Annotated in this window: 57 protein-coding genes and 1 pseudogene (2 of these 58 running past the window's edge); 26 read left to right on the forward strand and 32 right to left on the reverse strand. The window is 71.2% G+C overall.

What is annotated here, in order from left to right; translation table 11 throughout:
* Window positions 1-586, forward strand: partial view of a malate dehydrogenase gene (locus tag OG892_RS25005; protein ID WP_024488992.1) — the 3' portion only. It extends 404 nt beyond the left edge of the window; 586 of the gene's 990 nt are visible here — the last part of the coding sequence; its start codon lies off the left edge, out of view; it ends in the stop codon at window positions 584-586.
* 79 nt (window positions 587-665) lie between these two features.
* Here OG892_RS25005 and OG892_RS25010 read toward each other — a convergent pair whose 3' ends face one another.
* Both OG892_RS25010 and OG892_RS25015 read right to left on the reverse strand, forming a co-directional pair.
* Complete coding sequence (locus tag OG892_RS25010; RefSeq protein WP_328865711.1) at window positions 666-1,406, reverse strand: isocitrate lyase/phosphoenolpyruvate mutase family protein; 741 nt, start codon at window positions 1,404-1,406, stop codon at window positions 666-668.
* Between the two features lie 40 nt (window positions 1,407-1,446).
* Window positions 1,447-1,956 carry a carboxymuconolactone decarboxylase family protein gene (locus tag OG892_RS25015; protein WP_073732575.1) on the reverse strand — a complete coding sequence of 170 codons (510 nt, stop codon included), beginning with the start codon at window positions 1,954-1,956 and terminating at the stop codon, window positions 1,447-1,449.
* A 47-nt stretch (window positions 1,957-2,003) separates the two neighbouring features.
* Between OG892_RS25015 and OG892_RS25020 the strand changes: the two genes are divergently transcribed.
* Complete coding sequence (locus OG892_RS25020; protein WP_371630336.1) at window positions 2,004-3,407, forward strand: PLP-dependent aminotransferase family protein; 1,404 nt, start codon at window positions 2,004-2,006, stop codon at window positions 3,405-3,407.
* Between the two features lie 413 nt (window positions 3,408-3,820).
* On the opposite strand, the gene OG892_RS25025 is transcribed toward OG892_RS25020, so the two are convergent.
* From OG892_RS25025 to OG892_RS25035, 3 genes are read right to left on the reverse strand one after another with little or no spacing between them, the layout of a single operon-like run.
* On the reverse strand, window positions 3,821-4,000 hold the full coding sequence (locus OG892_RS25025) for a hypothetical protein (protein WP_328865709.1): 180 nt from the start codon (window positions 3,998-4,000) through the stop codon (window positions 3,821-3,823).
* 35 nt (window positions 4,001-4,035) lie between these two features.
* Window positions 4,036-4,239 carry a hypothetical protein gene (locus OG892_RS25030; protein ID WP_371630337.1) on the reverse strand — a complete coding sequence of 68 codons (204 nt, stop codon included), beginning with the start codon at window positions 4,237-4,239 and terminating at the stop codon, window positions 4,036-4,038.
* Entirely contained in the window at window positions 4,236-4,475 is a 240-nt protein-coding gene (locus OG892_RS25035; protein ID WP_328695849.1) for a hypothetical protein, read from the reverse strand. The genes OG892_RS25030 and OG892_RS25035 overlap by 4 nt, the downstream gene beginning before the upstream one ends.
* A gap of 106 nt (window positions 4,476-4,581) precedes the next feature.
* Between OG892_RS25035 and OG892_RS25040 the strand changes: the two genes are divergently transcribed.
* From OG892_RS25040 to OG892_RS25060, 5 genes are all read left to right on the forward strand, one after another.
* Window positions 4,582-5,418 (forward strand): helix-turn-helix transcriptional regulator, encoded by an 837-nt coding sequence (locus tag OG892_RS25040; RefSeq protein WP_328865706.1) that lies wholly within the window; start codon window positions 4,582-4,584, stop codon window positions 5,416-5,418.
* The gene (locus tag OG892_RS25045; RefSeq protein WP_371630338.1) at window positions 5,415-5,624 is read left to right on the forward strand and encodes a DUF397 domain-containing protein; all 210 of its coding nucleotides are present in this window, start codon (window positions 5,415-5,417) and stop codon (window positions 5,622-5,624) included. Before OG892_RS25040 ends, OG892_RS25045 begins: the two co-directional genes overlap by 4 nt.
* A 74-nt stretch (window positions 5,625-5,698) precedes the next feature.
* Complete coding sequence (locus tag OG892_RS25050) at window positions 5,699-5,917, forward strand: DUF397 domain-containing protein (protein ID WP_371630339.1); 219 nt, start codon at window positions 5,699-5,701, stop codon at window positions 5,915-5,917.
* Between the two features lie 74 nt (window positions 5,918-5,991).
* Window positions 5,992-6,204 (forward strand): DUF397 domain-containing protein, encoded by a 213-nt coding sequence (locus OG892_RS25055; protein ID WP_371630340.1) that lies wholly within the window; start codon window positions 5,992-5,994, stop codon window positions 6,202-6,204.
* A 1-nt stretch (window position 6,205) separates the two neighbouring features.
* Window positions 6,206-6,694 (forward strand): hypothetical protein, encoded by a 489-nt coding sequence (locus OG892_RS25060; protein WP_371630341.1) that lies wholly within the window; start codon window positions 6,206-6,208, stop codon window positions 6,692-6,694.
* 139 nt (window positions 6,695-6,833) lie between these two features.
* Here OG892_RS25060 and OG892_RS25065 read toward each other — a convergent pair whose 3' ends face one another.
* The gene (locus OG892_RS25065) at window positions 6,834-6,989 is read right to left on the reverse strand and encodes a hypothetical protein (protein WP_107421651.1); all 156 of its coding nucleotides are present in this window, start codon (window positions 6,987-6,989) and stop codon (window positions 6,834-6,836) included.
* A gap of 463 nt (window positions 6,990-7,452) precedes the next feature.
* On the opposite strand from OG892_RS25065, the gene OG892_RS25070 reads away from it, so the two are divergent.
* Entirely contained in the window at window positions 7,453-7,806 is a 354-nt protein-coding gene (locus tag OG892_RS25070) for a PRC-barrel domain-containing protein (RefSeq protein ID WP_073732566.1), read from the forward strand.
* A 165-nt stretch (window positions 7,807-7,971) separates the two neighbouring features.
* On the forward strand, window positions 7,972-8,955 hold the full coding sequence (locus tag OG892_RS25075; RefSeq protein WP_371630342.1) for an alpha/beta hydrolase: 984 nt from the start codon (window positions 7,972-7,974) through the stop codon (window positions 8,953-8,955).
* Between the two features lie 69 nt (window positions 8,956-9,024).
* On the opposite strand, the gene OG892_RS25080 is transcribed toward OG892_RS25075, so the two are convergent.
* The 5 genes and pseudogenes from OG892_RS25080 to OG892_RS25100 form a co-directional block, all read right to left on the reverse strand.
* Window positions 9,025-9,576, reverse strand: coding sequence for an EF-hand domain-containing protein (locus tag OG892_RS25080; protein WP_371630343.1), 552 nt, complete (start codon window positions 9,574-9,576; stop codon window positions 9,025-9,027).
* Between the two features lie 188 nt (window positions 9,577-9,764).
* The gene (locus OG892_RS25085; RefSeq protein WP_073733135.1) at window positions 9,765-10,640 is read right to left on the reverse strand and encodes a hypothetical protein; all 876 of its coding nucleotides are present in this window, start codon (window positions 10,638-10,640) and stop codon (window positions 9,765-9,767) included.
* Between the two features lie 58 nt (window positions 10,641-10,698).
* Window positions 10,699-11,904, reverse strand: coding sequence for an ornithine--oxo-acid transaminase (gene rocD / locus OG892_RS25090; protein ID WP_073732563.1), 1,206 nt, complete (start codon window positions 11,902-11,904; stop codon window positions 10,699-10,701).
* Between the two features lie 137 nt (window positions 11,905-12,041).
* Complete coding sequence (locus OG892_RS25095) at window positions 12,042-12,614, reverse strand: hypothetical protein (RefSeq protein ID WP_371630344.1); 573 nt, start codon at window positions 12,612-12,614, stop codon at window positions 12,042-12,044.
* A 130-nt stretch (window positions 12,615-12,744) separates the two neighbouring features.
* Window positions 12,745-13,431: pseudogene (locus OG892_RS25100) on the reverse strand (RNA polymerase sigma factor); the annotation flags it as partial.
* Between the two features lie 46 nt (window positions 13,432-13,477).
* Here OG892_RS25100 and trpS point away from each other — a divergent pair.
* Both trpS and OG892_RS25110 read left to right on the forward strand, forming a co-directional pair.
* Complete coding sequence (gene trpS / locus OG892_RS25105) at window positions 13,478-14,491, forward strand: tryptophan--tRNA ligase (protein WP_073732560.1); 1,014 nt, start codon at window positions 13,478-13,480, stop codon at window positions 14,489-14,491.
* A gap of 106 nt (window positions 14,492-14,597) precedes the next feature.
* Window positions 14,598-15,188 carry a 2'-5' RNA ligase family protein gene (locus tag OG892_RS25110; RefSeq protein WP_073732559.1) on the forward strand — a complete coding sequence of 197 codons (591 nt, stop codon included), beginning with the start codon at window positions 14,598-14,600 and terminating at the stop codon, window positions 15,186-15,188.
* 25 nt (window positions 15,189-15,213) lie between these two features.
* Here OG892_RS25110 and OG892_RS25115 read toward each other — a convergent pair whose 3' ends face one another.
* A complete protein-coding gene (locus OG892_RS25115; protein ID WP_327338640.1) occupies window positions 15,214-15,993 on the reverse strand; it encodes a decaprenylphospho-beta-D-erythro-pentofuranosid-2-ulose 2-reductase in 780 nt (259 codons plus the stop codon).
* 88 nt (window positions 15,994-16,081) lie between these two features.
* Window positions 16,082-17,539: an FAD-binding protein gene (locus OG892_RS25120; RefSeq protein ID WP_371630345.1), complete on the reverse strand. Its 1,458-nt coding sequence runs from the start codon at window positions 17,537-17,539 to the stop codon at window positions 16,082-16,084.
* Window positions 17,540-17,679: 140 nt separating this feature from the next.
* Here OG892_RS25120 and OG892_RS25125 point away from each other — a divergent pair, with 140 nt between their 5' ends.
* Window positions 17,680-18,783, forward strand: a complete 1,104-nt coding sequence (locus OG892_RS25125; protein WP_371630346.1) for a YihY/virulence factor BrkB family protein — start codon at window positions 17,680-17,682, stop codon at window positions 18,781-18,783.
* On the opposite strand, the gene OG892_RS25130 is transcribed toward OG892_RS25125, so the two are convergent.
* A complete protein-coding gene (locus OG892_RS25130; protein ID WP_371630347.1) occupies window positions 18,731-20,191 on the reverse strand; it encodes a D-alanyl-D-alanine carboxypeptidase in 1,461 nt (486 codons plus the stop codon). The genes OG892_RS25125 and OG892_RS25130 overlap by 53 nt on opposite strands.
* On the opposite strand from OG892_RS25130, the gene OG892_RS25135 reads away from it, so the two are divergent.
* The 3 genes from OG892_RS25135 (at window position 20,130) to OG892_RS25145 (ending at window position 23,499) form a co-directional block, all read left to right on the forward strand.
* Complete coding sequence (locus OG892_RS25135) at window positions 20,130-20,375, forward strand: SCO4848 family membrane protein (protein ID WP_079193131.1); 246 nt, start codon at window positions 20,130-20,132, stop codon at window positions 20,373-20,375. The genes OG892_RS25130 and OG892_RS25135 overlap by 62 nt on opposite strands.
* Before the next feature lie 54 nt (window positions 20,376-20,429).
* On the forward strand, window positions 20,430-21,737 hold the full coding sequence (locus OG892_RS25140; protein WP_371630348.1) for a metallophosphoesterase: 1,308 nt from the start codon (window positions 20,430-20,432) through the stop codon (window positions 21,735-21,737).
* Between the two features lie 208 nt (window positions 21,738-21,945).
* On the forward strand, window positions 21,946-23,499 hold the full coding sequence (locus OG892_RS25145) for an ABC transporter substrate-binding protein (RefSeq protein WP_073732555.1): 1,554 nt from the start codon (window positions 21,946-21,948) through the stop codon (window positions 23,497-23,499).
* Between the two features lie 51 nt (window positions 23,500-23,550).
* On the opposite strand, the gene OG892_RS25150 is transcribed toward OG892_RS25145, so the two are convergent.
* The 4 genes from OG892_RS25150 to OG892_RS25165 all read right to left on the reverse strand — a co-directional run bounded on the left by OG892_RS25150 (window position 23,551) and on the right by OG892_RS25165 (window position 26,490).
* Complete coding sequence (locus OG892_RS25150) at window positions 23,551-24,276, reverse strand: TetR family transcriptional regulator (RefSeq protein WP_328865691.1); 726 nt, start codon at window positions 24,274-24,276, stop codon at window positions 23,551-23,553.
* 20 nt (window positions 24,277-24,296) lie between these two features.
* Window positions 24,297-24,743 carry a thiol-disulfide oxidoreductase DCC family protein gene (locus tag OG892_RS25155; protein WP_371630349.1) on the reverse strand — a complete coding sequence of 149 codons (447 nt, stop codon included), beginning with the start codon at window positions 24,741-24,743 and terminating at the stop codon, window positions 24,297-24,299.
* A gap of 9 nt (window positions 24,744-24,752) precedes the next feature.
* Window positions 24,753-25,184 (reverse strand): hypothetical protein, encoded by a 432-nt coding sequence (locus OG892_RS25160; protein ID WP_073732553.1) that lies wholly within the window; start codon window positions 25,182-25,184, stop codon window positions 24,753-24,755.
* Between the two features lie 67 nt (window positions 25,185-25,251).
* On the reverse strand, window positions 25,252-26,490 hold the full coding sequence (locus OG892_RS25165; RefSeq protein WP_371630350.1) for an MFS transporter: 1,239 nt from the start codon (window positions 26,488-26,490) through the stop codon (window positions 25,252-25,254).
* An 88-nt stretch (window positions 26,491-26,578) separates the two neighbouring features.
* Here OG892_RS25165 and OG892_RS25170 point away from each other — a divergent pair, with 88 nt between their 5' ends.
* A complete protein-coding gene (locus OG892_RS25170; protein WP_371630351.1) occupies window positions 26,579-27,088 on the forward strand; it encodes a MarR family winged helix-turn-helix transcriptional regulator in 510 nt (169 codons plus the stop codon).
* A gap of 66 nt (window positions 27,089-27,154) precedes the next feature.
* Here OG892_RS25170 and OG892_RS25175 read toward each other — a convergent pair whose 3' ends face one another.
* The 6 genes from OG892_RS25175 to OG892_RS25200 all read right to left on the reverse strand — a co-directional run bounded on the left by OG892_RS25175 (window position 27,155) and on the right by OG892_RS25200 (window position 32,063).
* Window positions 27,155-27,733, reverse strand: coding sequence for a hypothetical protein (locus tag OG892_RS25175; RefSeq protein ID WP_371630352.1), 579 nt, complete (start codon window positions 27,731-27,733; stop codon window positions 27,155-27,157).
* Between the two features lie 179 nt (window positions 27,734-27,912).
* Window positions 27,913-28,689, reverse strand: coding sequence for a succinate dehydrogenase iron-sulfur subunit (locus OG892_RS25180; RefSeq protein ID WP_073732549.1), 777 nt, complete (start codon window positions 28,687-28,689; stop codon window positions 27,913-27,915).
* Entirely contained in the window at window positions 28,689-30,443 is a 1,755-nt protein-coding gene (sdhA, locus tag OG892_RS25185; protein ID WP_073732548.1) for a succinate dehydrogenase flavoprotein subunit, read from the reverse strand. The genes OG892_RS25180 and sdhA overlap by 1 nt, the downstream gene beginning before the upstream one ends.
* A 30-nt stretch (window positions 30,444-30,473) precedes the next feature.
* A complete protein-coding gene (locus OG892_RS25190; RefSeq protein WP_024488891.1) occupies window positions 30,474-30,947 on the reverse strand; it encodes a succinate dehydrogenase hydrophobic membrane anchor subunit in 474 nt (157 codons plus the stop codon).
* A gap of 5 nt (window positions 30,948-30,952) precedes the next feature.
* Window positions 30,953-31,333 carry a succinate dehydrogenase, cytochrome b556 subunit gene (gene sdhC / locus OG892_RS25195; protein WP_073732547.1) on the reverse strand — a complete coding sequence of 127 codons (381 nt, stop codon included), beginning with the start codon at window positions 31,331-31,333 and terminating at the stop codon, window positions 30,953-30,955.
* 220 nt (window positions 31,334-31,553) lie between these two features.
* Window positions 31,554-32,063, reverse strand: coding sequence for a 2-oxo-4-hydroxy-4-carboxy-5-ureidoimidazoline decarboxylase (locus tag OG892_RS25200; protein WP_073732546.1), 510 nt, complete (start codon window positions 32,061-32,063; stop codon window positions 31,554-31,556).
* 337 nt (window positions 32,064-32,400) lie between these two features.
* On the opposite strand from OG892_RS25200, the gene OG892_RS25205 reads away from it, so the two are divergent.
* From OG892_RS25205 to OG892_RS25215, 3 genes are all read left to right on the forward strand, one after another.
* Window positions 32,401-34,008 (forward strand): glycoside hydrolase family 20 protein, encoded by a 1,608-nt coding sequence (locus OG892_RS25205; protein WP_371630353.1) that lies wholly within the window; start codon window positions 32,401-32,403, stop codon window positions 34,006-34,008.
* Window positions 34,009-34,191: 183 nt separating this feature from the next.
* Window positions 34,192-35,004 carry a DUF4328 domain-containing protein gene (locus OG892_RS25210; RefSeq protein WP_371630354.1) on the forward strand — a complete coding sequence of 271 codons (813 nt, stop codon included), beginning with the start codon at window positions 34,192-34,194 and terminating at the stop codon, window positions 35,002-35,004.
* Between the two features lie 153 nt (window positions 35,005-35,157).
* A complete protein-coding gene (locus tag OG892_RS25215; RefSeq protein WP_328865685.1) occupies window positions 35,158-35,727 on the forward strand; it encodes a hypothetical protein in 570 nt (189 codons plus the stop codon).
* Between the two features lie 56 nt (window positions 35,728-35,783).
* On the opposite strand, the gene OG892_RS25220 is transcribed toward OG892_RS25215, so the two are convergent.
* Window positions 35,784-36,365 carry a Uma2 family endonuclease gene (locus OG892_RS25220; protein WP_371630355.1) on the reverse strand — a complete coding sequence of 194 codons (582 nt, stop codon included), beginning with the start codon at window positions 36,363-36,365 and terminating at the stop codon, window positions 35,784-35,786.
* 585 nt (window positions 36,366-36,950) lie between these two features.
* On the opposite strand from OG892_RS25220, the gene OG892_RS25225 reads away from it, so the two are divergent.
* Entirely contained in the window at window positions 36,951-37,751 is an 801-nt protein-coding gene (locus OG892_RS25225) for an RNA polymerase sigma factor (RefSeq protein WP_073732542.1), read from the forward strand.
* Window positions 37,751-38,962, forward strand: coding sequence for a hypothetical protein (locus OG892_RS25230; RefSeq protein WP_371630356.1), 1,212 nt, complete (start codon window positions 37,751-37,753; stop codon window positions 38,960-38,962). Before OG892_RS25225 ends, OG892_RS25230 begins: the two co-directional genes overlap by 1 nt.
* 185 nt (window positions 38,963-39,147) lie before the next feature.
* On the opposite strand, the gene OG892_RS25235 is transcribed toward OG892_RS25230, so the two are convergent.
* Entirely contained in the window at window positions 39,148-40,086 is a 939-nt protein-coding gene (locus OG892_RS25235) for a L,D-transpeptidase family protein (protein ID WP_073732540.1), read from the reverse strand.
* Window positions 40,087-40,435: 349 nt separating this feature from the next.
* Between OG892_RS25235 and leuE the strand changes: the two genes are divergently transcribed.
* Complete coding sequence (leuE, locus tag OG892_RS25240; protein WP_073733130.1) at window positions 40,436-41,104, forward strand: leucine efflux protein LeuE; 669 nt, start codon at window positions 40,436-40,438, stop codon at window positions 41,102-41,104.
* A 41-nt stretch (window positions 41,105-41,145) separates the two neighbouring features.
* Here the strand turns inward: leuE and OG892_RS25245 are convergent, their stop codons facing one another.
* Window positions 41,146-41,604: a MarR family winged helix-turn-helix transcriptional regulator gene (locus OG892_RS25245; RefSeq protein WP_328865682.1), complete on the reverse strand. Its 459-nt coding sequence runs from the start codon at window positions 41,602-41,604 to the stop codon at window positions 41,146-41,148.
* Window positions 41,605-41,622: 18 nt separating this feature from the next.
* Window positions 41,623-43,047, reverse strand: a complete 1,425-nt coding sequence (locus OG892_RS25250; RefSeq protein WP_371630357.1) for an FAD-dependent monooxygenase — start codon at window positions 43,045-43,047, stop codon at window positions 41,623-41,625.
* Between the two features lie 61 nt (window positions 43,048-43,108).
* Between OG892_RS25250 and OG892_RS25255 the strand changes: the two genes are divergently transcribed.
* Complete coding sequence (locus tag OG892_RS25255) at window positions 43,109-43,774, forward strand: TetR/AcrR family transcriptional regulator C-terminal domain-containing protein (RefSeq protein WP_073732537.1); 666 nt, start codon at window positions 43,109-43,111, stop codon at window positions 43,772-43,774.
* 16 nt (window positions 43,775-43,790) lie between these two features.
* Here the strand turns inward: OG892_RS25255 and OG892_RS25260 are convergent, their stop codons facing one another.
* Complete coding sequence (locus OG892_RS25260) at window positions 43,791-46,295, reverse strand: YfhO family protein (RefSeq protein ID WP_371630358.1); 2,505 nt, start codon at window positions 46,293-46,295, stop codon at window positions 43,791-43,793.
* A gap of 157 nt (window positions 46,296-46,452) precedes the next feature.
* On the reverse strand, window positions 46,453-47,244 hold the full coding sequence (locus OG892_RS25265) for a M23 family metallopeptidase (protein ID WP_328865679.1): 792 nt from the start codon (window positions 47,242-47,244) through the stop codon (window positions 46,453-46,455).
* 336 nt (window positions 47,245-47,580) lie between these two features.
* On the opposite strand from OG892_RS25265, the gene OG892_RS25270 reads away from it, so the two are divergent.
* Both OG892_RS25270 and OG892_RS25275 read left to right on the forward strand, forming a co-directional pair.
* On the forward strand, window positions 47,581-49,140 hold the full coding sequence (locus OG892_RS25270; RefSeq protein WP_371630359.1) for a hypothetical protein: 1,560 nt from the start codon (window positions 47,581-47,583) through the stop codon (window positions 49,138-49,140).
* Window positions 49,137-51,476, forward strand: a complete 2,340-nt coding sequence (locus tag OG892_RS25275) for a glycosyltransferase (protein ID WP_371630360.1) — start codon at window positions 49,137-49,139, stop codon at window positions 51,474-51,476. Before OG892_RS25270 ends, OG892_RS25275 begins: the two co-directional genes overlap by 4 nt.
* Before the next feature lie 63 nt (window positions 51,477-51,539).
* On the opposite strand, the gene OG892_RS25280 is transcribed toward OG892_RS25275, so the two are convergent.
* Together OG892_RS25280 and OG892_RS25285 are read right to left on the reverse strand one after the other, a co-directional pair.
* The gene (locus OG892_RS25280; RefSeq protein ID WP_327338667.1) at window positions 51,540-52,913 is read right to left on the reverse strand and encodes a polysialyltransferase family glycosyltransferase; all 1,374 of its coding nucleotides are present in this window, start codon (window positions 52,911-52,913) and stop codon (window positions 51,540-51,542) included.
* A complete protein-coding gene (locus OG892_RS25285; protein ID WP_371630361.1) occupies window positions 52,910-53,890 on the reverse strand; it encodes a glycosyltransferase family 2 protein in 981 nt (326 codons plus the stop codon). The genes OG892_RS25280 and OG892_RS25285 overlap by 4 nt, the downstream gene beginning before the upstream one ends.
* A 220-nt stretch (window positions 53,891-54,110) precedes the next feature.
* On the opposite strand from OG892_RS25285, the gene OG892_RS25290 reads away from it, so the two are divergent.
* Window positions 54,111-54,975 carry the 5' portion of a DUF6716 putative glycosyltransferase gene (locus OG892_RS25290; RefSeq protein WP_371630362.1) on the forward strand. Its footprint extends 527 nt past the window's final position, so 865 of the gene's 1,392 nt are visible here — the first part of the coding sequence; its start codon is at window positions 54,111-54,113; its stop codon lies off the right edge, out of view.

Raw genomic sequence — 54,975 nt, forward strand, 5'->3', positions numbered from 1 at the left:
CACCAACGCGCTCATCGCGCAGGCCGCCGCCCCGGACGTACCGGCCGAGCGCTTCACCGCGATGACCCGCCTCGACCACAACCGCGCGATCTCGCAGCTGGCCGCCAAGACCGGTGCCGCCGTCTCCGACATCAAGAAGCTGACGATCTGGGGCAACCACTCGGCCACCCAGTACCCGGACATCTTCCACGCGGAGATCGCGGGCAAGAACGCCGCCGAGCTCGTCAACGACGAGGCCTGGCTGGGCGACACCTTCATCCCGACCGTCGCCAAGCGCGGCGCCGCGATCATCGAGGCCCGTGGCGCGTCCTCGGCCGCCTCCGCCGCGAACGCCGCCATCGACCACGTGCACACCTGGGTCAACGGCACCGCCGCCGGCGACTGGACCTCGATGGGCATCCCGTCGGACGGCTCCTACGGCGTCCCCGAGGGCATCATCTCGTCCTTCCCGGTCACCACCGAGAACGGCACGTACAAGATCGTCCAGGGCCTGGACATCAACGAGTTCTCCCGTGCGCGCATCGACGCGTCGGTGAAGGAGCTCACCGAGGAGCGCGACGCGGTCCGCGAGCTCGGCCTCATCTGATCCACCACCCGTTCGCGGGTACGCAGACGCCCCCGGCAGCCTCGCTGCCGGGGGCGTGGTGTTTCCGTACGCCTGGGGCTCAGGCCTCGCGCAGCTCGTCGCGCAGTTCGTCCGCGATCCCGCGTACGGCGGTCATGGCCCCGCGCTGAAGCCCCGGACCGAAGGTGATCCGGGCGGCGCCCAGCTCTCCGAGCCGGCGCGGGCCCGGACCGTCCGGCCGGGAGAGCGCGTTGAGCGGTGCGGTCACGGCGGCGGCCAGCCGGGGGAGCGACTCGGCCGGGGCCCCGATCGGGTAGACGCAGTCCGCGCCCGCCGCCACGTACAGCAGCGCGCGGCGTACGGTCTCCGCCTCCTGGTCCGTACCGGCCGGGACGCCGCGCACGTAGGTGTCGACCCGCGCGTTGACGAAGAGCGCGTCCCCGGCGACCGCCCGCACCTCCGCCAGCCGGTCCGCCTGCCGGTCCGGCTCCATCAGGACACCGTCCAGCGAGTCCTCCAGGTTGCAGCCGACCGCCCCGGTGGCCAGCAGCCGTTCCACCAGCTCCTTCGGCGCCAGCCCGTACCCCGCCTCGATGTCCGCAGAGACGGGGACAGCGACGGCGCGGGCGATCCGCGCCACCGCCGCGAACATCTCCTCCGCGGGCGTCTCCCCGTCCTCGTACCCGAGCGACGCCGCGACGCCTGCGCTCGGTGTGGCGAGGGCCGGGAACCCGGCGTCCGCGAAGACCCGGGCGCTGGCGGCGTCCCACGGGCCGGGCAGGACCAGGGGATCGCCGAGGGTGCGGCCGTGGTGCAGGGCGAGCAGTTCGGACGCGGTCATCGAGGGGCTCCAGACGGGGGAGGGGCGGGGAGTGGGACGGTCAGCGGTGGTCGCCCGGGGTGTAGTGGCCCGGGACCATCCGGGTGGACACGGCGAACCGGTTCCAGGAGTTGATCGTGATGATCGCGGCGATCAGGTGGGCGAGCTCCGCCTCGTCGAAGTGCTTCGCGGCCTTCGCGTACACCTCGTCCGGCACGAATCCGTCGGTCAGGACGGTCACCGCCTCGGTCAGCTCGATCGCCGCGATCTCCTTCGGCGTGTAGAAGTGCTGCGACTCCTCCCAGGCGCTGAGCTGCACGATCCGCTCCACGGACTCACCCGCCGCCAGCGCGTCCTTGGTGTGCATGTCGAGGCAGAACGCGCAGTGGTTGATCTGTGAGGCCCGGATCTTCACCAGTTCGGCCACGACCGGGTCGAGCCCCTTGCGGGACGCGGCCTCCAGTCGGGCCATCGCCTTGTAGACGTCGGGAGCGTGCTCGGCCCACTGGATGCGGGGCGTGTGCTCGGCGGTGTACTCGGACGTTGCGTGGTGGTGCTCGTTCGTGGTCATGGATACGACGTTACGCGCGGGGTGGCGCAGCGGTATGGTCCATTTTCATGACGGATCCCTGGGCCACTTTCGGCGCCGACCTGCACCTTGACCCGACCGGCGCAACCGGACTGCGGGCCGGGCTCATGGACGCCCTGCGCGAGGCGGCCCGGACCGGGAGGCTGGCACCGGGCACCCGGCTGCCGTCGTCCCGCACCCTCGCGGCCGACCTCGGCATCGCCCGCAACACCGTCGCGGACGCCTACGCGGAACTGGTCGCGGAGGGCTGGCTCACCGCCCGCCAGGGCTCCGGAACCCGGGTCGCCCGGCGCGCGGAGCCGCGCCGCGCGACGACCAGGGCGCCGCGCTCCCGGCCGCCCCGCACCAGCCCCGCCTACAGCCTGATGCCCGGCTCGCCCGACCTGTCGACGTTCCCGCGCGCCGAGTGGCTCAAGGCCGCCCGCCGCGCGCTCACCTCGGCGCCCAACGACGCCCTCGGCTACGGCGATCCACGCGGCCGGGTCGAACTGCGCACCGTGCTGGCCGACTACCTGTCACGGGCCCGGGGCGTGTACGCGGACCCCGAACGCATCGTCATCTGCTCCGGCTTCGTCCACGGACTGATCATGATGGGGAAGGTGTTGCGGGAGCGCCGCGTGCGGGAGGTGGCCGTCGAGTCGTACGGACTCGACGTGCACACCCGCCTGCTCACCGAGGCCGGGCTGCGCATCCCCTGCCTGCCGCTCGACGAACTCGGCTCCAGGACCGGCGAACTGCCCACGATGCGGGGCGCGGGCGCGGTGCTGCTGACACCCGCGCACCAGTTCCCGACCGGAGTGCCGCTCCACCCCGACCGGCGGGCCGCCGCCGTCGACTGGGCCCGGAGCACGGGCGGCCTGATCCTGGAGGACGACTACGACGGAGAGTTCCGCTACGACCGCCAGCCGGTCGGCGCCCTTCAGGGCCTTGACCCGGAACACGTCGTGTACCTCGGCACGGCCAGCAAGTCCATGGCGCCGGGGCTGCGGCTGGGCTGGATGGTGGTCCCGCAGGCGCTGGTGGGCGAGGTGACCGGGGCCAAGGGGGTGAGCGACTGGTCGTCCAGCGCGCTGGACCAGCTGACGCTCGCGGAGTTCATCGCCTCCGGTGCGTACGACCGGCATGTGCGCTCCATGCGGCTGCGCTACCGCCGACGCCGCGACCAGCTCGTCGCCGCCCTGGCGGAACGGGCCCCGTCCATCAGGATCAGCGGGATCGCCGCCGGACTGCACGCCGTACTCGAACTCCCGGAGGGCAGCGAGGCGGACGTCGTCCGCTCTGCGGCCTGGCAGGGGCTGGCGGTGGAGGGACTGTCCTCCTTCCGCCACCCCGACGCCGAGGTGAGCCGCGAGGCGCTGGTCATCGGCTACGGCCGCCCGACCGACAGCGCCTGGGCGGGCACGCTGGACGCGCTCGTACGGGTGCTGCCGTGAGGCGAAGCGCGCGGGGGCGGGGGCGCCGACCGGCGCCCCCGCGGCAGCCGATCTCGACCGGACACGCCGTACGGCGAGTGTCACCAGCAGCCCGGCGGCGGGGTCGACCAGGGTGAACGCGTCGGGGCACCCGGATTCCAGCCGCGCCATCGCCTCGTCCTGCCGCGCGTGGTCCTCTGCCCAGTCCCGAAGCCCGTCCAGCACGGTGCGGCTCCGCAGGACGGCCGCCCGTACGCCCGCCCCTCCGGAACGCCGCCCTGAGCCGGACTGAGCACCGGGCCCCTCCGCGAGCCGAAGCGCCTGCCACCGCAGCCACCGGAGGGCGAGTCGGCGATTACGCACCACGACCTCGCCCAGCGAAACGGCACGCTGCCCGTCGGTCACGGTGATCTCCGCCCCGTAGGCCGGCCCGGTCACGCGGAGCCCTCCCGCTCGGCCTTCAGAATCGCGGCCGCCGCTTCAACGGCGGCCGCGAGCACCTCAAGCCCGGCCGCCTCGGCCTCGCGCTCGCTGACGCGCCGCTCGATCGCGGCATCCAGCGCGGCGAAGAACTGTGCGTAGGACTCCGGGTCCGGGCGGACACGATCGCCCACCGGGGGCAGCGTGCTCGCATGATCAGGGACGCGCTTCACGACGGCTCCCGGTGCTCGGGGTGCTCTCCGTGCTCGGCCGCCCGGTGCCGCCTGCGCAGCACCCGGCAGTCGGTCGCCCGGCTCTCGTCCCGCCGGCTCCGGGCCACGGCTTCGGCCAGCTCGAACTCCTGGCAGACCCGGCACGCGGTGGGCTCGGCGGGCTCGGCGGGCGTGGCGGTGCTGTTGTTGCGGGCGGTCATGCCACGTCCCCCCGGCTCCTGGCGTTCTCGTACGCGGTACGGGCGCGGAGCCGCTCATCACGGGTGGCGGGCCGGACGTACTCGGGGAGGGCTTCCCACTCGGGCCCTCCGCCGATCGGCCGCAGCGACCAGTAGGGCCCGGCGGCACCCCGGAACTCCCCGACGCGGTCGTTACGGCCCCGGTCCACCAGGAGTGCCCCGGCGGGCGGGAGTTGGACGCGCTTCTGCTCAGACATCGCCGCACCTCTCTGTAGTCATTCCACTACCAAGGGCGTTCAGCGTGGCTTAGAGTCAGGAGCTGTTCAACCTGTCAGTCATGAACGAAAGACTGGTGATGTCCCCTTGAATCGCAAGGACTTGGACCCGGACAGCAGTCCGCAAGCTGCCTTCGGGGCACGTATCCGCCGAGCCCGCGAGGCTCACGGCTGGAAGCAGGAAGAGCTGGGCGATCGGATGGGGTACTCCGCTACGCACATCTCGGCCGTGGAAGTTGGTCGCAAGATGCCGACTCTCCGCTTTTCGCGCAGTGCGGACCTAGTGTTCGGCACCGCAGAAACCGCTGACACGTTCGAAAGTCTGTGGCGCGAGATGCGACTCGGGTCCCTCTTGGAGGGCTTCCCGCAGTACGTGGGTCACGAGGGCCGGGCTGTGGAGATCCGGCTCTACAACATCGGCATCATCCCGGGGCTGTTGCAGACGCCCGAGTACGCACGGGTGTTGGCGGAGAGCGCCGTGCGGCGGGGTGCGATCACGCCGGAACAGGCTGAGGAGCGCGTCTCGTTTCTGGCGGCGCGACAGGCGGCACTTGTGCGGCCCCGGCCACCCATGGTGTTCGTCATCCTGGACGAAAGCTGCATCCGTCGACCCATTGGCGGGGCCGCCGTGATGGACGCCCAGTTGGCGCACCTCATCGAGTTCGCGGCACAGCCGAACACTCTGCTCCAGGTGGCGCCGTACGAGATTGGCGAGCGCCGCCCGTTCGACCTGCCCGTCAACCTGCTGACGTTGTCGGATCGCTCCGTGCTCTGTTACGCGGAGTCTCAGGCCCAGGGGCACCTGGACCGGGAACCTACTTCTGTGATGCCCATGTTGACGGCCTACCATCAGCTGCAGGGCGAATCGCTGTCACCAGCGGCGTCCATGTCCATGATCAGTGAGTTGCGAAAGGGCATCACGTGACGACCGAATCTCCCCGTTGGTTCAAGTCCTCGTACAGCAACAACGGCGGCGACTGCGTCGAGGTCGCTGTCAATCTCGTCGCCGCGCACGGCGTCGTCCCGGTCCGTGACTCGAAGAACGTGAGCGGCCCCGCGCTGAACGTGCCTACCGGCTCCTTCGCCGCCTTCGTGGCGGGCGTGAAGACCGGAGATTTCGGCAGCGTCTGACAGGCACAGGCAGCACCGCCCCACCGTGCGCCGCATGGTGGGGCCATGGCCGAGTGGCCAGGAAGGGACATCTCGTGAAGACGACCGCGACCGTTCTCCCTCAGTGGTTCAAGTCCTCGTACAGCAACAACGGCGGCAACTGCATCGAGGTCGCCGTCAATCTCGTCGCCGCGCACGGCGTCGTCCCGGTCCGTGACTCGAAGAACGTGAGCGGCCCTGCCCTGAACGTGCCCACCGGTTCGTTCGCCGCCTTCGTGGCGGGCGTGAAGGCCGGAGAGTTCGGCGGCGTCTGACAGGCACAGGCAGCACCGCCCCACCGTGCGCCGCATGGTGGGGCCATGGCCGAGTGGCCAGGAAGGGACATCTCGTGAAGACGACCGCGACCGTTCTCCCTCAGTGGTTCAAGTCCTCGTACAGCTCCAACGGCGGCAACTGCATCGAGGTCGCTGTCAATCTCGTCGCCGCGCACGGCGTCGTCCCGGTCCGTGACTCGAAGAACGTGAGCGGCCCCGCGCTGAACGTGGCCACCGGTTCGTTCGCCGTCTTCGTGGCGGGCGTGAAGGCCGGAGAGTTCGGCTGAGATGAAGGACCTGGACAGGCTCGCAGAGCTCGGTGACGACTGGTGCGACCTGAGCGAGGGCTCCGACCTGACGGAGGAGTGCGACCGCGACCACGCGTCGCTGTCGCGCGAGCTCAGGACCGAGGTGCACCCCGCGCATCCGTTCTTCGGGGCGGCACTGGAAGTGATCGCGCATCGGTGGTCGAACGACGACGTGCTCTGCCGCCACCTCGATACACCCGCTCGCTACTCGATCATCCATCTCACGTGGTCGAAACGTGAGGAGATCGGGAGCTGCCCCACGATCGACGCGGATGGGGAGTGGTCGCACATCGTCGCGTACGAGGACGGTATCGACGCAGCACTCAGTGCTGCGGAAGCGCTCGAACAGGACGGTCGGCGCGCCCCGATGGGGCCGGCGGGCACCGCGTCACGACCGATCACCGTAGAAGCGGTGCACGCGTGGCCCGAGGTTTCCGCCGTCCCGCACGGGCCCTGCGGGCGCGGGTAAAGCGTTGGGGCACGGGGCCACCAGGGTTGACCTGGTGGCCCCGTGCCCCAACGCTCGGTCAGGCTCCTCGCACAGAGGGAGTCCGGGCGCCCCGCTCCCTGGAGCGGGGCGTGTCCAGCTGGACACTCAAGGGCCCGTCCTAGAAGTAGTGCTTTCGTCCTCCGACCGCGCGGCCCGTCGAGCCGAGGATCCACAGGATGGCGCCGACGACGATGAGTACACCGCCGATGGTCGTCAGCAGTCCCATGCCGACGAGCAGGCCGATTATGAGCAGAATTAGACCCAGCAGAATCATGTCAGTTCCTAACGTTAATTCTATTGGCGTGTATGAGATCCGCTGTGCAGCGACCTCGCCGCACACGGACAGGTTCAGCCTGGCTGGATTCTGAATGGACAGCTGCCAGGATGCCGTCCTGATCGAACGTCTTCCCTGCGGATTCGACTTCACACACTACTTTCCTGAATGAGATGAGGGAGGGGGCGAGGGGTGCCGGTGAACCGGCCCCTCCGGCGGCCCTGCGCATGAGGGTGCACAACCCTCCCCCCGTGCGGGCCGAACCTCACCTACCTGCGACTACAGCGTGGCTCCCTCATCGCCCGCACGCCCCCGCGTCGAGTCCGACCGGTCACACATGATTGGAAGCCGAACTGCGGGGCAGGCGCCTTTTTGAGAGCGCGTCACCAATCTGGATAAAGCCATTGCGGGCTGCGAAGAATTTCAGTCGTGGACCGCGAAAACTTCTGATGAGGAGACGCATATGAGTGAGAACATCTGGGGCTACACGTCGACCGCCGGTCACGCTGCGGGTACCGACCTGATCGGTTACAAGGTCGAGGCCACCGACGGAAGTATCGGAAAGGTCGACAAGCATTCGGACGACGTCGACTCCGCGTATCTCGTGGTTGACACCGGTGTCTGGATCTTCGGCAAGCATGTGCTGCTGCCGGCCGGCACCGTGAAGACGATCGACCAGGCGGAGCGGAAGATCTACGTCGATCTCACCAAGGAGCAGATCAAGGGCTCCCCGGAGTTCGACAAGGACAAGCACGTCGGCGATGCCGGCTACCACGAGCAGCTCGGCGGCTACTACCAGAGCCACCGCCGCCACTGACACATCGTGCCGACGCGTAGGTGGGCCCCCCGGACAACTCCGGGGGGCCCACCCGCGCGTCGAGAACACGGACCAGGCGGAACGGGTGCTTGGGAGAGTGGTGTTGGGCCTACCCCTGCGGTGGTGCTGGACCGCTGGTGGGCCGAACGGCCCTTTCGTAGCGTCTTGCTCATGACGAAAGCGACGAACGAAGAACGAACAGGCACCACCCGGCGGACGGCATTGCGTGGGCTGGGGCTCGCGGTCGGGGGTGCGGCACTGGCCACCGGGCTGGGGACCTCGCCGGCCGCAGCGGACCCGCGTCGCGGGCCCACCACCTACGTGCTGGTGCACGGTACCCACAGCGCCGGTGCGTTCTGGACCCCCATCGCGCGTGAGCTGACACTGCGCGGTCACCGCGTCGCCACGGTGGACCAGCCGCACCACGGCGCGGAGGCTTTCGTGCCGGAGTCGTACCAGCGGCAGGACCTCGAAGCGATGGCGGCCGAGGCCTCCCCGCTGAAGGGCCTCGGGCTGGACGACTACGAGGCGCGCGTCACCGGCATCGTCCGGCGGGCGGCGCGGAACGGCCCGGTGGTGCTGGTCGGGCACAGCCTGGGTGGCGTATCGGTCAGCCGGGTCGCCGATGCCGTCCCGCATCTGCTTCGCCACATCTGCTACATGGCGGCGTTCTGCCCCAGCCGGGTCATGCCCTCAGCGGACGCCTGCACGGCGGCACCCGAGAACGCGGACGCCGTCAGCCCGGTCGAGCTGACGGTGGGTGACCCGGACCGGCTCGGTGTCCTACGCCTGAACTTCCGGACGGGTGACAGCCACGCGCTGGCCCTCCTGAAGCAGATGATCTGCGCGGACTACCCCGACGCCGACTTCCGCCGGACCCTGGCCGGCATGCAGACCGACGAGCCCGTCGCGGCGTACGCGGGCCGCGCGGTCGGCCGGGCCGGTAGCTGGGGACGCGTCCCCCGCACCTACCTGCGTTTCGGCAGGGACCGGACGATCGCCACCGCGCTCCAGGACAGGATGATCGCGGAAGCCGACGCGTTCACCCCCGGCAACCGCTTCCGCGTGCACGACTTTCCCGGAGCGTCACACGTCGGCCCCCTGGACCCCCTCCCGGTCGCAGAAGCCCTGGACACGCTCGCGCGGTAGGGAGGGGGGCGGGGGGAGCCCGGAGTCGCAGGCCGAGTGCGACGCCGGGGCCTCGCCGAAGCGGGTGGGTCAGATGTGTCCGAAGAACAGGCCGCCCGGCGCGTCAGGGTCGTTGGAGAGGAAGTGCTCGCGGACCGCGCGGATGAACTCGTGACGCGAGATCACGCCGTCACCGTCGGTGTCCAGCTTGGTGAACATGTCCATCGCATCGGGACCGTCGGTCTTCCATACGTCCCTCAGGAAGCGGGCGAACTCGTCCTTGCTGATCTCGTTGTCGCCGTTTTCGTCGAGGACGTCGAAGATCGCGTGGCCGCCGCCCTCGGTCACGTTGAGCCGACTGGTGTCGATGACCGCGAGCCGGTTGGCCGTGATGAACTGGTCCTTCGTCAGCCGGTCCGCGTCCACGCCCGAGTGGCGCAGCAGCTCCAGCCAGAAGATCTGGCAGAAGGACTGGAGAGCCCTGGCCCGGCGGTCGTCCTTGCCGAGCTGGTATGCCTGGATGTAGCGGTCGGCGAGCTTCTGGTAGTCCGTCCAGTCCACATAGCCGTCGTGGTTGGCGTCCATGCTGTCGAAGGTGCGATCGAGCTTGATGGTGACGATGTCCTGTGCCGCAGCGGTCATGGCCGAGTCCTTCCGTGATCTTGTCTCGGGCTTCTCAGCATGGGGAATCTCGGCCGGCAGCAACCGCGAATGCCCCCTACCGCACACGATCTAGTGATCGTCTTTGCGTCATGGCTCATATCAGCCGTGCGAGTTCGAGTCTGATCGACGCGGGGGGCCCGACGCGGCACGCCGGGAGCGCTGCTCTCCTACCTCGGGCTCACCGCAGGCGCGTCGCCCGTCGCGTCGCCCGTGGCGTCGTCCTCCGCCGGGGCCTCGCCGAAGCGGGCCAGGGCCAGGGCGCCCGCGACGGCCACCGCGAAGCCGGTGATGGCCAGCCAGCCGAGGCCCTCGCGGGTACGGTCCCCGAGCCAGATGACGCCGACCAGTGCGGGGCCGATCGTCTCGCCCAGGACCATTCCGGCGGTCGCCGTCGTCACCGAGCCGCGTTGCAGCGCCGAGGTGAGCAGCAGGAACGCCGAGCCGCCGCCCACCAGCAGCGCGTACGTGGCCGGGTTGGTCAGCAGCGCGCCCGGTGACACGTCGTCGATGAGCCGGACGGCGACCTCCACCACGCCGAATCCGCAGCCCGCGCCGAGCCCCAGGACCAGTGCGCGGGCCCGCTCGGGCAGCCGGCCCGCCGCCGTACCGATCAGCAGGACGGCGACCGCGATCCCGAGCATCGACCAGCGCAGCGCGTCCGAGCCGGTCAGGTGGCCCTCGCCGCCGGAGGCGAGCCCCAGCATGCCCAGACCCGCGCAGACCACGGCGACGGCCGTCCACTCGGTGGAGCTCAGCCGCACCTGGAGCAGGCGGGCGGCGACGACGGCGGTGACGGCGAGACTCGCGGCCAGAGCCGCGCCGACCGCGTAGATGGGCAGCGAGCGCAGGGCGATGATCTGGAGCACGAAGCCGAGGCCGTCGAGAGCGAGTCCGGCGACGTAACGCCACTGCCGTACCGCCCGCAGCAGCAGCGCCGGATCGACCCCCGCCCCGGCGCCGGGCTCGGCCGCGGCCCGCGCGGCGACGGCCTGAAGGACGGAGGCCGTGCCGAAGCAGACCGCTGAACCGAGCGCGCAGATCATCCCCAGGAGCACACGGGGACTCTACTGGGGCACCGAGCGCCGGAGGGGAGCCCGGTGGTCAGCCGCGCAGGACTTCGCGGAGCTGCTCCAGGCCCCAGTCCAGGTCCTCCTTGCTGATCACCAGCGGCGGGGCGATCCGGATCGTCGAACCATGGGTGTCCTTCACCAGCACCCGGCGTTCCATCAGCTTCTCGGAGATCTCCCGGCCCGTGCCGTGACCGGGGGCGATGTCGACACCCGCCCAGAGCCCGCGCCCCCGCACCGTCTCCACCGCACCCCCGCCCACCAGCAGCCCCAGCTCCTGGTGGAGGTGGTTGCCCAACTCCGTTGCCCGCTGCTGGAACTCACCGGTGCGCAGCATCGCGATGACCTCCAGCGCCACCGCGCACGCCAGCGGATTGCCGCCGAACGTCGAACCGTGCTCCCCGGGGCGGTACACCCCCAGCACCGCGGCCGACGACACCACGGCCGAGACCGGCACGACACCGCCGCCCAGCGCCTTGCCGAGCACGTACATGTCCGGCACGACGCCCTCGTGCTCGCACGCGAACGTCTTCCCGGTCCGGCCCAGGCCCGACTGGATCTCGTCCGCGATGAACAGCACATTCCGCTCGCGGGTCAGCTCCCGCACCCCGGGGAGGTAGCCGGGCGGCGGCACCAGCACCCCCGCCTCGCCCTGGATCGGCTCCAGCAGCACCGCCACGGTGTTCTCCGTCATCGCGGCCCGCAGCGCGGTCAGGTCCCCGTACGGCACGATCTCGAACCCCGGCGTGTACGGGCCGAAGTCCGCACGGGCCTCGTGGTCCGTGGAGAAGCTGATGATCGTCGTCGTCCGGCCGTGGAAGTTGTCCGAAGCGACGATGATCTTGGCCATGCCGTCCGGGACGCCCTTGACCCGGTAGCCCCACTTGCGGGCGGTCTTCACCGCGGTCTCCACGGCCTCCGCCCCGGTGTTCATCGGCAGCACCATCTCCATGCCGCACAACTCGGCCAGCTGCGTACAGAAGTCGGCGAAGCGGTCGTGGTGGAAGGCCCGCGAGGTCAGGGTCACCCGCTCCAGCTGTGCCTTGGCCGCGTCGATCAGACGGCGGTTGCCGTGGCCGAAGTTGAGCGCCGAGTAGCCGGCGAGCATGTCCAGATAGCGCCGCCCCTCGACATCGGTCATCCAGGCACCCTCCGCCGTCGCGACGACGACAGGCAGCGGATGGTAGTTGTGCGCGCTGTGCGCATCGGCGGAGGCGATGGCGTCTTGCGTGGTCGACACGGGATCTCCGTTCGTCGTGCGGATTGGGTTGGTGTGCCCACTTTGTATCGTCGGTCGGATCGCCCACGAGGAAACCTTCACTTCACGGCGCGCCCGCGCCCTCGGCGGGTTGAGGGCGACCGGCAGGGGTGACGGAGTCAGTCCCCGCGCGGGCCCCGGAAGTCCACCGAGGTGACCAGGACGTAGTCGAAGAAGACGGGGTCCCCCTCCTCGTCCACCGGATACTCGAAGCTGCTCTCGTTCGAGAGGATCACCTTGAGATCGGGGAGGGTGTCGACCCCGTCATCGTTCTGCTCGACCGTGTGACCCAGCTCGCCCGCCCGAGCCGGTGCCACCGGCTCGGCGGCGCACCCCGGCACCGGTCCACCCGCCCGTCCGGCGGCAGGCCCGGACGGGTCGTACCGCACCTCGACCCCGCCGAAGTCGAACCAGTCCATGACCGCGGCCCGGACCGGGGGCGTCAGCACCAGCACGACCAGGAGGCCCGACAGCGCGGCCGCCAGCAGCCGGGCGCGGCGGCGGACCCACACCCGGGCCCGCTCCCGCCGGCCCGGGGCGGCGGGAGCGGGCACCCCTTCGGCGACGATCCGCGCCAGCACCCGCTCCGCCATCGTCAGCCCGGCGTCCCCCGGAACCTCCAGACCGCGCCCCAGCGCCAGAAGCTCCGCCCGCAGCCGTGCCCGGCCGCCCTGCGGCTCCGGCTCATTCACATCCCCGGCGTCCTTCACGCTTCCCGTCACCCCCTTCCGTCGGCTGTGCCGGCACAGCCGGGCCCACCTCGTGCCTATCGACCGCGCCCGCCGGGCCTGCCGAGCCCGCCGCGCCCAGCGGGGCGAAGGGGCCGTGCGGGCCCAGCGCCCCGAGGCTCTTCTCCAGCTTCTTGAGCGCGCGGTTCAGCCGGGACTTCACCGTGCCCCGCGGCCAGTCCAGCGTCCGGGCCGTCTCCGCCTCGTCCATCTCCAGCAGATAGCGGCAGGTGACGACCTGGCGCTGCTTCTCGCCCAGCCCGTCCAGAGCCGCTATCAGCAGCGTCCGCCGCTCCTGGGCCAGTGCGGCCGCCGCCGGATCCGTCGCGTCCGGTATCAGCGGATCGGCCTCCCGCAGCCCCGCCTCGCGGCCGGCCACCGCGCGCAGCCGGCCGGCCGAGCGGACTGTGTTCCTGGTCTCATTCACGACGATCCGCAACAGCCACGGCCGGAACGCGGCGCCCTCGCGGAAACTCCCGAGCGAGCGGTACGCCTTGAAGAAGGCGGACTGCACCACATCCTCCGCCTCCGCCCCGGCGCCGAAGGCGACCGCCGCACGCAGCGCGGCGCCCGTGTGCGCGCGCACCAGCTCGGCGTACGCCTCGGCCTCGCCCGCGCGCACCCGCGCGATCACCGCCGCCTCGGAGACGGGCCCGTCCGGCGCCCGGTCCTTCCGCCCTCCGGCGGGCGCGAAAGCGCGGCCCGCACCGTCGTCATCGATGGCGCGGCCCCCCTTCCGGCCCGGCTGCAGGGCCCCCTCCTGCGTCCTCACACCTTTCATACACCGGCTGCCCGAGATCGGTTCCGTACCTGAGACAATGATTTCTATGGCCTCTGAACGTCCCCGTGTGCTCTCCGGAATCCAGCCCACCGCAGGCTCGTTCCACCTCGGCAACTACCTCGGCGCGGTCCGCCAGTGGGTGGCCCTGCAGGAGTCCCACGACGCCTTTTACATGGTCGTCGACCTGCACGCGATCACCATCGCGCAGCCCCCCGAGGAACTGCGCGCCAACACCAGGCTCGCCGTCGCCCAGCTGCTCGCCGCCGGGGTCGACCCGGACCGCTGCACGCTCTTCGTCCAGAGCCACGTCCCCGAGCACGCCCAGCTCGGCTGGGTCATGAACTGCTTGGCCGGCTTCGGTGAGGCGGCCAGGATGACGCAGTTCAAGGACAAGTCCGGCAAGCAGGGCACCGACCGCACCACGGTCGGGCTCTTCACCTATCCGATGCTGATGGTCGCGGACATCCTGCTCTACCAGGCCGACCAGGTCCCGGTGGGCGAGGACCAGCGCCAGCACCTGGAGCTGACCCGCAACCTCGCGGAGCGGTTCAACGGCACCTACGGCGACACGTTCACCGTGCCGGACCCGTACATCCTCAAGGAGACGGGAAAGATCTACGACCTCCAGGACCCGTCCGCCAAGATGAGCAAGTCGTCGGCGAACCCCAAGGGTCTGATCAACCTCCTCGACGAGCCGAAGGTCACCGCCAAGAAGGTGAAGAGCGCGATCACCGACACCGACACGGTGATCCGCTTCGACCCGGCGGAGAAGCCGGGCGTCAGCAATCTGCTCTCCATCTACTCGACGCTCACCGACACGTCCGTCGCCGACCTGGAGCAGAAGTACGAGGGCAAGGGCTACGGTGCGCTGAAGACCGACCTCGCGGAGGTCATGGTCGATTTCGTCACACCGTTCCGCACCCGCACCCAGGAATATCTCGACGACACCGAGACGCTGGACTCCATCCTGGCCAAGGGAGCGGAGAAGGCCAGGGCCGTCGCCGCCGAGACCCTGGCGCGGACCTACGACCGGATGGGTCTTCTGCCCGCGAAGCACTGAGTCCAAGGACCCTGGCGGTACCACCTCCACAGGCGGCACACTGGCGGCGTGAAGCTTGCGGCCGTCAGTGGCCGAAAACAGACCATCGAGGATTGAGGAGAACGACGTGGGGACCGTAACGCTCGGCGTTTCGATCGCGGTCCCGGAGCCCTACGGCAGCCTGCTCCAGCAGCGGCGCGCGAGCTTCGGGGACCCTGCCGCACATGGCATTCCCACCCACGTCACCCTCCTTCCGCCGACCGAGGCGGAGGCGGCCCGGCTGCCCGCGATCCAGGCACATCTCGCCGGGATCGCGTCCGGTGGCCGCCCCTTCCCGATGCGGCTGTCCGGCACGGGCACCTTCCGCCCGCTCTCGCCGGTCGTCTTCGTCCAGGTCGTCGAGGGCGCCTCGGCCTGCTCCTGGCTGCAGAAGCGGGTCCGGGACGCGTCGGGGCCGCTGGTGCGCGAGCTCCAGTTCCCGTACCACCCGCACGTGACCGTGGCGCACGACATCTCCGAAGAGGCGATGGACCGGGCGTACGCGGAGCTGGGCGATTACGAGGCCGCCTGGACCTGCGGTTCCTTCGCGCTGTACGAGCAGGGCCCGGACAGCGTCTGGCGCAAGATCAACGAGTTCCCGTTCGCGGCGGGGGGCGGCGCGCCCGCCCTCCCCGCGCAGAGCGGCAGCTCCGTGGACGCGCCCTCGCTCCACCCCTGAGCCGATAGGCCCGGGGGCCGCCGGATCAGACCGGCAGCCGCCGGAACAGCGGGCGCGGCACATGCCGCAGCGCCGACATCACGGCCCGCAGCGCCCCCGGCACCCACACCGTCTCCGAGCGGCGGCGCAGACCCGTCACGATCGCGGCCGCGACCGCGTCCGGCGTCGTCACCAGGGGCGTCCGCGTGAACGGGATCGTCGCGAGCGGCGCCTCGGCCGCCGTACCGGCCGACTGCACGGGACCGGGGCGTACGACCATCACGTGCACGCCCGTGCCGTGCAGAGCGTCCCCGAGCCCCTGCGCGAACGCGTCCAGGCCCGCCTTGCTCGACCCGTAGATGAAGTCCGCGCGCCGGGCGCGCTCCCCGGCCACCGATGACAGCACCACCAGCGAGCCGTGCCCCTGCGCCTGGAGTGCGCCCGCGCACACCAGCCCGGCGGAGACGGCCCCCGTGTAGTTCGTCTGGGCGACCCGGACCGCCGAGAGCGGTTCCTCCTCGTCACGTTCCTGGTCGCCGGGGATACCGAAGGCGAGGAGCACCATGTCGATGTCGCCCTCGGTGAAGATCTTGCCGAGGGTCATCTCGTGCGACTCGGTGTCCAGCGCGTCGAAGTCGACGGTACGGACGTAGGCGCCGCGCCCGCGCAGCTCGGCCGCCGCGGACTCCAGGGCGGGGGAGGGGCGTCCGGCGAGCCACACCGTGCGGGTGCGGCAGGCGATCAGGCGGCGTGCGGTGGCGAGCCCGATCTCCGATGTGCCGCCGAGGACGAGCAGGGACTGCGGGGCACCGAAGGCATCCTTCACGGAAACGCTCCTTGGGGGAGGGGGAGAAGGCGGGGGAGAGGGGGGAGCGGGGAGAGCGGGGAGAAAGAGAGTCGGGGCGGCGCGTCGGTCAGAGCGAGAGCCGGCGCGAGAGATCCGATCTGAACGCGCCGTCCGGGTCCAACTCGGCACGCAGCGAACGGAAGTCGCCCAGTCGCGGGTACATCGCGGCCAGCACGTCCGGGCGGATCCGGGCGTCGTTCGTCAGGCAGACCCGGCCGCCCGAGGCCGCCACCTCCTCGTCCAGGCCGTCGAGGAAGCGCGCCAGCCCCGGCAGGGCGGCCGGCAGGTCGAGGGAGAGCGCCCAGCCGGGCACCGGGAACGACAGCCAGCCCGGATCGCCCGCACCGAACCGCCGGAGCACGCCGGGGAACGGCGCGCTCCGGCGCCGCGAGAGCTGCCGGACGATCCGGTGCAGCGTCTCCTCCTGTCCGTGGCCGACGGCGAACTCGTAGTGCACGAGACCGCCGCGCCCCTGGACCGGGCTCCAGTGCGGCACCGCGTCCAGCGGGTGGAAGAAGGCGGAGATCCGCCGCAGCTCACCGGTGCGGGACCGGGGCGCCCGGCGGTGGCGCAGTTCGGCCAGGGCGGCCGCAGAGGCGCGGCCGAGCAGCCCTCCCGAGCCGAGACCCGGGACGAGACCCGGGACGAGACCCGAGCCGAGACCCGGGACGAGACCCGAGCCGAGATCCGAGAGGAGGCCCGAGCCGAGACCCGGTACAAGATCCGAGACGCGCGAGGAAGCGGCGGGCCGTTGGGCGGTGCGGAAGGCGAGCGGTGTGCGCTGGGCGTGCGCCGGGAGTGCATCCAAGGGGGCGTGCTCCCCCCGGGTCAGTACGCCCCGGCCCGTCGCCCGGCCGCGCGAGGTCAGGTCGATCCGGGCGGACGCGTAGCGGTGGCGGTCGCCGTCCGTGGCGAGACGGGTCATCAGGTCGTCCAGATCGGCGGCCCGTTCGGTGTCGACCGACATCAGGGACGTCGCGACGGGGTGGAACCGGAGCGTGGCCGAGAGGATCACCCCGGTCAGGCCCATGCCGCCGGTGGTCGCGTCGAAGAGCGGGGTGCCGGGCCGGACCGTACGGATGCCGCCGTCGGCGGTGAGCAGCTCGAACCGTACGACGTGGCGGGAGAAGGAGCCCGCGGCGCGGTGGTTGTCGCCGTGGACGTCGGAGCCGATCGCGCCGCCCACCGTGATGTACCGGCTGCCGGGCGTCACCGGCAGGAACCAGCCGAGCGGAAGCAGCACCTCCACCAGCCGGTGCAGGCTCACACCCGCCTCGCACACCACCTCACCGGTCCCGGCGTCGAAGGCGAGGACGCGGTTCAGCGCCGTCATGTCGAGGACCGAACCCCCCGCGTTCTGCGCCGAATCGCCGTGCGCCCGGCCCAGCCCTCGGGCGATCGAGCCACGGGGCCCGCAGCCGCGTACCGTCGCCGCCGCCTCCTCGTAACTAGCGGGGCGGAAGCGCAGCGCGGTCGTCGGGGCGGTGCGGCCCCAGCCGGTCAGGGACACGGTGTCGACAGACATGAGGGTGACCGTATCGCCCGAGAAAACACCTTTGAGGGATTTGTTACAACACTCACCGAAATGGGTGATTGAAAGGGTGTCATCTCCTACGTGGCCGACCGGACGTCGGTTTTCGGTGCCGGGGAGGGTAGTCGTACATCATGGACTGGCTGAAAAAACTCCCCGTCATCGGGCCGCTCGTCTCCCGGCTGATGGAGACGCACGTCTGGCGCAGTTACGAAACGCTGGTACGGGTCCACTGGGCGCGGCTCGCGGCGGCGATCACGTTCATCAGCTTCCTGGCGCTCTTCCCGCTGATCGCGGTCGCCGCGGCGGTCGGCGCCGCGCTGCTCTCCGACAGTCAGCTCGACAAGATCGAGGACAAGGTCGCCGAGCAGGTCCCCGGCATCTCCGACCAGCTGGGCATCGACAATCTGGTGGCGCACGCGGGCACGGTCGGACTGGTGGCCGGTGCGCTGCTGCTCTTCACCGGCATCGGCTGGATCGGCTCGATGCGGGACTGCCTGCGCGCGGTCTGGGACATGGACGATCTGGACGAGGGCAATCCGGTCATCCGCAAGCTCAAGGACGCCGGGGTGCTGTTCGGCCTGGGCGGGGCGGCCCTGGTGACCCTGGCGATCTCCTCTGTCGGCTCCGTCGCCGTCGGCTGGATCGCCGATCTGCTCAACATCCCTGAGAACGGCGCGGGCGGGGTGCTGCTGCGGATCGCGGCCCTGCTGGTCGGGGTGGTCGCCGACTTCCTGCTGTTGCTGTACCTGCTGACCCTGCTGCCCGGCGTCGAGCCGCCGAGGCGCCGGCTGGTGGTGGCCTCACTCGTCGGCGCGGTCGGCTTCGAGCTGCTGAAGCTGCTGCTCGGCAGCTATATGAAGGGCGTCGCGTCGAAGAGCATGTACGGGGCGTTCGGCGTGCCGATCGCCCTGCTGCTGTGGATCAACTTCACCGCGAAGCTGCTGCTGTTCTGCGCGGCCTGGACGGCGACGCCGAGCAAGGACGCAGAGGAGCCGCGCCCCGTGGAGGGCGACGCGGCTCCGGACGCCTCGGACGCCTCGGACGCCTCGGGTGCCCCAGGCGCCCCGGACGTCCCGGCCGACGGCGGCGAGACCCGGGGCGGGAGCACCCGGGCACAGCGAACCCGGGGCGCGAGCGCCCCGGGCGGCCGGGTCGGAGGCGGCCGGGTCAGGGCCGGCCGGGTCAGGGGCGGGAGCGGCGGCGCACCAGGTCCGGCAGCGGCCAGCGCCGGTTGACCAGGTACGCGGCCCCGGCGACCAGCACCAGCACCCCGCCGATGATGCCCAGCGCGACCCCGACCCCGCCGGAACCGCCCGTGGCGGCGGCCTTCGTGGTCTTCGCCGCGCCGTGCTGGGCCTTGGCGGCGGCGGGCCCGTCGGCCTCCGCGCCCTTGCCCGTGCCGTTGTCGGGCACCGCGGACTTCGGGGGGACCAGTTCGCCGACCGGTGTCACCTTGCCGCTCGCGCTGAAGCCCCAGTCGAGCAGGCTCGCCGCCTCGTTGTAGACGGCGTGCGTCTCGTCGGACGACGGGTGCATGACGGTGACGAGTAGCACCTTGCCGTTGCGCTCGGCGACACCCGTGAAGGTGTTGCCCGCGTGCGACGTGTAGCCGTTCTTGACGCCCGCGATGCCCTTGTACGGGGTGACGCCGTCGGCTCCGGTGAGCAGCCGGTTGGTGTTCTGGATGCCGAACTCCTCCCGCTTCTCGCCCTTCTCCTTCTTGCCGGGGAACTCCGCCGTGCCGGTCGAGCAGTACTCGCGGAAGTCCGCGTTCTGCAGCCCGCTGCGGGCGAACAGGGTCAGGTCGTACGCACTGGAGACCTGTTTGGGGGCGTCGTAGCCGTCGGGCGACACGACGTGGGTGTCCAGGGCCTGCAGCTCCTCGGCGTGGCTGTTCATGTCGTCGACGGTCTTCGGGACGCCCCCGTACATCGAGGCCAGCACGTGCACCGCGTCGTTGCCCGAACGCAGGAAGACGCCGAGCCACAGGTCGTGCACCGTGTAGCTGAGGTCCTCCTTCACCCCCACCAGGCTGCTGCCCTCGCCCATGTCCGCGAGGTCCTCGTCCTTCACCGTGTACTCCCGCGTCTTCGGCTGCAGGGCCGGTGCCGGCATCACGGTGTCCGCGAACAGCATCTTCAGGGTGGAGGCCGGAGGCAGCCGCCAGTGCGGATTGTGCGAGGCGAGCACCTCACCGCTCTCGGCGTCCGAGACCATCCACGATCTGCCGGTCAGGTCCTTGGGCAGGACCGGCGCCCCGGGGCCGAGATTCACCTGGGTGCCCGACTGACCCAGCTGTTCGCCACCGACCCGCGACATGTCGGCGGGCGGCTTCGGCGCGTCGTCGGAGGTGTCCTTGTCGACCGCAGAGGCAGGGCTGACGGCGAGAGCGGACAGCAGGGCGGCAGAGGTGACCGCCAGTGCGGTCTTCTTGAGAGCTGACACGGTCGAAAACGTACATGCAGTTGATGTGAAAATAGGCACCGACGGTATGACCCGCCGGGCGCACCGCCAGGACAGCCCACCCAGGAACAGCCCACCCCGGGCGAGCCGGCCCGGGCGGGCCGGAGATACTGAGTCCATGAAGCTCAGCCGCCCCGTCTCCTGGTTCCTGCTCGCTTTCGGGGTGTGGAGCTGGTTCATCTGGATCACTTTCGTCAAGAACCTGTGGAAGGACGGCAGCGGTCTCGCCTTCGACGACGCGGGTGACCCTACTGCGTACTTCTGGGTGCATCTGCTGCTCGCCATCACGTCCTTTCTTCTGGGGACGGCGGTTGGCGTGATCGGGTTCCGCGGCGTCAGGGCATTGCGCGACCGGTCCGCGTAGCGGCTCGGCACCTCGTACGGACCGAATACGGACAAACAGGGCGGGGCGGCGTACATGGCAGTCATGGGGTTCGTTCTGCTGGCGGTCGTGGCCCTCGCGCTGCTCGTCGCCGTGCACCGCTATGTGTGGCGCCGCTTCGTCGGTGACACGACCGCCGCCGGCAGCCGGCTGCGCCGGGCGGGCACGGTGGCGGCGTACGTACTCCCACTGCTGAGCGTCGGCGCCCTGGTCTCCGGCCGCTCGGGTGTGCCGTTCTGGCTCCAGCAGGTGCTGGCCTGGCCGGGCTACCTGTGGCTGGCCGCGCTGCTCTACCTGACCCTGGCCCTGCTGGTCGGTGAGGCGGTACGGCCGCTGCTGCGCCGGCTGCTCGCGCGCCGGGCGACGACGGCCGGGGCCGGGACCGATCCGGCGCGCACGCCGGAGACCGAGCAGACGGCGGAGAACGGACAGGTGGCGGAGGCCGAGCGCGCCGGCTCCGACACCAGGACGGCCGCACCACCCGCCCCCCTCGCGCCGCCCGCGCCCCCCGCACCCTCCGCCTCGCGCCGGCTCTTCGTCGCGCGGGCCGTCGGGGGCGCCGCGGCCGTCGCCGGGCTCGGCACGGTCGGGTACGGCACGTACGGGGTGCTGCGCGGCCCGCGGGTCAAGCGCGTCACCATCCCGCTGGCCCGGCTGCCCCGCTCCGCGCACGGTTTCCGGATCGCCGTGGTCAGCGACATCCACCTCGGCCCGATCCTGGGCCGGGCGCACACCCAGCGGATCGTCGACACGGTCAACCGGACCCAGCCCGACCTGATCGCGGTCGTCGGGGACCTGGTCGACGGATCGGTCGCGGATCTCGGTCCGGCCGCGGAGCCGCTCGCGGGCCTCCGCTCCCGGCATGGCGCGTTCTTTGTCACCGGCAACCACGAGTACTACTCCGGCGCGGCCCAATGGGTGGACCACGTAAGGGAATTGGGGATGCACCCGCTGGAGAATGCCCGGGTGGAGATCGACGGCTTCGATCTTGCCGGGGTCAATGACATCGGGGGCGAGAGCGAGGGGCAGGGCCCGGACTTCGGCCGCGCCCTGGGCGACCGGGACCGCTCACGGGCCGCCGTCCTCATGGCCCATCAGCCCGTCCTCATCGACGAGGCCGTCGCGCACGGCGTGGACCTGCAGCTCTCCGGGCACACCCACGGCGGCCAGCTCTGGCCGGGCAACTACATCGCGGAGCTGTCCAACCCCACGGTCGCCGGTCTCGAACGCTACGGCGACACCCAGCTCTACGTCACGCGCGGCGCGGGCGCCTGGGGTCCGCCGGTACGGGTCGGTGCCCCCTCGGACATCACCGTCGTCGAACTCGCCTCCAAGCACGCCTAGACGGCGTCCGCAGGCGAATTCGGTGACCGGTTACCAACCCTCTGTATTCGGCCTATCGTCGAAGGTTTCAAGTAACGAACGAAAGGCTGTGTATCCCTGATTTCCTCTTCCAGATGTGAAAATCGTGTGATTGGCTGAGCGCGAACGTGCGGTGATCTGCGTATCTGAGCGCGACACCGAGGTGGGGCTGTTAAGGGAGAGCACGGCAATGCGGTCGATCCGAATACGGATTCTCGCGATTCTCGCGGTTTTGGTCATCGCAGGCGTCGGCGCCTGGCAGTTGCTTCCTTCGGACGGAGCGAAGGAGGATCCGGTCTCCGTCGGCACGACCGACATAGTGACCTCGCTCGACCCGGCGGGAGCGTACGACGCCGGCTCATGGGCGATGTACAGCAACGTCTACCAGTCCCTCATGACGTTCAAGTCCGGGGCGATCGTCCCCGAGCCGGACGCGGCCGAGAGCTGCGGCTTCCTCGGCGGGAAGCTCCAGACGTACCAGTGCAAGCTCCGTGACGACCTGTCGTTCTCCAACGGCCGGAAGATCACCGCGGAGGACGTCAAGTACTCCTTCGAGCGCATGCTCAGGATCAAGACGAACGTCGGTCCCTCGGTGCTGTTCCCGACCCTCAAGAACGTGGTGACCGAGGGCCGGACGATCACGTTCAACCTCTCGTCGCGCGACGCGACGTTCCCGCAGAAGCTCGCCACCGGGGCCGGTTCGATCGTCGACCGGGAGGCCTACTCGGACAACAAGCTGCGGGCCGACAACAAGGTCAGCGGCTCGGGGCCGTACGTGCTCAAGTCGTACGAGCCGGGCGCCAAGGCCGAACTGGTGCCGAACAGCAAGTACAAGGGCGCGCTGAAGAAGACCGGCGGACCGGTCACCGTGCGCTACTACAAGCAGTCGGAGGACCTGCTGGCGGCCTGGAAGTCGGGGCAGATCGATGTCACGCACCGTCAGCTCCCGCCGACCGCGCTCGCGGAGCTGAACCCCGGCGATTCCGACCAGCGCGTCACGGAGGCGGACAGCGCCGAGATCCGCAACCTCGTCTTCAACGTCCGCGCCGGTTCGCCGCTCGCCGACAAGCGGGTCCGCCAGGCCATCGCGTCGATCATCGACCGCGCGCCGCTGGTGACCAAGGTCTACCAGGGCACCGTCGAGCCGCTCTACTCGCTGATCCCGCAGGGCTACATCGGGCACAGCACCCCGTTCTTCGACGAGTACCCGTCGCCCGACCCCAAGCGGGCCAAGAAGCTGCTGGAGGAAGCGGGCGTCCAGCTGCCGCTCCCGATCACCTTCGCCTACCGCACCGGCGACTCGTACACGCCGGAGAGCAAGGAGATCCAGCGTCAGCTGAACGCGGACGGGCTGTTCAAGGTGACGATCAAGTCCGTGGAGTGGACGGCGTTCCAGAAGGGCTACGCGGCCGGTAAGTACGACATGTACACCGTCGGCTGGCTCCCCGACTACCCGGACCCCGACACCTTCAGCCAGCCGCTCGTGGGCCGTGACACCAGCCTCCACAACGGCTACAGCAGCAAGAAGATGGACCAGCTGATCAGCGACACGCTGCAGTTCAGCGACCGCAGCCGCACCTCGGCCGACTTCAAGGACCTCCAGAAGCTGGTCGGCGAGGACGTGCCGCTCGTCCCGCTGTGGCAGAAGAAGGACTACGTCCTCGCCAAGCCCGACGTGTCCGGTTCGCAGTACCTCTCGGACGGCACCGGCATCTGGCGGCTGTGGGAACTCGGCTGGATCTGACGGTCCCTCGCGGACCAGCAGGCAGAACGCACAGGAGCGGCCGCCCCGGCATCAGCGGGGCGGCCGCTCCGGCGTGTGCCCCGTCGCGCCCGGCAGGAACTCCTCCAGCACCGCGTGGACCTGGCGCACGAGCGGTCGCAGCACCCGGAACCGGGACAGCGCGATGGCCCGCGCGATGATCGGTGCGGTGCGCTCCACGAGGCGGCGGCTGCGTTCGGCGTCGTCCGTCCGGTCGTACACCCAGTACAGCACCAGGCCCATCTGGTTCAGCCACATCAGCTGCGGCAGCAGCTCCGCCAGTTCGGGATCGACCTTGGTGTCCGCGCCCGCCAGGCAGCGCCGGTGGATGGAGATCGCCGCGTCGCGGGCCGCGACGGAGTCCTTGGAGAAGGGGCTGAGCGGGCTCTCCGGATCGGCGGCGTTCTTGAAGAACTGGGCGGCGAAGCGGTGGTACGGCTCCGCCACGTCCAGCCAGCCGAGGAGGACCCCGCGGATGCGTACCGCGAGGTCCTGGTCGCCGGCCAGAACCGGCTGGACCGCCGCCTCGTGCTCGGCGGCGATCCGGTCGTAGAAGCCCTGGACGAGGTGTTCCTTGGACGAGAAGTAGTAGTACGCGTTCCCTACGGAGACACCGGCCTCCTGGGCGATGGCCCGCATCGTCGTCTTGTCGTAACCGCGTTCCTGGAAGAGCCGGAGCGCGGTTTCGAGGATGAGTGTGCGGGTCTGCTCGCTCTTGGGAGCCTTGACTTCCTTCACGTCCTTCTCTTCCTTCACCACGGTCCCGAGGGTATCGGGGATCACCGTGTGCCGGGCTCCGGCCCTCGCACCGCGCACTCCCCGCCCCCGCCGCCGTCCGTCCCGCAGGGCGCCGCCGTCAGCGAGCGGTACTTCGCGGCGGCGAGGACGGTCGCCCTGGCGAACGGGCGGCCGGCCGGGGTGGTCAGCCAGTGGGCCTTCGGCCGGTGCTCGGCCAGCGCCCAGAGGCAGACGATCCACGCGGACGTGGACCGGTAGACCTGGCCCCCGTCACCGATGACCGTGATCTCCTCCAGCGTCCCGGAGTGGTCGAGAGCGGGGAAGCGGCGGTGCGCCTCGGCGGAGCCGGCCGGGACCAGGTCCAGCGGGACCAGCTGACGCTGTCTCATCAGCCACTGCCGCAGATGGACGCAGAGCGAGCACTGCGCGTCGTAGAGGACGGTGAGCCGGCTGACGGACGGCCGTCGCCCAGCTGTCCGGGTTGTCATGGCCCGCCCTCACGCCTTGGTGGCGGGAGCGGTCCACGGCCCGGTGCCCGGAGGCGTCCAGCCCTGCGGCGCCACGGGCGGGGTGTGCTCGCGCTCCATCATTCCCCGGCGGCGGATCCTGTTCAGCACGTAGACGTTGCCGAGGTGCATGACTCCGAGGACGAGCAGGACGACGCCGACCTTCACCGAGAGTGCGTCGAAGAGGCCGCGGGCGTCGGTGACCGCGTCGGAGTTCTTCAGATAGAGCGTCACGAACCCCAGGTTGACCAGGTAGAAGCCGACCACCAGCAGGTGGTTGACGGCCTCCGCGAGCTTCTCGTTCCCGTGCAGCACATCGGCGAGGAACACCTTGCCGTTGCGGCTGAGCGTGCGGGCCACCCAGATGGTGAGCGCCACGCTGATGAGCAGATAGATGACGTACGCGACAACAGTGAGGTCCATGCCCCACCCTCCCTTGAACGCGTTCAAATGCTGTTGTCATGGACTGTAGACCTGGTTTTGAACAGGTTCAAGCCGGTGCCCCGGTGGTGCGCGTCACCTTCCCGCCGGGCGCCGCGAAGCGTCGTACGCCCGGCACCGCGGCGGTGGCCAGACAGGCCGCGCCGACCGCCATCCCGGCTGCGGCCAGCGGGAGTTCGGCGCCCCAGGCCGAGGCCGCCAGTGGGGCGAGGGCGTACCCCAGCGGCATCGCCCCGAGCGAGAGCAGCCAGTCGTACGAGGTCACCCGGGCCAGCGCGTGTGCGGGTACGGCGGACTGGACGGCGGTCTCCCAGACCGGGTTGAGGTAGCCCAGCCCGGCCTGGGAGACCCCGTACGCGGCGATGGCGACGAGCGCCGGGGCGTGGACGGCCAGCAGGCAGAGCGGCAGCGCGTACAGGGCGAGGCCCAGGTTGGCGATCAGGACCGGGCGGCGGGGGCGGGCCCGGCCGGCCAGCAGCGAGCCGAGCAGCAGTCCGACGGCGCCGGTCTGGAGGAAGGCGAGCCACATGCCCCGGCCGCCGAGGTGGTGGAGGAAGAGCGCCGGGCCGAGCGTCATCAGGACGGCCGCCGCGCCGTTCCAGACGGAGTGCGCGATCAGGCTCGTCCAGTACCAGTCGCGGCCTCGGACCTCGCCCCAGCCCTCCTTGAGGTCGCTGAGCACGGAGCTGCGGGCGACGGGGACGTGCCGGACGTCGATCGCGGACAGCAGGGTCGCGCTGACCGCGAAGCTGGCGCCGTCCAGCACGAACGCCCAGCCGGGCCCCGCGGTGAGGACCAGCGCTCCGGCGACGGCGGGGCCGCCGATCCGGGTGGCGCTGCTGACCACCGCCATCAGGGAGTTGGCGCGCAGCAGCCCGGACTCCGGCACGGTGCCCCGGATCAGCGGCGAGACGGTCGGCATCGCGAACGCCCCGGCGGCGCCGCCGATCGCCTCCGCCACCGCGATCTGCCACAGGGCCGGTGCGCCGGAGAGGAGTTCGGCGCCGACGAAGAGCTGGCTGGCGCACCGTACGAGATCGGTGGTGAGCGCGACCGTACGGGCGTTGAAGCGGTCGCCCACGACGCCGCCGAGCGGCAGCAGGAGCAGCTTGGGCACCATCGCGCAGCCGAGCACCAGCGCGAGCGCCCCGGTCGAGCCGGTGGCCAGGTAGACGGCGAGGGTGAGGGCCGCGGGGATCGCCGCGTCACCCAGCATCGACAGGCTGCGCCCGACGAAGAGCAGGCGGAAGGAGCGGGAGCGCAGAGGATGAGGGTGAGGATGAGGCATGGCGCGGAATCTATTTCGCTTCCGAAGTATTCGTCAACGAAATATAAGGTACCGAAAGGCAGTTGAGGTTCGGCGTAGGCTGTGGACCATGGAGCGACGCGACTGGACCGACGGACATGTGGAGCGGTGGAAGCCGGTGCTTCCGGAACTCGACCCGGACGTCGAGGGCGCGGTGACCCGCATGAAGAAGCTCTCCGTCCATCTGCGCCGGGTGCGCGAACAGTCCCTCCTCGACTTCGACCTGGACCGCCAGGAGTTCGACACCCTGCACAAGCTCGCCGGGCGCGGCGGCACGGCCGCCCCGTCCGATCTCGCCGCCGACCTCGACCTCGCGCCCGCCTCCGTCACCGGCCGGCTGGACGCGCTGGAGCGTCGCGGATTCGTCCGCCGCACGCCCTCCACCACCGACCGGCGGCGCGTGGACGTGGAGTTGACCGACCGGGGGCGTTCGACGTGGCTCGGCGCGATGGACGTCCTCGGCAACGAGGAGGAGCGGCTGCTCGGCGTCCTCGGCAAGGACGAACGCCGACTGCTCAACGCCATGCTGCGGCGCGTCATGGTGGTCGCGGAGGCCCGGGGCGCCGCCGCCTGGGACTGACCGCGCCGGCGGGCGGGAGCCCGGGGCGCCCTCGGTGGCGTCCCGCCCCGGGCTCCGGACGGGCCGTCAGAAGCTCAGTGAGCGGGCGGTGTTGACCTGGGCCATCACCATCGCGAAGGTGCCCTGGTGCATGGCAGGGATCATCGTCCAGTGGTGGCGGCCGGCGCTGGTCACCGACACCTGGACGTATCCGGTGGTCTTCTTCTCCTTCATCAGGAGGAAGAGCAGACCGACCAGGCACAGCAGGGCGAAGAGGATCGCGAGCACGATCCCGACCGTGGGGATCTTCTCCTCGGTGCGCGACATGTCCGTGGCCGTCCACGTCGCGCCCTTGAGGGGCATCGTTCCGGACGGAGTGACGATGGAGTCGCCCATGATCGTGATGTCACCGATCGACAGCATCGGCGCGCCGACGCCCATCGGGAGCATGCCCTGCTGTCCCGGGTACCCGTAACCCGGCACCCCCGGCTGACCTCCCGGGTAGCCGTAGCCCGGCACCCCCGGCTGACCTGCCGGGTAGCCGTAGCCGGGCTGGGGCGGCGCCTCCTGGAACGGCTGCGGGTAGCCGTGGACGGGCGGACCCGCCGGCTGCTGGGGAGGCCCCCACTTGTATGAGTCGTCCGCGTACGGATTCGGATCGCTCAACGTTCCCCGCTCTCGATCGTGCCGTGCGCCCGGTGGCCTGCTGCGACGCGGGCGGCGAACCGTGCCCGGTTCCGCACGACCGTACCGTTACGCGCCGCGCCGTGCAGCCAGGAGGCCCCGCCGCCCGCGGTGTTCGCGCGGAGGACGGGGCCCTGGATGCCGATGACGCCGGGGGAAGGTCAGAAGCGACGCGTGATCAGCGCGCGCTTGACCTCCTGGATCGCCTTGGTGACCTCGATGCCACGCGGGCAGGCGTCCGTGCAGTTGAAGGTGGTGCGGCAGCGCCACACCCCGTCACGGTCGTTGAGGATCTCCAGCCGCTGCTCGCCGCCCTCGTCGCGCGAGTCGAAGATGAAGCGGTGCGCGTTGACGATCGCCGCCGGGCCGAAGTACTGCCCGTCGTTCCAGAACACCGGGCACGAGGACGTGCACGCGGCGCACAGGATGCACTTGGTGGTGTCGTCGAAGCGCTCGCGGTCCTCGGGGGACTGCAGACGCTCGCGGGTCGGCTCGTTCCCCTTGGTGATGAGGAAGGGCATGACGTCGCGGTAGGCCTGGAAGAACGGGTCCATGTCGACCACGAGGTCCTTGAGGACCGTGAGGCCCTTGATGGCCTCGACCGTGATCGGCTTCTCCGGGTTCAGGTCCTTGATCAGCGTCTTGCAGGCGAGCCTGTTCTTGCCGTTGATCCGCATCGCGTCCGAGCCGCAGATGCCGTGCGCGCAGGAGCGGCGGAACGTCAGCGTTCCGTCGGTCTCCCACTTGATCTTGTGAAGGGCGTCGAGGACACGCTCCTTCGGGTCGATCTCGATCTGGAAGTCCTGCCACTCGGACTCCTCGGAGACCTCCGGGTTGAACCGGCGGATCCGGAAGGTGGCGGTGATGAACGGGGAATCGGCGAAGCCGGCCTCGGGCTCAGGGACCTTGTCGGCCTTTTCCATCGTGGGGGTAGCCATCAGTACTTACGCTCCATCGGCTGGTAGCGGGTCTGGACGACCGGCTTGTAGTCCAGCCGGATCGACTCGGTGCCGTCGTCGGCGACCTCGCGGTACGCCATGGTGTGGCGCATGAAGTTGACGTCGTCGCGGGTCGGGAAGTCCTCGCGGTAGTGACCGCCGCGGGACTCCTTGCGGGCCAGCGCCGAAACCGCCATGACCTGGGCGAGGTCGAGCAGGTTGCCCAGCTCGACGGCCTCCAGCAGGTCCGTGTTGAACCGCTTGCCCTTGTCCTGGATGGACACGTCGAGGTAGCGCCTGCGCAGCTCCGCGATCTTGTCGACCGCCGTCTTGATGGTCTGCTCGGTGCGGAACACCATCACGTTGGCGTCCATGCACTCCTGCAGTTCCAGGCGGATCGTGGAGACCCGCTCGGTGCCGGTGGAGTTGCGCAGCCGCTCGACCTGGTCGATGACCGTCTGCGCCGGGTTCTCGGGAAGGTCGAGGTGGTCGTTCTTCGCGGCGTACTCGGCGGCGGCGATGCCGGAGCGGCGTCCGAAGACGTTGATGTCGAGCAGCGAGTTGGTGCCGAGGCGGTTGGCGCCGTGCACGGAGACACAGGCGACCTCGCCGGCGGCGTACAGGCCCGGGACGACGTTGGTGTTGTCGGCCAGCACCTCGCCCTGGACGTTGGTCGGGATGCCGCCCATGGCGTAGTGCGCGGTCGGCTGGATCGGGATCGGGTCCGTGTAGGGCTCGATGCCGAGGTACGTACGCGCGAACTCGGTGATGTCCGGGAGCTTGGCGTCCAGCTGCTCCGGCGGCAGGTGCGTCAGGTCGAGGTAGACGTGGTCGCCCTCGGGACCGCAGCCGCGGCCCTCGCGGATCTCCGTGTAGATGGAGCGCGAGACGACGTCACGGGACGCGAGGTCCTTCATGACGGGCGCGTACTTCTCCATGAAGCGCTCGCCGTCCTTGTTGCGGAGGATGCCGCCCTCACCGCGGGCGCCCTCCGTCAGCAGGATGCCCATGCGCCAGATGCCGGTCGGGTGGAACTGGAAGAACTCCATGTCCTCCAGCGGCAGGCCCCGGCGGTAGCAGGCGGCCTGGCCGTCACCGGTCAGGGTGTGCGCGTTCGACGTCACCTTGAAGAACTTGCCGGTGCCGCCCGAGGCGTAGATGACCGACTTCGCCCGGAAGACGTGGATCTCGCCGGTGGCCAGCTCGTAGGCGACGACGCCGGCGGACTTCTTGACGCCGTCCTCCTCGACGACCAGCTGGTCCAGGACGTAGAACTCGTTGAAGAACTCCACGCCCTCCTTGACGCAGTTCTGGTACAGCGTCTGGAGGATCATGTGGCCGGTGCGGTCGCCCGAGTAGCAGGCACGACGGACCGGGGCCTCGCCGTGGCTGCGGGTGTGACCGCCGAAGCGGCGCTGGTCGATCTTGCCCTCGGGCGTACGGCCGAACGGCAGGCCCATCTTCTCCAGGTCGAGAACGGCGTCGATGGCCTCCTTCGCCAGGATCTCGGCGGCGTCCTGGTCGACCAGGTAGTCGCCGCCCTTGATCGTGTCGAAGGTGTGCCACTCCCAGTTGTCCTCCTCCACGTTGGCGAGCGCGGCGGCCATGCCGCCCTGCGCGGCGCCCGTGTGGGAGCGGGTGGGGTAGAGCTTGGTCAGCACGGCGGTGCGGCTGCGCTTGGTCGACTCGATGGCCGCGCGCATGCCGGCGCCGCCGGCGCCGACGATGACGGTGTCGTACGTGTGGATCTGCATGGTTTACCTCTGGTCCTTCGGGCCCGGCGCCTAGCGGATGTTCGGGTCGAAGGTGAAGATCACCAGCGTGCCCAGCAGGACGGTGAACACCGTGGCGGTGTACAGCAGCATCTTCAGCCAGAAGCGGGTGTTGTCCCGTTCGGCGTAGTCGTTGATGACCGTACGGAGACCGTTGGCGCCGTGCAGCATGGCGAGCCACAGCATCGCCAGGTCCCACATCTGCCAGAACGGCGAGGCCCAGCGGCCGGCCACGAAGGCGAACCCGACCTTGGACACGCCGCCGTCCAGCACCAGCTGGATCAGCAGGTGGCCGATGACCAGGACGACCAGGACGATGCCCGACAGGCGCATGAAGAGCCAGGCGTACATCTCGAAGTTGGTGCGCGACCCCTTGGGCGTCTTGCCGGTCCGCGTACGCGGGGGCTCGATCACGGGGGCCGGATTGTCGACATCGTAGAGGCTGACGCCTTCGACTGCGCCGATCGCGGAAGTCTCGGTGGACATGGGCCTCAGCTCCCGAAGATGGAACGGACGGCGTGGCCGAGGACGGGGTACAGGGCCCCGACCATGAGCACGATCCAGATGCCCAGCACGGTCCAGAGCATCTGCTTCTGGAGTCGCGGGCCCTTGGCCCAGAAGTCCACAGCGATGATGCGGAGACCGTTCAGCGCGTGGAAGAGAATCGCGGCCACGAGGCCGTATTCGAGGAGCGCGACGGGCCATGTCTTGTACGTGGCCACGACCTCGTCGTAGGCCTCGGGGGAGACACGGACGAGAGCGGTGTCCAGGACGTGTACGAACAGGAAGAAGAAAATGAGGACACCGGTGACTCGATGAGCCACCCAGGACCACATGCCTTCCCGGCCGCGGTACAGCGTTCCAGCCGGCACGGAAGAACCCTCCGGGAGCGGGGATTGGGGTCGGCCGGCTTGACTGTCGGTCTGACCCGGCCGGGTACGGTCCACCGGCCCCGGCCATCGTAGCGACGGTTTGTCGGTTCGTTCGCGGCGGGGCCTCTGGTGTGATCAAAGTGGCAATCAATCAGGCACGGACGGGCTAGGCATACGCCTGTCCGCAGGGCGGGGGCCATCCGGAGCCGCCCGTAACCCGTTACTGACTCGATACCAGACCGATGATGCGGCCCCGGGCGAGTCGCCGCATCTCGTCCGCCGTCACGACCCGCTCCTGGTCGGTGTCGTGGCCCAGTCTGGCCCGGATGCCCGCCAGGACCTGGTCGGGGTGCTCGGCCGGGCGGACGCCGTCGAGGCAGATGACGAAGACGTGCCCGAACTTCGACTCGTACGCGGCGTGCGCGGCGGCCAGCGCGAGGTGCGCGGCGGGTGCCGCGTCGGGCGCCAGCGCCGGGGAGGCCTCGGCGGCGAGCGCCTCGGCGCGTTCGGTGAGGGAGAGGTCGTAGCCCGCCTCGTCTGCGGCGGCCAGCAGCGCGTCCAGATCCGGGTAGGGGCGGTGGGCGGCCAGCCGTTGCGCCCAGCGGTGGCTGCCGAAGCAGTCCAGCAGGGCGGCCTCGACGTCCGGGGCGGGCGCGGTGTTGAAACGCCGCAGGCCGAAGGCGTACGGGCCGGGCCGGGCGGCGGCCTGCCCGCAGCTCTGCACGGGCACGGCGGTCCGCCGGGCGGGCCTGTGCGGTTGCTCCGGCAGGCCGGCGTGGGACTCGCTGGACCTGGACAGCGTGGGCTCCTCGAATCAGCGGCATCTGTGAACCTGGAGTGGGGAGGGATCGAAGTGACCAGGTGGATGCGGGGTGAAGGGAGAGACGAATGTGCCTCAAAGGTATCGAGGCCGGGCAACGGCCGTCCGGCGGATGTGCGAATTTCACCCGGACGGGAGAGCGGACCGGAGAGTTTCGGAATCACTGCTGTACGAAATAACGAGGAGAATGCCCGGCTATCTCCTTACTTCTGCCCGCTTTCCCGCTAAAACCGGAGGTTTCTGACCGATGTCGCTCTCACGCGGCGCCCTCGCGGCCGGAGCGGCCGTCACCGCGGCCGCCGCGGTGACGCTCACCGTCGTCCTGTGGCCCGACAGCTCCGACCCCGCGCGCAGGTCCGGCTCCCAGACCTCGCCCGGAGCCACGTCCGCCGCCCCCACCCCCTCCCCGACCCGCAGCTACCCGCTGTCGAAGACGCCCCGCACCATCCCCGCCGTACGCGAGCACACCCCCGCCCACGGTCCCGGCTGGCGGCCGGGCAAGGGCAGCGCGGTGGTGATCGCGGACGGCAGCAAGGGGCTCGCCGACGAGGGGCGGCTGCTCGCGGGCGAGCTCAAGATCGGCTACCGGGGCGAGGCGGCGGCGCGGGCCGGCGATGTGGAACTGGCCCTCACTCCGACGGCCGAGGCCGGGCCCGAGTCGTACACCCTGAAGACCCACGACGGCCGCGTCACGATCAGCGGGCCCGGCCAGGCGGGCGTCTTCTACGGGACCCGCACCCTCAAGCAGTCGGTGCGGGCCGACGGCTCCATGCCGGAGGGCGAGGTGCGCGACCGCCCCGACCGCCCGCAGCGCGGGCTCAACCTCGACATCGCACGCAAGTTCTACAGCGTCGGCTGGATCGAGGACCGGCTGCGCGACATGGCCGACCTCAAGCTCAACCAGCTCGGCCTGCACTTCTCCGACGACCAGGCCTTCCGCGTCGAGTCCGACACCCACCCCGAGATCGTGTCGCCCGAGCACCTGACCAAGGCGCAGGTGCGGCAGATCGTCGCCCTGGCCGGCCGGCTGCACATCCAGGTGGTGCCGGAGATCGACTCCCCGGGCCACCTCGGCGCGGTCCTGCGCGCCCACCCCGACCTCCAGCTGCGCAATGTGTCGGGCGTGGCCTCGCAGGGATCGCTCGACATCTCCAAGCCGGGCGCGGCGAAGCTCGTCGACGAGCTCCTCAACGAGTACACGGAGCTCTTCCCCGGCACTTACTGGCACCTGGGCGCCGATGAGTACCTCGCGCTTATGGCGCGGGACCCGGCCGCCTCCTACCCCCAGCTCCAGGCCGCCGCCGTACGGAAGTACGGGCCGAAGGCCGGGATCGCGGACCTCGCCACCGGCTGGCTCAACGACCGCGCGGCGGTGGTCCGCCCGCACGGCAAACAGCCCAAGGCGTGGAACGACGGCCTCTTCCGCGACAGCGTCGTCAAGGCGGCCAAGAACATCGAGATCGAGTACTGGACGGGCAAGGAGTACGGGGCCCGGCAGCCGGACGAGTACCTGCGCGAGGGCCGTCAGATGCTGAACCTCAACGACGAGTTCCTCTACTACGTGCTCGGCCAGCCCAACGACTTCGTCTACCCCACCGGCAAGCGGATCTACGAGCAGTGGACCCCCCTCGTGATGCGCGGCACCACCCCCGTCCCGGCGCGCTACTCCCGCCAGATCCTCGGCGGCCGGTTCGCCGTCTGGGGCGATCTGCCGAACGCCCAGACCGCGGCGCAGGTCGCGCAGGGCATCCGGATGCCCTTGCGGGCGACGTCCCAGAAGCTGTGGGACCCGGGCAAGCCGAAGCTGGGCTGGGACGGGTTCCGGAAGCTGGCCGGGGAGATCGACAAGGGCTGAGCGCCGTACCGGGGCAGGAGTGCCGAAGCGATGGATTCCCTGTGGATTTGCTGTGGACAGGGAAGTGGCCGGGAGCTAGGTTCCGGAGGCCGCGCGCACTTGGGGAGGAGCGCGCGGCCTCTGTCTTCCGCTCTTGTCCGCGCCCGGGATCTCCGTGCGTCCACAACCCTGGGGGGTTGCTCCATGCTCTGTTCCACCTGCGGCACCAGACCGCCGGTCCGCTCCGACGGACGCTGTGCGCTCTGCGCGCCGACCGCCGGAAGGGCCAGGGCCCAGGCCCTGTCCGCACCGGCCTTCACCGCTCCGCAGCAGTGGCTGCGTTCGCCCGAGGGGCTCGCGAAGGCCGTCGTCGTCCTGCTGGCGGTGGTCGCCGTGGCGGACCTGCTGGCGGTGGCCGCTGACATCAACGTCCGCACGCTGATCGACAACGGTTTCGACGCCGGTTTCGGCGGCGGTTTCGTGGGGGTCGACCAGGCGGACGCCGACCGCGCCGACACGCTCTACGCGGGCGCGGGCGTCCTGCAGATCCTCACCACCCTCGCCGCCGCCATCGCCTTCCTCATGTGGTTCTGGCGGGTCCGGGCGAACGCCGAGATCTTCGACGCGAGCGCCCAGCCGATGCGGCCCGGCTGGGCCATCGGTGGCTGGTTCGTTCCGGTCGCCGGGCTGTGGCTGCCGCGTCGGATCGCCGGTGGCATCTGGACCGCGAGTGCGCAGACCAACACCGACGGCACCTGGCGCGATGTCTCCCCCGCCCCGATGAACCTGTGGTGGGGCACCTGGGTGGCCGCGATGGTGTTCGGCCGGTTCGCCGCCACCCGGTACGACCAGGCCGAGTTGCCGCAGCAGATCATGGACGCCGCCTCGATGATGGTGGTGTCCGATCTGCTCGACATCGCGGCCGCGGTCTTCGCGATCCTGTTCGTGCGCGAGCTGACCAGGATGCAGGGGGAGCGGGCCGCTGTCGGCCTGTTCCCGCTCAACGCCCGGCTGTAGCGCCGCCCCACGGGTCCAGCACCGCCCCACGGACAGCAAGCGGTTTCGGCCGCCCGCAGTGACGATTTTCGGCCATTCGGCGCTGAACGCGGTAACAGGAAGCACTGCGTTCCCATGCGTCCCGGCGTGGGGAGGGCCGACGGGAGACTGCCGATGAGCCTGCTGGAACTGATCGCCGCCGCCGACGAGCGGGGCCTTGCCGCGAGCGGGGCGGCCTGCCTCGACCGCTGCCTGCCGCAGCCCGCCGAGGGCGCAGACCCCGATCCGCTGCGCCCGCTCTGGGCCGGCTGCGCGGACGGGGCGGCCTGGCCGGACCGGCTGGCCGAGGCGCGCGCGGCGCTGGACGCCCTGCCCGGCGAGGACGCGACCGTCCGCCGCATCCGCGAACTGCTCGGCGAGGCCCCCGCGGTCCGGGCGGGCGCCGGACTGCGGGACTGGGCCGACGACTGCTCGGTGCTGGCCCTGGAGATCCACCTCGGCCACGACGCCGAACGCGCCGGCCCCGCGGAGCCGGTGGCGCGCTGCCGTGCGGGCGACCCGCGAGGGGCGGGGCCGCTGCTGGCCGGGGAGACCGCGCGCCAGACCCGGATCCTGGGGATGCTGGCGGAGATCGCGGCCACGGCCCCGGCGGGCGCCGGGCTGCGTCAGGTGCTGGACGTGTCGGCCGAGGGGCAGCGCGTACTGCGCGCGGCGGCCTCGCGGCGCGCACGCGTCGGGGGGTGAGGCGGTCGGGGGTCTGCCCGTCGCCCCATGGGTCAGGTGCTCCTCGCCATGACCCTTCAGCTGCTTCGGGGAGGCGTGAGGCTGCCGAGGTCGAGACTGATCTCGAAGGGCACCAGACGCTGAAAAGAACCCCGGAAGATACCGGCGGGCGCGTAAGCCCCCGTTGGTTCATCGAGCTCGTATACGTGGACGGCCGGTGCGCCGTCCTCGTCCTCGATGCACCAGTAGTGCGGAATACCGGCCTCTGCGTATTTACGGAGCTTGACCGTACGGTCGCGGTGGGCGGACTCGGGTGAGACAACCTCCACGACGAGCTTCACGTCGCCGGGGGAGTACCAGGTGCGGTCGGGGTCGTAGGGGAGGGTCGTCAGCAGGATGTCCGGCTCAGGTCGGTTTCGGGCGTCGAGGCGGATCGTCATTTCCCGCTCAACCTCTACGCCGGCCGGCGCCTGCGCCATCAGCATGGTGGTCAGAGCGGTAATCAGACGGCCGTGCCAGGACCGCTGGGGGGACATCATGAATACGAGTGCTCCGTCGATCAGCTCAGTGTGGCGCGGCGCCTCGGGGAGGTGATCCAGGTCCTCCGCGAACCAGCCTTCCGCGCGGGGCGGGCGCATCCAGTCGGGCAGTGCGGTCATGCCATTACGGTATCGGCTGCGGTTGCGGCGTGCCGGGAGCATTCCGGCGCCTCGGACCAGGGCCTCGGCGCAGCCACTGCGGGTGACTACGGCACAGGGATGAGGCCTCCGTCCAGAGCGTCATGACGGATGCGTCGTGTCAGAGCGATCTGGTCCTGCAGCAGGCGCTCGTATGGGTCCGACTGAGTGCTGGGCCGGACGCCGGGAAATCGGATGGAGGTGACACGGCGTACCGGTCCGGGGAAGACCGGATGAACGCCGGGGGTGTTGGTCACGGACTGGTTGTGACAGCCCCATACCTCGGAGTGTTGCCTGGTCAGAGGCGTAGAGAAAATGAGGACGACCGGGGCCGCCACCCCCCACAGGAGAGGCCCCGGTCGTCTTCCGCGGGGCCGCGGAACGACCCCGTACTCATCTCAGCGTCGGGACCGCGATTTCTGTCACACCGCGTCGCGTCCGCACAATGTTGCGGGTTGTACAAGTCATGGACGTGATGCCCGCGAAGGACGTAGCGTGCTGATTCGCGCAGGGTGGCGCGGCAGTGGTGACCAGCTGCGATTCAGGACAGCAGGGCAGGTTGAGGGAGTGCTGGGGGACGACGCGGGGCTTACCGCCGCGGTGCTCGCGGCGCAGGACGGGGACGAAGACGCCTTCCGTACTGTGTACCGCGCTGTGCAGCCGCGGTTGCTGGGCTACATAAGGACACTGGTGGGGGAGCCGGACGCCGAGGACGTGGCGTCCGAGTCCTGGCTCCAGATAGCGCGCGACCTCGACCGGTTCAGCGGGGACGCGGACCGGTTCCGGGGGTGGGCCGCGCGCATAGCGCGTAACCGTGCCCTGGACCATCTGCGGATGCGCGGCAGGCGCCCCTCGGCCGGCGGCGACGAGGCCGAACTGTCGGAGAAGCCCGCCGAGTCCGACACGGCGGCCGAGGCGATCGAGGCCCTGGCCACCGGGCGCGCCATGTCGCTCATCGCCCAGCTGCCGCAGGACCAGGCCGAGGCCGTCGTGCTGCGTGTGGTGGTCGGGCTGGACGCGAAGAGCGCGGCGCAGACGCTGGGCAAGCGGCCGGGTGCGGTACGGACCGCCGCGCATCGCGGGCTGAAGCGGCTCGCCGAACTGCTGCGGGCGGACAGCGCGGACGTGCCGGACGGCACCGCGCGTCCGGGGGGCGAGGCCGGCCCGGACCACGCGGAGGAGGGCCGCCCGCACGGCGGCGACGCCGGCCCGGCCGACGGGCCGGCCCCCGTACAGGCACCGCACGGCAGCGCGGCCGGCCGGACGGCGGAACTGGGCGCCGTACCCGCTCAGCGCCCCTCCCGCACCGGCCTGGTGGCGCCCGCCGGTGTGACGCATTCGCGTCTTCGGACGCAGAAGGACATGTGATGGCCGACGAGCAGTACGAATGGCTTGACAAGGAAGCGGCGGAGAGACTTCTCCGCCGTGAACCGGTCGATCCCGTCGACGGCCAGCAGGCACAGGATGCCGACAGGCTCGCGGCCGCCCTGGACGCCGCGGCCCGGTCCGCCCGCCCGGCCGCCGGTGAACTCCCCGGCGAGGCCGCCGCACTGGCCGCCTTCCGCGCCGCCCCGCGCTCCGCGACCCGTACCCGCTCCGCGTCCGCGCGGGCCGGCCGCGGGTCCGCCGCCGGGCCGGACGGGGGGAGCGGGGGCATGCTCGCACCCGTGCACATAGGCCGGGCCGGTTCCGGCAACGGGCCGGCCGCCCGACCGCCGAGCTGGAGCCGGCCCGTCCGCTTCGGCCTGGTCGCCTCCCTCGCGTGCTGCGCGATCGGCGGGGTGGCGGTGGCCGCCGGGACCGGAGTGCTGCCCGGACCCTTCGGCCGGCACGCCCCCGCCCCGGCGACGTCGGTGTCGGCCGCCGCCTCGCCCGAGGAACTGGGCTCGGGCCTCACCGCCGACGACGGGACGCCGGAGCCGCCGCCCGGCACGCCGAGCCCGAAGAGCTCGCCCCCCGAGGCCCGGGACTCCGCCCGCCCCGGCGGCAAGGGCACGGAGGGGCCAGGCCCCACCGGACCCGCCACCGACGGCGGGACGGGCTCCGGAACGCACAAGGACCCGGGCGGCGGTGCCCCGGACAGCACCAAGGGCACGGGCGGTGACGGTGACGGCTCCGGGCAGCCCGACACCCCGCCGCCCGACACCTCTGGCGCCTGGTACGCCAAAACGCTGAAGGCCTGCCGCGACTACCGCGACGGCAAGCTCGACGACGACCGCAGACGCCGCCTCGAATCGCTGGCCAAGGGCGCCCGCAACCTGGACCGGTTCTGCGAGCGGATGATCGACGCGGCCGACGGCAAGGGTGGCAACGGCGGCAACAGCGGCAATGGTGGCAGCGGCCAGGACGGCGACGACGGTGGCAACAGCGGCAGCGGCGGTGATTCGGACGGCGACGGCCACTCGCCGTCCGGCGGCTCCGGCTCCCTCCCGTCGATCGATTTCTCCCCCGCGTCCACGCAGCCGCCGACCGCCTTCGCCGGAACAGAACCCGGAACGGAAGCCGGAACGGAGCCCGCGACGGACGCCGGAGCGGACGCCGGTGCCTCGCCGCCGGTGGCGCCCGCCGAGGCCCGCTGACCCCGTCCGCCACCGGGTGTGACGTTTTTCGGCACGCGGACGCAGTACAGAGTGAGCCGACTGGTCATCGGCAGCGTCCTGAGCCGGGGTTCCCCCCGTACCTTCGGCTCGGCGCAACGGCGCGGGCGGGACACGTTCCCCCGGTCCCGCCCGCGCCCCTCACCCGTACAGGCCGTTCAGGCCGTTCAGTTGTAGACGACGACCTTGTCGCCGTTGCGGACCTGGGCGTACAACGAGGCGATCTTCCCCTCGTCCCGGACGTTGACGCAGCCGTGCGAGGCGCCGTTGTAGCCGCGGGCCGCGAAGTCCGAGGAGTAGTGCACCGCCTGCCCGCCGCTGAAGAACATTGCGTACGGCATCGGGGAGTCGTAGAGCGTCGACACATGGTGCCGGGACTTCCAGTAGACGGAGAAGGTGCCCTCGCGGGTCGGTGTGTACTGCGAGCCGAACCGCACGTCCATCGACGAGACGACCTTGCCGTCGATCATCCAGGAGAGCGACCGGCTGTTCTTGCTGATGCAGATCACCCGGCCCTTCATGCACCGCTTGTCCGGCTTCGCGACCGGCCGGGTGGTCGGCGGGTTCAGCTCCGCCGCCGTCGGCTCGTGCGTCATACCGAGCAGCTTCTGCCAGGTGAGCGTGTCCGCCTTCCCGGTACGGGACAGTCCGCGCTTGCCCTGGAACGACTGCACGGCGGTGACCGTGACGGTGCCGTAGTAGCCGGTGGGGGTGCGGTTGAAGTGGCCTATCTGGCGCAGCCGGGCCTGGAGCTCGCGCACCTGCTTGCCCTGTGCGCCGCTCGCCATCAGCACCTTGCCCTGCGGGTCGGGTGCGGTCGTGGCCGACGGCGTGGGCTTCGGCGGTGTGCTCGCCGGTCTGCTGGGCGCCGTGCTCGTGGACGGCGTCGGCGTCCCCGGCTCGTCCGCGCCGGGCTTGGCGTCGTCGGTGGGGCTGCCGCCCGTCCGCGCGGGCGACGGGGCCGACGGCGTGCTGCCCGCGGCCTGCGGTTCGCACCCCGCCGTCACGGCGGTCAGCGCGAGGACGGCGACGGCGGCGCCTGCCGTCGCCGCCGCACGGCTGCCCCGGTGCGCGCGGCCGCGCCCGGTCCTTCTGGTGCGTGTCATCTCGGCCCCCTGGGTCTCCGGTATCTCATGGGACGGATTCCCGCCCTGCCCGGTTGCCGAATCGCGGACATGACGGCGAAAGCGTTATCGAGATCCATCGGTTACCGATCAGCGGCCGGAGCGGGAGACGGAGAGCTGCCGCGGAGACCCTCGGAGGGTGATCTCTCGCCATTTTTCCGTGGCCCTGGATAAGGTCGGGACGTCGTTCTTCGTGCCCGACGAGGTCGGCGTCGAGATGGAGCTCTCCGTGGACCGCCTGCTCAATGGCGACGAGGACTGACGGAGCGCGTCGTCCCAGGACCTGAACCCAGCACCCGGAGTGCCGAACCCGCGTGCGACACTCCGTTTCATGCTGGGTGTCACTGATCTTCCGACCTATCTCGCCGGCCTGGTGCTGATCGTTCTGCTGCCGGGTCCGAATTCGCTGTACGTGCTGTCCGTCGCCGCCCGGCGTGGAGTGCGGACCGGCTATGTGGCCGCCGCCGGGGTGTGGACCGGGGACACCGTGCTGATGACCCTGTCCGCGCTGGGGGCGTCGTCCCTGCTCCAGACCACGCCCGTGCTGTTCGCCGTGGTGAAGTTCGCCGGGGCGGGCTATCTGACCTGGCTGGCCTTCGGGATGCTGCGGGCCGCGGTGTCCATGTGGCGCGAGCGGCACCGGCGGGTGGCCGAGCTGACGGGCGAGTCCGCGGACGGGGCCGAGGCGATCGGCACCATGGAGCGGCCCTACCGGCGGGCGCTGGTGGTCAGCCTGTTCAACCCGAAGGCGATCCTGTTCCTGATCTCGTTCTTCGTGCAGTTCGTCGATCCCGGGTACGCCTATCCGGCGCTCTCCTTCCTGCTGCTGGGCACGCTGCTCCAGGCCGCCAGCTTCCTGTACCTCTCCGCGCTGATCTTCGGCGGTACCCGGCTGTCGGCCGCGTTCCGCCGCCGTAAGCGGCTCTCGGCGGGGGCCACTTCGGCGGCGGGCGTGCTGTTCCTCGGCTTCGCCGCGAAGCTGTCGCTCAGCAGCGTCTGACCGGACGCGCGGGTCCGGCCCGGTCCGGCACGGCGGCCCCGTCAGTGGTGCCAGGCCTTGCCGCCGACGTTGTGGATCATGCGCTGGAGCACCTTCATGGTGCGGACGAACTCCTCGGGCGGGATGCCGTCGTGGATCTCCGCGATCGCCCGCGAGACGCGTGCGTAGGCCCGGGTGCGCAGCTCGCTGCCCTCGGGGGTCAGCCGCAGCCGGGTGCCGGCGTCCTGGGTTATCAGGGCCTGGTCGATCAGGGCGTCGACCTCGGGCTCCATGCCGTCCCCGACGTCGAGGTAGCCGCGGAGCAGGTCGACCACCTCCGCCCGGGGGCGGCCCGAATCGTCCGCGTCGGCCAGTTGGCTCAGCACCCACCAGCGGGGCTGCGTCAGACCGTGTTCGGCGAGGGCGGACCGGATGTGGCCCACGGTCGCGGTGTGTACGGCCCAGCTCCAGTAGCCGATCGGCTGCCTGGCGAGCCCTTCGTCGTCATGTGAGTAGTCCATGACAGCGAAGGTAGGAACTCAACCGCGCTTGAGGTCAAGGCCCAGCGGTGCCAGGTAGCCCGCGAGCCCGGTGACGTCCTCGCCCGCCCAGCCGAGGTAGCCGTCCGGCCGGACCAGGAACAGCCCCTCGCCGTACGCCTCGTACGCGTCGACGCGGTGCACCAGGAGCCCTTCCGCAGCCGCGGACTCCGGCAGCTCCGCGTCGGCGCCGACCGCCAGCAGCGTGAAGTGCGGGCCCCGGTAGACGTCGAACAGCCGCCGGTCGCCGGAGGGCCCGTCGGGGGCGCGGTCACCGGCCTCCAGGACGCCCGCGCGGCCGGAGGAGAGCGGACCGCCCCGGTAGCCGATGCCGAGCTGCTGGGCAGCCGCGCCGCGCTCCTGCTCGCCGCGGTGGATCCGGGTGGACAGGCCGAGCACCTCGGCGGCGACCGGGCGGCGCTCCTGCTCGTACGTGTCCAGCAGGGCCGGGGACGCGCCGTGGTTCAGCACCCGGCCGAGCTTCCAGCCGAGGTTGTACGCGTCCTGGACGCTGGTGTTCAGCCCCTGTCCGCCCGCCGGGGAGTGGACGTGGGCCGCGTCCCCGGCCAGGAAGACCCGGCCCTCGCGGAAGCGGTCGGCCAGGGCGGCGCGCGGCCGGAAGTCGGAGGACCAGCGCACCTCGGTGACGTCCGCCGCCTCCAGGTGCGTGCGTGCGGCGACCAGCGCGCGCACCCCCTCGGCCGAGGTGTCGGGCTCGCCCTCCTTGAACTGGGCGGCCAGCTGGAAGTCCGCCGTGCCGGGCAGCGGGCACAGCGTGATGAACCCGGCGTCGGTGTTCATCAGGTGCCAGTTGAGCCGGTCCAGCGCGTCCCCGGCGATCCGTACGTCGGCCACCAGCATCGGTGCCGGGTCCACCGTCTCCCCGGTCATCGCGATGCCCAGCGCCCGCCGCACCGTGGAGCGCCCGCCGTCCGCCGCGACCAGGTAGGAGGCGCGGACCGGACCGGTGGACAGCTCGGCGGTGACCCCGTCCGGGTCCTGGGCGAGGCCGGTCAGCGCGGTGTCGAACACCACGTCCCCGCCGAGCTCCCGCAGCCGGGCCAGCAGGATCTCCTGGGTCCGCCACTGCGGCATCAGCCACGGCTCCCCGTACGGCTCCGCGTCCGTCGGCGCCGCCACCCGGAACATCCGGTGCTCGCCCATCCGCTCGCCGCTCTGCCAGGCCATCCCGACCGGCGCCGGACCGCCGTGCTCGCGGACCGCGTCGCCCACCCCGAGGTCGTCCAGCACCTCCCGGGTGCGGGGCTGGATGCCCTTGCCGCGCGAGCCGGGGAAGAGCGCGGGGGCCTGCTCCACGAGGAGGGCGGGCACGCCCCGGCGGGCCAGGTCGCAGGCGAGGGCGAGACCGCACGGACCGGCGCCGACGATCAGGACCCCAGTTTCCTTAACGCTGTTAAGTTCCATGGCCGCGAGTCTGCGCTTAACGCTGTTAAGTTGTCAAGGCGGAGGCTGTTAACTTGACCGGGTGGGTACGACGAAGATCGACCGGTCCCGGGTGGCCGACACGGCGCTGCGGCTGCTGAACGAGGTGGGCCTGGACGGGCTCACCCTGCGCGCCATCGCCAGGGAGCTGGACGTCAAGGCGCCCGCGCTCTACTGGCACTTCAAGGACAAGCAGGCGCTGCTCGACGAGATGGCCACCGTGATGCACCGCCGGATGGTCGAGGGGGGCCTGCCGGGGCCGACGCCGCAGGGCTGGCAGGAGCAGCTCGTCGCGTACAACCTCGGGCTGCGTCGCGGACTGCTGCGCTACCGCGACGGGGCGAAGGTCTACGGGGGCGCGAAGTTCACCGGCACCGACTACGCCGACGGGCTCGAAGGGCATCTGCGGACCATGGTCGACGCGGGCTTCGAGCTGTGGCAGGCGGTCCGGGCCGGTACCACCGCGTACTCCTACACGATGGGCTTCGTCAGCGAGGAACAGGGCGTGCGCCCGATGCCGGACCAGCAGCGGGAGGGCTTCGACGTCACCGAACGCGCCGAACGGCTGGCCCGCTACCCGCTCGCCGCGGCGGCCGGCTCCGAGATCTTCGCCAACTACGACGAACGCTTCGAGGACGGCCTGCGGCTGATCATCGCGGGCATCGAGGCGCGGTACGGGGGCGCTGAGGACCCCGGCCACACGTCCTAGCCGCGCCTGCGCCGCCTCAGCCGCGCCGCCGTCTCCGTATCCGGGTCAGCGCCGCCGGACCGAACGCCGTGGCCAGCAGCGCCACCAGTGCGGCGGCCCCGGTGAGCGTCCCGGCCCGCAGTCCCGGCGGCCGGAACGAGCAGTCCACCGCCGTCCGGCCCCCGCCCACCGGCACCGCGACGAGCCCGAGGTACGAGCCGGCCGGGCGCCCGTCGCAGCTCCAGCCCGCGATCCGGGGCGCGGCCAGCACGGCCACCCCCTCGGTGCCCGGCGGGAGTTCGGCGTGCACACCGCTGCCGGAGACCGTGACCCGCGTCGCCCCCGTGCGCTTCAGCCCCGCCACCGCGGCGGCGAGGTGCCCCGGATCCAGGCAGCCGACGGCCTCGTGCGGAACGGTCCCGTCCCGCTCCGCCCGCAACGTCACGGCGATCCGGCCCGCACCCGGCCCCAGCGGCAGCATCCCGGCCCGGCGGGTGGGCAGGTCGCCCCGCAGATCGGCCGGTTCACCGGCACTGCCCAGCCGGGCGGTGCCGAACAGATCGGGCGCCCACAGGAACACCTCGCTGCCGGCCGGGCAGCTCGCGCTCAGGGTGTACGTGCCGGACCGCACCTCGTACGCGTAGGCGTTCCGGTCCGTGGCGGCCGTCCCGTCCGCGGAGCGCAGCACGGTCCGCGGCAGCGTGTACACCGGGGCGCCGAGCAGCTCCTCCTGGTTCCGGAACGGCGAGCGCCCGAAGGGCTGGGCAGGCCCGGCGGACGGCCGTACCGTCACCAGCGGCGGGACGTCGCTCCGGGTCACGGTCACCGGCCGGTCGTCGGGGCGGTTCCAGACCTGGTGCGGATCGCGCGGCACGTGGACCCGGGCGCCGACCGAGAACACCGCGTCGGTCACCGGGTTGTCCAGGCTCTGGAGTGCCCGGCCGCGCGAGGTGAAGCCGCCGCCGAGCGCGAGGAAGGTGCGGGTCGTCACGTCCGGCGTATGGCTGCTGTAGTAGGCCTCGCCCTGGCCGCCGACCGTCAACGGGTCGTTGGTGGTGCTCTGTTCCAGGCCCGGGTCCGTGCGGTAGCGCGGCCAGCCGTCGGCGCCCGCCACCGCGTCTGCCTGGAGGCGCTGGCGCTCGCCCCAGGGCGCGTAGTCGTCGAGCTGCTTCAGCCGCTGCCGGTCGGCGTACGCCGTGGTGGCGGCGGCCTGCCCGGCCTGCGCCCCCACCAGCAGCAGCACCGCGAGCGCCAGGAACCTGCCGCCGCGCACCAGCGCGAGGGCGCAGAGTGCCGCCACCAGGCCCGCGGCGAACAGCGGATAGGTCCACCGGGTGACCAGTGCGCTGGGCGCGGCCGACGCCGCGATCAGCACCAGCACCCCGCCGCCTCCCAGCAGCGCCCGCCGGTCCGGCCAGCCTCGGGCCACCGACGTCCAGGCGGCGATCACCACGATGCCGGAGAACACGAACGTCTGCCGGAACGGGCTGCCGTTCGGTGTCGCGAAGGCGTGCCAGAGCAGATGGGTCGGCCCCCACTGCATGGACAGCGCGACCGCCGCCACCAGCCCCGGCCACACCCACCGCTCGGCGCGCGGCACGCCCCGGTGGAACGCGAGCACACAGGCGAGCAGGAGGGCGCCCGTGCCCAGGAAGACCGCCGGACTGAAGAATCCGTACGTGGCCGGCAGCAGCCGGGCCGCCGCATCGGGCCAGGCGGCGGGGGCGAACTCCCGCGTCCAGCCCGGGTAGGCGTGCTCGGTGCCGAGGAAGACCGGCAGCAGGACCGGCGCGGCCAGACCGATGCCGAGCGCCACCGTCCGCACCGCGCGCACCAGACCCCGCAGCCGCTCCCGCGACGCCCCGTCCTCCAGTAGCAGCCGCACCACCAGCACCAGCGCGGCCCCGAGCGTGGCCATGTACGCGGTGTAGAAGTTGGACACCCAGGCGAGCGTCACCAGGAGCGTCCCGAGCACCGGCCGCCGCGCGGTCCGCGCCCACTCACCGGCCAGGCACAGCAGCGGGAAGGCGATCAGCCCGTCCAGCCACATCGGGTTGTACGCCGCCTCCGCGACCGACCAGCCGCACAGCGCGTACGAGGCGCCGAGCACGGCCGCCGCCCACTCCCGGCCGCGCCCCCGCCGCAACGCGGTGAGCAGCCACGTCATCGCCGCCGCCGCCACCCCCGTCTTGACCAGCGTGACCACGTAGACGGCCAGGTCGATGCGGTCCCTCGGGAACACCCCGACGAGCAGGGCGAACGGGCTGCTCAGATACGTACCGAGATCGGGCAGGAAGCTCGTGCCGAAGCCGGACTGCCAGTTCAGCAGCAGCCCGCCGTCCCCGCTGCCGTGCAGCAGGTCCCAGAGGTGGGCGTGGAACGGTACGAACTGGTTGCCCAGGTCGTTCACGCTGCGCGTGCGCGGGCCGAACGGGTAGCTGCGGGCCACCGCGTCGCCCACGCAGACGGTGACGACGGTGAGCACGGCGGCCAGGGCCGCTGCCGTGGCGCGCGGCGATCGGAGAATCGGCGGAGTCCTCATGGTGGCTCGAATATGTCATCGAACATCGTGAAATCCCGTGCAGGGAAAGGCGGTTCACCTGATGGACCGCCAGCCTTCACGCGGTCATCCCCGCTCGGTCATCCTCGCTCGGCCAGGTCGGGCAGACCGACGGGCCGCGAAGGCCCGCAGGCGCACGTCACGCCGAGCGGTCCGGCAGGGGTGCGACGGGAACGCAGTGGGTGGTGTCCTCGGGCACACCGATGCGTTCCACGCCGTCGTCGTCGCGGTAGTGCCACGCGAACGGCACGCCTCGTGCCGTCATCACATCCGGTCCGTCCATGAGCTGGAAGTGCAGGTGGGGCTCGGACGAGTTGCCGGAGTTGCCGCACTCCGCGATCTCCTGGCCCGCCGTCACCCGGGCGCCCGCGGCCACGCGCAGTGAGCCGCGCCGCAGATGGGCGAAGACCGCGTACACGCCCTCACCGAGGTCCAGGATGATGTAGTTCCCCAACAGATGGCTCGGCCAGCCGAGACTGCGGATGAAGCCTTCCAGGTAGAGATAGAGGAAGGCGGGGAGCGACATGCGCGACAGATGGTCCCGCTGCCTTCCCGCGGTGGCGACGACGACCCCGTCGGCGGGGGCGAGCAGCGGCATCCCGTAGGTGGGATAGAGGCGGGGGCGCCGGGCGAGCGGCCAGAGCCAACGGAAGGGCGGCGCCTGCCGCGTGACTCCCCGGCCGCTTCCCTCGGGTACGTACTTCAGATCGATGGCGTATGTCTGAGCATGGCTGTGGGTGTGGCTGGGGACCTTCGTGGCCGGGCCGTTGAGCGCCAGCCAACGCCCGGTGACAGGGAGGCGGAGGAGCAGCGGCTCACGGGCCCGGAGGGGGCGCTGGGCGCGGATGAGGGTCATGCGCATGATCTGGCCGACGACCAGCAGCGCCACACCGGTGTACCAGAGCGGGCCGATCCCTTGCGTATTCACCACAATGCACAAGGTGCCGACGGCGAACACCAGTCCATAGCGCTTCCACAACATCACGGGCGTATACACCTCTTCGCGGGTATGTCTGTCCGGGTGCCTCACGCATCCTGCCACGGTGGAACGGCGGGCAGGCGGGGTCGGTCGCGCTCAGGCTCCGGCGGGGGCCGGGAATGTCGCGCCCACGGACGGAGGGCGGCAGTTATCCGTGCTGACAGGGCGAGTTCATCTTCCGGCCGTTCAGGCTTCCTAGCGTGCTACGGAACCACGAACGGTTGAGGAACATCCGTACCTCCCCCTTACGCCCCTTTCCCCCCACGGGCAGCAGACGCTTGGAGCGCCATGACGAAAGCCCGCACCCGTTGGCCACGGCAGCGTGACGCGGAGGAACCGGCACCGCCCGACGGCGGCACGCCCTCCCTCGCCGCCGTCCGGCCGACGGAACTGGAGACCTGTCTGCGCGCCTGCGCCGCGCACAGCGGGAAGCTGGTCGCCGGGCTCGACCGGCGGCGCAACGCGCTCGCCGAGGCCCTGCGCAATCTGCTGGCCACTCACGCCGCCATGGAGCGGACGCCCGCCGCGACCGCCCCGGCCCCCCTGCTGCGCCGCACCGCCAAGGAAGCCCCCGGCGCGGCCCTGGTCCTCGGCGACCGGCTGATGGACCCGCTGCTCGCGGTCGGCAACAAGGCGCTGGACTGCGGTTACGAGGACGAGCTGAAGCTCGCGGCCCTCGTCGCGGACACCGTGCTGACCCAGCGCACCCGCTCCCGCGCGGCCTGGCGGCTGCGGGCCCGGGTCCTGGAGGCCATGGGCGCGGAGGCCGACGCCGTCGAGGCGTACGAGCGCTACCTCGCACTCACCGACGACGACGGCTTCGGGATCGCCGCGAGGACGGCCGGGCTGCGCGCCGGGGCGGAGCGCCAGGGCGAACTGCTGCGGATGCTGGAGCGGGACTGCCCGGAGGCGGCGGGCTTCGCCGGGGGACCGGTCACCGACACCTGGGCCGAGGGCCTCGCCCTGCACGCGCGCGGCGACTGGAACCGGGCGCGGTCCCGGCTGATCGGCGCGCTGCTGGCCCAGGACCGGTCCGGCGCCCCGGTACCGGAGATCCAAGAGGCCCTGGCCCACTACCTGGGCCTCGCCCTGGAGGCCGGCGGCGCACCGGGCAGCGGCGCCACCCCGCGCAACGGCAACGGCGACAGTGGCGGTGACGCCGCCCGCCTCACCGAGCTGATCGCGCTCTACGCGGGGCAGCGCCGGAGCCGGATGCGCGGACCGGTGGCGGACCCCACCTTCGGCGGGGTCGAGTGGATCACGCTCGGTGAGTTCCGCAACCACATCGCGGGGAAGTCGATCTGCCTGATCGCCAACTCCCAGCGGGTCGGCACCGGTTCGCTGGGCGCCGAGATCGACGCGTACGACCTGGTCGTCCGCTTCAACTCGTACCGGATAGACCCGGCCGCCACCGGCAGCCGCACCGACATCCACGCCAGCATCCACAAGCACGGCTTCAACTGGGACCAGCAGGTCCACACCCGGCTGGTGTTCGGCGGACTCGCGGGCGACTGGAAGCACTCCCTGCGCACCCGGCTGGTGCCGGGCGCCCAGCGGTACCTGGGCGACGAGTCGCTGCGCTGGCCGCTGCGCGACATCGGCAAGGTCACCACGGACGTCTGGCCGTCCATCCCCACCAGCGGCTTCAACATGCTCTGGCTGCTGGACCACCTGGACGTCAGCCCGCGACTGGACCTGATCGGCTTCGACTTCTACGAGAGCGGCGCCTACCGGCTGCCCGCCGCGATGAAGATGCCCATCACCTCCGTGCACGAGTACACCAGCGAAAAGGCGTGGGTCATGGAACGGGCCCAGCGCGTCACCGATACGAGGATCTCACTGCGATGACGACAACGCCCCCTGCCGGAGCCCCCGTACAGCCCGCGCCCGCCAACGCGCTCACCGGCAAGCGCCGGGTCGCCTTCGCGAGCTTCGTGGACGAGAACTACCTGCCCGGCTTCCTCACCCTGCTGCGCAGCCTCGCCCTGTCCAACCCCGGCGTCTGCGAGGACTTCATCGTCCTGCACGACGGACTGCGCCCCGCGTCCGTCGCCCGCATCCGGGAGCTGCACCCGCGCGCCGACTTCCGCCGGGTCGACGCCGCGCACTACGACTCCTACGCCAAGGGCGACCAGGACAACTACCTGGTGCGCAAGGCCTACTTCATCCTGGACGTGTTCCGGGTGCGCGACTACGACACCGTGATCACCCTGGACACCGACATGGTGGTCCTCGGCGCGCTGGACGAACTTCTGCGGCTGCGCGAGGGACTCGCGGCCGTTCCGCAGTTCTTCTACGGGCAGCACAAGCTCAACAGCGGGCTGCTGGTCATCCAGCGCGAGTACCTGAGCGACGCGTTCTGCGCCCGGATCGACGAGACCGGCCGCTCGGGCGCGTACGAGCTGGACAAGCACGACCAGGGCATCCTGAACGCCGTGCTCGACGGTGACTTCGTGCAGCTCGACTCCCGCTACAACTTCGTCAAGCGGCGGCTCTCCGGCGACCTACCGGTGCCCGACACCACCGCGATCCTGCACTTCACCGGCCGGCACAAGCCCTGGCAGGGCGGCGAGGCCGGGTACGGGCAGGCCGAGGACCGCTGGCGCGAGTTCGAGCTGTCCGACGCCGAGTTCCACGCCGCCTACCTCGCCCGGCCCGGCGCCAAGCACCACGACCTGCTGGTGCACTACGGCACCCCGCACGTCCGCCGCACCGCGGACCCCGACAGCGCCCGCCGGGTCGCCACCGCGCACGTCGTCGCCGGTGAGTACCAGGAGGCGGCCGAACTCCTCGGCTCGGTCCGCATCCCCGTGGACGAGGCCTGGCCGCACGAGGTGCTCGGCCACGCGCTGATGAGCGTCTCCCGCTACGAGGAGGCCCGCGCCCAGCTCCTGCTGGCCGCCGCCGCCCCCAACCGGGCCGCGACCGCCTTCTCGCGGCTCGCCCAGATCGCCTGGATCCACGGCGACGACACGAGCGCGGCGCGGTACGCCCTCGACGGGCTCGGCGTCGACCCCACCCACCGGGCGAACCGGCTGATGTACAAGCGCACCCGGGACGCCGAGGCCCCGGCGGAGGGGACGCCCGACGATCAACTGGCCCATGTCGCCTTCTACATGGACCGGCAGGGCAACGCCGGCGACAAGCTCCTCCCGGAAAGCGTCCGCCTCGCCTTCGGCCGCGACACCGGGCCGGCCCGCTGGCACTCCGTCCACGCCCACAGGCTGTTCGACGAGGCCGCGCTGGAACGCGTCAACGCCCGGCGCGGGCTGGTCATCGGCGGCGGCGGCCTGTTCATCCCGGACACCGCGCCGAACGGCAACAGCGGCTGGCAGTGGAACGTCCCCGACGCGTTGCTGGAGCGGATCGACGTACCCGTCATGGTGTACGCGGTCGGCTTCAACGCCTTCGACGGCCAGGCGTACGGGCACGGCCGGGAGCGGTTCCTCTCCTCACTGCGCAAGCTGGTGGAGCGCTCCGCGTTCTTCGGGCTCCGCAACCACGGCTCGATCGCGAAGGTGCGCGAGCTGCTGCCCGCCTCGCTGCACGACAAGGTCCGCTTCCAGCCCTGCCCCACCACCGTCACCCGGCAGCTGGTGGACGGCTGGACCGACCCCGCCGAGCGCGAGAACACCGTGCTCATCAACGCCGCGTACGACCGCTCCGGGCTCCGCTTCGGCCACGACTACGGGCACTTCCTCGCCGAGATGGCCACCGCCGTGAAGGGGCTCGGCACGTACGCCGAGGTGAAGTGCGTCGCCCACTCGCTGGACGACGAGCGGATCGCGTTCGACCTGCGGCGCGAGCACGGCATCGCGCTGCCGGTGATCCCGATGTACGACTTCGGCAACGACGCGATCCGGGACACCTACGCCCGGACGAAGCTGGTCATCGGGATGCGCGGGCACGCGGGCATGATCCCGTTCGGCTGCGGCACCCCGGTCATCAGCCTGATCTCGCACCCGAAGATGGCGTACTTCCTGGCCGACATCGAGCGGCCCGAGTGGGGCATCTCCGTCCACGACCGGCACCTCGGGGCGCGGCTGGTGGAGCGGGCGGCCGGGCTGCTGGACGACCACGCGGCGGCGGTGGCCGATGTGCACGGACGCCAGCAGGAACTGTGGAAGGTCACGGAGGCGAACGCCGCGGACCTCCAGCTGATCCAGGCGGGCGTGCGCGTCTGACGCCACGACGGACGAAGGGGGGCAGGGGCGCCGGCCGGTGCCCCTGCCCCCCTCACTTCGCTCCTACCGCTTGGCGCCCGGCCGCAGCGCCTTCGCGCGCCGCGCCACCCGGCGCACCGCCGCACTGCGCGGCAGGAACCCGAGCTGCTGCGGCACCCCGCCCGGCAGCGCGAGCGCGGTCAGCCGCCTGCGCTTGAAGTAGCGCCGGGTCGCGGCCGCCGGACGGGCGGCGAGATACCGCTCCGCGACCGGCCGGAGCCCCGGGTAGATCTTCGGCTGCATGGCGAAGCCGACCGCCCGCACCAGGTCGTTCAGCCCGTCCGGCGCCACCGCCGGACCGGCCGGGACCGGGGCGGGGTCCTCCAGGTCCGGCACCAGCGCGTCCACCAGGGTGACCGGGACCCGGTTGCTGTTCTCGAACGGCGTCAGCCGCTCCAGCAGGGTCTCCGTACCGACCCGGGCCACCGGCAGCCCGTAGAACGCGGACGCCGTGAGCAGCGCCGTCGAGAAGCAGCCGACGACCAGCGCGGGCCGCATCCGCCGGTACAGCACCTCGGCCAGGACCGGGGCGGTGAGCACCCCCGCGTCCAGCACGGTCAGCTCGGCGCCGAGCCTCGCAGCCTCCGCCTCCATGCCCCGCGACCACTGCGCCGGGGCCGTCGGATGCGGTTTGAACACCAGCCGGGAGTGGCCGAGCCGGACCGCGCCGCGCATCATCCGCAGATGCAGCTCCTCCTCCTCGGCCGCGCTGATCAGGCCGAGCGCGGAGAGGTACTGGCCGAGCAGCAGCGCGGGCGCCTCCACGGAGGGCACACCCGCCGCGACGTCCGGCGCGTCGCCCAGCTCGCCGAGCACCTTGAGGAACGCGTCGGTCGGCACGATCCCCGGCTCCACGCCGAACTCCGTCAGCAGCAGGGGCCGCAGCCCCGGCACCAGGTCGAGGTGGAGCAGCCGCCGCACCCGGGTGCCGACCAGCGGGTCGATCTTGTTCCGGGTCGGTCCGTAGCTCATCAGCCCGTCCGCGTACACATCGACCGGTACGCCGGTGAAGATCTGGGCGACCGCCATGGCCGGGTCGACCTGGACCGACTCCACGGCGAGCTCGACGGCGTCGTCGCCCAGCCCCCAGGCGAGCCGCAGATGCCGTTCCCACAGCGGTACGTCGTCCGGGCGCGGCGACCAGGCGCCCGGGTGGTGCGGGGCGATCGTCGCGTTCCACGACACGACGTCGTCGAACCGGCCGCGCAGCACGTCGAACCCGGGCATCGCGTCGAGGGCGGTCGCCGTCTCCGGGATCGCCGCGTTGTTCGAGACGAGCAGGACGCGGCGCCCGGCGTCCTCGAAGAGCCCGGCGTCCAGGGCGGCGGCGAGCGTGGCCGTGCCGTAGAGGGTGGAGGCGAAGAAGATCTGCGTCGTACGTTCCCGGCTGCTGCTCACGCGGCCGCCACCTCCTTCGCGGCGGACCGCCGCCGCAGCCGGCGCAGCAGGGTCGCCCGCTTGACGTCCATCGAGTCGATGGCCGCGTCCAGCACGTCCTGCGGCATTCGCCCCAGGGCGCCGGCGCTCATCGTTTTCAGGGCGCGCGCCACGGCGGGCTCGAACCTTTCGATCGAACCCATGTGATGGGAAATGATCGCGCAATAGTTGCGGACCGCTTTCGGCAGGAGTTCCACCGCGTCGCGGTCCGCCGCGGTTTCCCTTATGACCTGGTCGAACGAGCGAATGAAATCGAGCTGGCGCATGTCACCGATCTGGGTGAGCGACGAGGCGACGCCGCGTCGGTAGAAGATTCCGAGAAGTCCCAGCACCGCGAAGGAATCCGCTTCCCGGTGCAGCCGCCAGATCCACGGCCGGTCCTCCGCCGTGCGCAGCCCGTCCGTGAAGTGCAGCAGCCCCCGGTCCAGCAGCCTGCGGTGGTAGAGGCCCGCCCAGGCGTACGCGTAGTCGACCGAGGTGGAGCGCCCGGCGGGCAGGATCGCGTCCCTGGGCGCCATCACCTCGTTCCGGGGACCGTGCGGAACGCGCTGGACGGTACGGGTCCTGCCGTCGGCCTGGACATGGTCGGTGCGGACGAAGTCGCAGCCCAGCGCCTCGGTCCTGGCCAGCAGATCGGCGTAGAAACCGGGGGCCAGCCAGTCGTCCCCGTCCAGGAAGGCGAGGTACTCGCCGCGGGCCGCGTCCAGACCGGTGTTCCGGGCGGTGGCCAGTCCGCCGTTCTGCTGGTGTCTGCGGACGACCACCCCCGGGATCTCCTCCTGCGCGCGGCGCAGCATGTCCGCGGTCCCGTCGGTCGAGCAGTCGTCGACGAGAATGAACTCGAAGTCCTCGCGGGCGTTCGCCCGCAGGCTTCTCAGGGTGTCGGGGGCGTATGTCTGCACGTTGTAGAACGGCACGATGACCGAGAGCTTAACCACCCGCGTCACGCTAGTTCCGGGCCGCGCATTCGCCCTTTCGGCCGTACGGACGCGAGGTGAACGGCGCCCGTCGAAATGATGAACCGGTAAGCATCCGGGGACGCCTTTTTGGCCCGTTCGAGCACCCGAGCTGCGGGTTGGGCAAGCGTCGGCGGGCTGTTAACCCTTTGTTGCTGTCACGTTGGGCTGCTCACCCCCCGGCCTTCCTACCTTCTAGGACGTGCCCCCCAGTAAAAGCAATTCGGCTTCGCCGGCAGAAATGGATTCCGCAGGAGCGCCGCCCCCGGTGCTCCGGGTCGCCGTGCTCGCGGACTCCGACACCCGATGGAAGTGGGGCGCGCTCACCGCGCGCCGGCTGACCTCGGGCGACGGCCGCGCGGACGCGCCCCGGGCGGAGATCAGCGGACTGCTGCTGCGCGGCCGGGCCACCCCGACGCCCCGCCAGCTGGCCGAGGTCGGAGACGTCGGCATCGACCCCGGCCGGGTCCGCGAGGTGACGGCCGCCGAGTTCCTGCACACCGTGCGGGACGAGGGCTACGACCTGGTGGTCCTCGCGCTGGTCGGTGGCGCCGTCCAGGCGATGCTGCACGGCCTCGCCGCACTCCGGACAGGACCCAGGCCCGTCGTCGTCACCGGCTATGTCGGCGTCGTCTACGAGAAGCTCGCGGACGGGCTGCTGCTGCGGCACGGCGCCGACATCGTCCTCGCCAACTCCCGCCACGACGCGGAGCGTTTCCGCGCGGTGTACGAGGGAGTGGGCGCCGACGCCTCGGCCGTCACGGAGGCCGCCCTGCCCTTCCTCGGCGGCGAGCCGCACCGCGCGGAACCGGGCCGCGACACCGTCGTGTTCGCCGCCCAGCCCTCCGTACCGGCCTCCCGCGCCGACCGTACGTACCTGCTGCGCAGGCTCGTCGAGCACGCCAGGCTGCACCCGAAGCGCGAGGTGCTCCTCAAGCTGCGCTCCAAGCCCGGCGAGCACACCACGCACATCGAGGAACTCCCCTACCAACGGCTCGCGGAGAAGCTGCCCGGCGGACTCCCGCCCAACTTCCGCCTGGTGTACGGCCACATGGGCGAGGTACTGG

This window comes from Streptomyces sp. NBC_00341 (assembly GCF_041435055.1).
GTDB lineage: Bacteria > Actinomycetota > Actinomycetes > Streptomycetales > Streptomycetaceae > Streptomyces.

Bases quoted from the DNA above. Each gene is read 5' to 3' on its own strand.
- OG892_RS25030 (WP_371630337.1), bottom strand. From the start codon at position 4,239: ATGACCGCCCGCAACAACAGCACCGCCACGCCCGCCGAGCCCGCCGAG.
- OG892_RS25245 (WP_328865682.1), bottom strand. From the start codon at position 41,604: ATGGACTACTCACATGACGACGAAGGGCTCGCCAGGCAGCCGATCGGC.
- OG892_RS25205 (WP_371630353.1), top strand. From the start codon at position 32,401: ATGTCGCTCTCACGCGGCGCCCTCGCGGCCGGAGCGGCCGTCACCGCG.
- OG892_RS25155 (WP_371630349.1), bottom strand. From the start codon at position 24,743: ATGACAACCCGGACAGCTGGGCGACGGCCGTCCGTCAGCCGGCTCACC.
- OG892_RS25010 (WP_328865711.1), bottom strand. From the start codon at position 1,406: ATGACCGCGTCCGAACTGCTCGCCCTGCACCACGGCCGCACCCTCGGC.
- OG892_RS25165 (WP_371630350.1), bottom strand. From the start codon at position 26,490: ATGCCTCATCCTCACCCTCATCCTCTGCGCTCCCGCTCCTTCCGCCTG.
- OG892_RS25140 (WP_371630348.1), top strand. From the start codon at position 20,430: ATGGCAGTCATGGGGTTCGTTCTGCTGGCGGTCGTGGCCCTCGCGCTG.
- leuE (WP_073733130.1), top strand. From the start codon at position 40,436: ATGCTGGGTGTCACTGATCTTCCGACCTATCTCGCCGGCCTGGTGCTG.
- OG892_RS25085 (WP_073733135.1), bottom strand. From the start codon at position 10,640: ATGATCTGCGCGCTCGGTTCAGCGGTCTGCTTCGGCACGGCCTCCGTC.
- OG892_RS25035 (WP_328695849.1), bottom strand. From the start codon at position 4,475: ATGTCTGAGCAGAAGCGCGTCCAACTCCCGCCCGCCGGGGCACTCCTG.
- OG892_RS25125 (WP_371630346.1), top strand. From the start codon at position 17,680: ATGGACTGGCTGAAAAAACTCCCCGTCATCGGGCCGCTCGTCTCCCGG.
- OG892_RS25015 (WP_073732575.1), bottom strand. From the start codon at position 1,956: ATGACCACGAACGAGCACCACCACGCAACGTCCGAGTACACCGCCGAG.
- OG892_RS25235 (WP_073732540.1), bottom strand. From the start codon at position 40,086: ATGACACGCACCAGAAGGACCGGGCGCGGCCGCGCGCACCGGGGCAGC.
- OG892_RS25190 (WP_024488891.1), bottom strand. From the start codon at position 30,947: ATGTCCACCGAGACTTCCGCGATCGGCGCAGTCGAAGGCGTCAGCCTC.
- OG892_RS25275 (WP_371630360.1), top strand. From the start codon at position 49,137: ATGACGACAACGCCCCCTGCCGGAGCCCCCGTACAGCCCGCGCCCGCC.
- OG892_RS25120 (WP_371630345.1), bottom strand. From the start codon at position 17,539: ATGTCTGTCGACACCGTGTCCCTGACCGGCTGGGGCCGCACCGCCCCG.
- OG892_RS25180 (WP_073732549.1), bottom strand. From the start codon at position 28,689: ATGGCTACCCCCACGATGGAAAAGGCCGACAAGGTCCCTGAGCCCGAG.
- OG892_RS25170 (WP_371630351.1), top strand. From the start codon at position 26,579: ATGGAGCGACGCGACTGGACCGACGGACATGTGGAGCGGTGGAAGCCG.
- OG892_RS25220 (WP_371630355.1), bottom strand. From the start codon at position 36,365: ATGACCGCACTGCCCGACTGGATGCGCCCGCCCCGCGCGGAAGGCTGG.
- OG892_RS25210 (WP_371630354.1), top strand. From the start codon at position 34,192: ATGCTCTGTTCCACCTGCGGCACCAGACCGCCGGTCCGCTCCGACGGA.
- OG892_RS25250 (WP_371630357.1), bottom strand. From the start codon at position 43,047: ATGGAACTTAACAGCGTTAAGGAAACTGGGGTCCTGATCGTCGGCGCC.
- OG892_RS25020 (WP_371630336.1), top strand. From the start codon at position 2,004: ATGACGGATCCCTGGGCCACTTTCGGCGCCGACCTGCACCTTGACCCG.
- OG892_RS25215 (WP_328865685.1), top strand. From the start codon at position 35,158: ATGAGCCTGCTGGAACTGATCGCCGCCGCCGACGAGCGGGGCCTTGCC.
- OG892_RS25080 (WP_371630343.1), bottom strand. From the start codon at position 9,576: ATGACCGCTGCGGCACAGGACATCGTCACCATCAAGCTCGATCGCACC.
- OG892_RS25270 (WP_371630359.1), top strand. From the start codon at position 47,581: ATGACGAAAGCCCGCACCCGTTGGCCACGGCAGCGTGACGCGGAGGAA.
- OG892_RS25145 (WP_073732555.1), top strand. From the start codon at position 21,946: ATGCGGTCGATCCGAATACGGATTCTCGCGATTCTCGCGGTTTTGGTC.
- OG892_RS25160 (WP_073732553.1), bottom strand. From the start codon at position 25,184: ATGGACCTCACTGTTGTCGCGTACGTCATCTATCTGCTCATCAGCGTG.
- OG892_RS25135 (WP_079193131.1), top strand. From the start codon at position 20,130: ATGAAGCTCAGCCGCCCCGTCTCCTGGTTCCTGCTCGCTTTCGGGGTG.
- OG892_RS25065 (WP_107421651.1), bottom strand. From the start codon at position 6,989: ATGATTCTGCTGGGTCTAATTCTGCTCATAATCGGCCTGCTCGTCGGC.
- OG892_RS25230 (WP_371630356.1), top strand. From the start codon at position 37,751: ATGGCCGACGAGCAGTACGAATGGCTTGACAAGGAAGCGGCGGAGAGA.
- OG892_RS25060 (WP_371630341.1), top strand. From the start codon at position 6,206: ATGAAGGACCTGGACAGGCTCGCAGAGCTCGGTGACGACTGGTGCGAC.
- OG892_RS25070 (WP_073732566.1), top strand. From the start codon at position 7,453: ATGAGTGAGAACATCTGGGGCTACACGTCGACCGCCGGTCACGCTGCG.
- OG892_RS25130 (WP_371630347.1), bottom strand. From the start codon at position 20,191: ATGAACCAGCTCCACACCCCGAAAGCGAGCAGGAACCAGGAGACGGGG.
- trpS (WP_073732560.1), top strand. From the start codon at position 13,478: ATGGCCTCTGAACGTCCCCGTGTGCTCTCCGGAATCCAGCCCACCGCA.
- sdhA (WP_073732548.1), bottom strand. From the start codon at position 30,443: ATGCAGATCCACACGTACGACACCGTCATCGTCGGCGCCGGCGGCGCC.
- OG892_RS25260 (WP_371630358.1), bottom strand. From the start codon at position 46,295: ATGAGGACTCCGCCGATTCTCCGATCGCCGCGCGCCACGGCAGCGGCC.